General features: G+C 45.9%; 35 protein-coding genes and 1 riboswitch (2 of these 36 cut by a window edge). Of the genes, 29 read left to right on the forward strand and 6 right to left on the reverse strand.

The features are described 5' to 3' along the window. The 3 genes from MKX40_RS13310 to MKX40_RS13320 all read left to right on the forward strand — a co-directional run. Positions 1-937: the 3' portion of an assimilatory sulfite reductase (NADPH) flavoprotein subunit gene (locus MKX40_RS13310; RefSeq protein ID WP_339242204.1), read on the forward strand. The gene continues 899 nt to the left of window position 1, outside the view; only the last 937 of its 1,836 coding nucleotides appear in the window; its start codon lies beyond the left edge, outside the window; it ends in the stop codon at positions 935-937. 56 nt (positions 938-993) lie between these two features. Beyond that, on the forward strand, positions 994-2,715 hold the full coding sequence (gene cysI, locus MKX40_RS13315) for an assimilatory sulfite reductase (NADPH) hemoprotein subunit (protein ID WP_339242206.1): 1,722 nt from the start codon (positions 994-996) through the stop codon (positions 2,713-2,715). Between the two features lie 278 nt (positions 2,716-2,993). Then, entirely contained in the window at positions 2,994-3,713 is a 720-nt protein-coding gene (locus MKX40_RS13320) for a YebC/PmpR family DNA-binding transcriptional regulator (RefSeq protein WP_249911804.1), read from the forward strand. An 85-nt stretch (positions 3,714-3,798) separates the two neighbouring features. Here MKX40_RS13320 and MKX40_RS13325 read toward each other — a convergent pair whose 3' ends face one another. The 4 genes from MKX40_RS13325 to MKX40_RS13340 form a co-directional block, all read right to left on the reverse strand. After that, positions 3,799-4,305, reverse strand: a complete 507-nt coding sequence (locus MKX40_RS13325) for a DMT family transporter (protein ID WP_339242208.1) — start codon at positions 4,303-4,305, stop codon at positions 3,799-3,801. 14 nt (positions 4,306-4,319) lie between these two features. Beyond that, entirely contained in the window at positions 4,320-5,018 is a 699-nt protein-coding gene (locus tag MKX40_RS13330; protein WP_339242209.1) for a helix-turn-helix domain-containing protein, read from the reverse strand. Positions 5,019-5,052: 34 nt separating this feature from the next. Next, on the reverse strand, positions 5,053-5,478 hold the full coding sequence (locus tag MKX40_RS13335) for a DMT family transporter (RefSeq protein WP_339242212.1): 426 nt from the start codon (positions 5,476-5,478) through the stop codon (positions 5,053-5,055). 561 nt (positions 5,479-6,039) lie between these two features. Continuing rightward, positions 6,040-6,837 (reverse strand): Nif3-like dinuclear metal center hexameric protein, encoded by a 798-nt coding sequence (locus MKX40_RS13340; RefSeq protein WP_339242214.1) that lies wholly within the window; start codon positions 6,835-6,837, stop codon positions 6,040-6,042. 285 nt (positions 6,838-7,122) lie between these two features. On the opposite strand from MKX40_RS13340, the gene MKX40_RS13345 reads away from it, so the two are divergent. From MKX40_RS13345 to MKX40_RS13435, 19 genes are all read left to right on the forward strand, one after another. Next, positions 7,123-7,713, forward strand: coding sequence for a biliverdin-producing heme oxygenase (locus MKX40_RS13345; RefSeq protein WP_339242216.1), 591 nt, complete (start codon positions 7,123-7,125; stop codon positions 7,711-7,713). Between the two features lie 287 nt (positions 7,714-8,000). Further along, positions 8,001-10,541 (forward strand): diguanylate cyclase, encoded by a 2,541-nt coding sequence (locus MKX40_RS13350; RefSeq protein ID WP_339242218.1) that lies wholly within the window; start codon positions 8,001-8,003, stop codon positions 10,539-10,541. Positions 10,542-10,748: 207 nt separating this feature from the next. Then, positions 10,749-12,329, forward strand: a complete 1,581-nt coding sequence (locus tag MKX40_RS13355; RefSeq protein WP_339242221.1) for a TerB N-terminal domain-containing protein — start codon at positions 10,749-10,751, stop codon at positions 12,327-12,329. A 7-nt stretch (positions 12,330-12,336) separates the two neighbouring features. After that, positions 12,337-13,680: an ATP-binding protein gene (locus MKX40_RS13360; protein ID WP_339242224.1), complete on the forward strand. Its 1,344-nt coding sequence runs from the start codon at positions 12,337-12,339 to the stop codon at positions 13,678-13,680. Next, positions 13,677-15,896: a DEAD/DEAH box helicase gene (locus MKX40_RS13365; protein ID WP_339242226.1), complete on the forward strand. Its 2,220-nt coding sequence runs from the start codon at positions 13,677-13,679 to the stop codon at positions 15,894-15,896. The genes MKX40_RS13360 and MKX40_RS13365 overlap by 4 nt, the downstream gene beginning before the upstream one ends. Before the next feature lie 76 nt (positions 15,897-15,972). Further along, a riboswitch (purine riboswitch) is annotated at positions 15,973-16,083 on the forward strand. A gap of 106 nt (positions 16,084-16,189) precedes the next feature. Next, a complete protein-coding gene (locus tag MKX40_RS13370) occupies positions 16,190-17,149 on the forward strand; it encodes a DMT family transporter (RefSeq protein WP_339242228.1) in 960 nt (319 codons plus the stop codon). A gap of 431 nt (positions 17,150-17,580) precedes the next feature. Beyond that, positions 17,581-18,006, forward strand: coding sequence for a cupredoxin domain-containing protein (locus MKX40_RS13375; protein WP_339242230.1), 426 nt, complete (start codon positions 17,581-17,583; stop codon positions 18,004-18,006). A gap of 96 nt (positions 18,007-18,102) precedes the next feature. After that, the gene (locus tag MKX40_RS13380) at positions 18,103-19,125 is read left to right on the forward strand and encodes an SDR family oxidoreductase (RefSeq protein ID WP_339242232.1); all 1,023 of its coding nucleotides are present in this window, start codon (positions 18,103-18,105) and stop codon (positions 19,123-19,125) included. A gap of 156 nt (positions 19,126-19,281) precedes the next feature. Continuing rightward, the gene (locus tag MKX40_RS13385; protein ID WP_339242234.1) at positions 19,282-26,784 is read left to right on the forward strand and encodes a fibronectin type III domain-containing protein; all 7,503 of its coding nucleotides are present in this window, start codon (positions 19,282-19,284) and stop codon (positions 26,782-26,784) included. 127 nt (positions 26,785-26,911) lie between these two features. Next, the gene (treR, locus tag MKX40_RS13390) at positions 26,912-27,622 is read left to right on the forward strand and encodes a trehalose operon repressor (protein ID WP_339242236.1); all 711 of its coding nucleotides are present in this window, start codon (positions 26,912-26,914) and stop codon (positions 27,620-27,622) included. A 173-nt stretch (positions 27,623-27,795) separates the two neighbouring features. Continuing rightward, complete coding sequence (locus MKX40_RS13395) at positions 27,796-31,134, forward strand: DUF5107 domain-containing protein (RefSeq protein WP_339242238.1); 3,339 nt, start codon at positions 27,796-27,798, stop codon at positions 31,132-31,134. Positions 31,135-31,186: 52 nt separating this feature from the next. Further along, positions 31,187-33,553 carry a beta-galactosidase gene (locus MKX40_RS13400; RefSeq protein ID WP_339242240.1) on the forward strand — a complete coding sequence of 789 codons (2,367 nt, stop codon included), beginning with the start codon at positions 31,187-31,189 and terminating at the stop codon, positions 33,551-33,553. Positions 33,554-33,861: 308 nt separating this feature from the next. Next, positions 33,862-34,842 (forward strand): glycoside hydrolase family 5 protein, encoded by a 981-nt coding sequence (locus tag MKX40_RS13405; RefSeq protein WP_339242242.1) that lies wholly within the window; start codon positions 33,862-33,864, stop codon positions 34,840-34,842. Positions 34,843-35,021: 179 nt separating this feature from the next. After that, complete coding sequence (locus tag MKX40_RS13410; protein WP_339242244.1) at positions 35,022-37,091, forward strand: bifunctional aldolase/short-chain dehydrogenase; 2,070 nt, start codon at positions 35,022-35,024, stop codon at positions 37,089-37,091. A 19-nt stretch (positions 37,092-37,110) separates the two neighbouring features. After that, positions 37,111-38,382 carry an L-rhamnose isomerase gene (rhaA, locus tag MKX40_RS13415; protein WP_339242246.1) on the forward strand — a complete coding sequence of 424 codons (1,272 nt, stop codon included), beginning with the start codon at positions 37,111-37,113 and terminating at the stop codon, positions 38,380-38,382. A gap of 150 nt (positions 38,383-38,532) precedes the next feature. After that, positions 38,533-40,206, forward strand: a complete 1,674-nt coding sequence (locus MKX40_RS13420; RefSeq protein WP_339242248.1) for a ribonuclease J — start codon at positions 38,533-38,535, stop codon at positions 40,204-40,206. Between the two features lie 242 nt (positions 40,207-40,448). Then, complete coding sequence (locus MKX40_RS13425; RefSeq protein WP_339242250.1) at positions 40,449-41,432, forward strand: LacI family DNA-binding transcriptional regulator; 984 nt, start codon at positions 40,449-40,451, stop codon at positions 41,430-41,432. A gap of 345 nt (positions 41,433-41,777) precedes the next feature. Next, positions 41,778-43,253, forward strand: a complete 1,476-nt coding sequence (locus MKX40_RS13430) for a sucrose-6-phosphate hydrolase (RefSeq protein ID WP_339242251.1) — start codon at positions 41,778-41,780, stop codon at positions 43,251-43,253. A gap of 26 nt (positions 43,254-43,279) precedes the next feature. Next, positions 43,280-45,262 carry a sucrose-specific PTS transporter subunit IIBC gene (locus MKX40_RS13435; protein ID WP_339242252.1) on the forward strand — a complete coding sequence of 661 codons (1,983 nt, stop codon included), beginning with the start codon at positions 43,280-43,282 and terminating at the stop codon, positions 45,260-45,262. A 140-nt stretch (positions 45,263-45,402) separates the two neighbouring features. Here MKX40_RS13435 and MKX40_RS13440 read toward each other — a convergent pair whose 3' ends face one another. Continuing rightward, positions 45,403-47,130, reverse strand: coding sequence for a cellulase family glycosylhydrolase (locus MKX40_RS13440; RefSeq protein WP_339243048.1), 1,728 nt, complete (start codon positions 47,128-47,130; stop codon positions 45,403-45,405). Between the two features lie 317 nt (positions 47,131-47,447). On the opposite strand from MKX40_RS13440, the gene MKX40_RS13445 reads away from it, so the two are divergent. From MKX40_RS13445 to abc-f, 5 genes are all read left to right on the forward strand, one after another. Further along, on the forward strand, positions 47,448-48,278 hold the full coding sequence (locus MKX40_RS13445; protein WP_339242254.1) for an amidohydrolase family protein: 831 nt from the start codon (positions 47,448-47,450) through the stop codon (positions 48,276-48,278). A gap of 363 nt (positions 48,279-48,641) precedes the next feature. After that, the gene (locus MKX40_RS13450; protein WP_339242255.1) at positions 48,642-50,084 is read left to right on the forward strand and encodes a 6-phospho-beta-glucosidase; all 1,443 of its coding nucleotides are present in this window, start codon (positions 48,642-48,644) and stop codon (positions 50,082-50,084) included. Between the two features lie 523 nt (positions 50,085-50,607). Continuing rightward, on the forward strand, positions 50,608-51,438 hold the full coding sequence (locus MKX40_RS13455; protein WP_339242256.1) for a PRD domain-containing protein: 831 nt from the start codon (positions 50,608-50,610) through the stop codon (positions 51,436-51,438). Between the two features lie 217 nt (positions 51,439-51,655). Continuing rightward, the gene (locus MKX40_RS13460) at positions 51,656-53,548 is read left to right on the forward strand and encodes a beta-glucoside-specific PTS transporter subunit IIABC (RefSeq protein ID WP_339242258.1); all 1,893 of its coding nucleotides are present in this window, start codon (positions 51,656-51,658) and stop codon (positions 53,546-53,548) included. Between the two features lie 480 nt (positions 53,549-54,028). After that, complete coding sequence (gene abc-f, locus MKX40_RS13465; protein WP_339242260.1) at positions 54,029-55,498, forward strand: ABC-F type ribosomal protection protein; 1,470 nt, start codon at positions 54,029-54,031, stop codon at positions 55,496-55,498. A gap of 129 nt (positions 55,499-55,627) precedes the next feature. On the opposite strand, the gene MKX40_RS13470 is transcribed toward abc-f, so the two are convergent. After that, positions 55,628-56,218 carry a biotin transporter BioY gene (locus MKX40_RS13470; protein WP_339242262.1) on the reverse strand — a complete coding sequence of 197 codons (591 nt, stop codon included), beginning with the start codon at positions 56,216-56,218 and terminating at the stop codon, positions 55,628-55,630. A 112-nt stretch (positions 56,219-56,330) separates the two neighbouring features. On the opposite strand from MKX40_RS13470, the gene MKX40_RS13475 reads away from it, so the two are divergent. Together MKX40_RS13475 and MKX40_RS13480 are read left to right on the forward strand one after the other, a co-directional pair. Continuing rightward, on the forward strand, positions 56,331-57,188 hold the full coding sequence (locus tag MKX40_RS13475) for an ATP-binding cassette domain-containing protein (RefSeq protein ID WP_339242264.1): 858 nt from the start codon (positions 56,331-56,333) through the stop codon (positions 57,186-57,188). Further along, positions 57,173-57,671, forward strand: partial view of an ATP-binding cassette domain-containing protein gene (locus MKX40_RS13480; protein ID WP_339242266.1) — the start only. The gene runs 1,241 nt beyond the window's last position; 499 of the gene's 1,740 nt are visible here — the first part of the coding sequence; its start codon is at positions 57,173-57,175; its stop codon lies beyond the right edge, outside the window. The genes MKX40_RS13475 and MKX40_RS13480 overlap by 16 nt, the downstream gene beginning before the upstream one ends.

Genomic DNA, 57,671 nt, shown 5'->3' on the forward strand with positions numbered 1-57,671 from the left:
TGCAGCTATGGGATGGAATGCCGATGAGCGCGTGACCGTGAATAAAAACGGGGATCAGGCATCTGTGTACGAAGCGTTGCTGCGTTATTTTGAGATTACAGCGGTAACGAAACCGGTCGTGGAACAACTTGCGAAACTGAATCCGGGGAGTGGCTTGACTGCGTTACTCGCAGATGATTCCGAATTCCGTACAGTCATGAATAGCTGTGATCTGTTGGATCTGGTTCATGATTATGATCTGAAAGGTATTCCTGCTGCAGAATTTGTAGCTGTACTTCGCAAAATTCCGGCACGTCTGTATTCGATAGCGAGTAGTTCGAAATCTTTCCCGGATGAAGTTCATCTTACTGTTCGTACGGTTCGTTATGAAGCGCGTGGCAGAGAACGTTACGGTGTATGCTCGGTACATCTGGCTGAACGAATCGAAGCTGGCGACACCCTGCCTGTATATATACAGCATAACCCGAATTTCAAGCTTCCTGAGAACCCGGATACGCCGATCATTATGGTTGGCCCAGGTACAGGCGTAGCACCGTTCAGATCCTTCCTTGGTGAGCGTGAAGAAACAGGCGCAGAAGGCAAGACATGGCTGTTCTACGGAGATCAACATTTCTCCACCGACTTCTTGTACCAGACGGAATGGCAGCGTTGGCTCAAAGATGGTGTGCTCACGAAGATGGATGTAGCCTTCTCACGTGATACGGAACAGAAGGTGTATGTACAACATCGTATGTTGGAACACAGCAAAGAATTGTACCAGTGGCTTCAGGAAGGTGCGAGCGTATATATCTGTGGTGATGAGAAAAAAATGGCACATGATGTGCATGCTGCGCTCACCACGATTCTTGAACAAGAAGGTGGATTATCACCTGAGCAGGCATCGGAATATCTGACACGGTTGCAGCAGGAGAAACGTTATCAGCGGGACGTCTATTAATTATTACCGGCTTAGCCGGATTGCACCATCCCGCAGAGACGAGAGGAGAAAGCAGCATGGTTTATAATAACTTACTTAACCCACAGCGCACGAATAGCGATGTGGAAGATATAAAGATCAAAAGTGATTACTTGCGTGGAAGCCTGACCGAAACGTTGGCTGATCGCATCACGGGTGCAATTCCAGAGGACGACAATCGTCTGATGAAACACCACGGCAGTTATATGCAGGATGATCGTGACCTGCGTAATGAGCGTCACAAATCCAAGCTGGAACCTGCATACCAATTCATGTTGCGTGTACGTGCTTCCGGTGGGATTGTAACCCCGGAGCAGTGGTTGATGATGGACAGAGTGGCACATAAATATGCGAATCAGACCATTCGTCTGACCACACGTCAGTCTTTCCAACTGCATGGTGTACTGAAGTGGGATCTTAAGAACACCATTCGTGAAGTGAACGATTCGTTGCTAAGCACACTGGCTGCGTGCGGTGACGTAAACCGTAACGTGATGTGTAACCCGAATCCGAATCAATCCGATGTGCATGCTGAAGTGTATGAGTGGGCATGTCAAGTAAGTAATCATTTGGACCCTCGCACGCGGGCTTATCATGAGCTGTGGCTGGACGGCGAGAAAGTGATTGATTCGCAGGACTCTGACGAAGAAGTTGAACCAATCTATGGCAAAGTGTATTTGCCTCGTAAGTTCAAGATCGGTATTGCTGTACCACCATCCAATGATGTGGATGTTTATTCACAGGATCTTGGCTTTATTGCTATTGTGGAGAACGGGAAGCTGCAAGGATTCAACGTTTCCGTTGGCGGCGGGATGGGCATGTCTCATGGTGATGCCAAAACCTATCCTCAGGTGTCCAAAGTCATTGGTTTCTGTACTCCAGAGCAAATGATTGATGTTGCAGAGAAAACAGTTATGATTCAGCGTGATTATGGAGATCGTGCAGTTCGTAAACATGCTCGTTTCAAATATACGCTGGATGATCGCGGTGTGGAATGGTTTGTCGAAGAGCTGACCAGCCGTCTGGGATGGAAACTGGATGCGGCACGTCCATATCATTTTGAGTCAAACGGAGATCGATATGGTTGGGTAAAAGGCAATAATGGTAGATGGCACTACACGCTGTTCATTCAGAATGGTCGTGTCAAGGATGTGGATGGATATCCTCTCATGACGGGTTTACGTGAGATTGCCAAAGTGCATACGGGTGATTTCCGTCTGACTGCCAATCAAAATCTGATCATCGGTAACATTAGCAGCCAGAAGAAGAAAAAGATTGAAGCGCTGATTCAGCAATACAATCTGACGGATGGAGCACATTACTCTGCGCTGCGCAGAAGTTCGATGGCTTGTGTTGCGCTTCCAACCTGCGGCCTTGCGATGGCTGAGTCCGAACGTTACCTGCCGTCTCTGATCGACAAACTGGAGCCAGTACTGGACGAAGCCGGGCTGAGAGACGAAGAGATTGTCATTCGCATGACGGGCTGCCCGAACGGATGTGCAAGACCGATGCTGGCGGAGATTTCATTTATCGGTAAAGCACCTGGGAAATACAACATGTATCTCGGTGGCAGCTTCACTGGACATCGCCTGAATAAACTTTACAAAGAAAACATTGGCGAAACCGAGATTCTGGACACGTTGACACCAATGGTGAACCAATATGCCAGAGAGCGCAATGAAGGTGAACATTTCGGTGACTTTGTCATTCGTGCAGGCTATGTTCCTGAAGTCTTGGATGGTCGACAATTTCACGCTTAATGGACCGGGTAAGATGAACTGAAATTAGGACTGACTAGGGCGGAAGCATTCCTTTATGGGGTGCTTCTTGTCTGTTATATATGGAGATAATAGAGGTAACGTTAGTTACTGCTGAGAGATTTATGAGAGAAAAAACTGTGGCCAAACTTCAAGTGGAGATGGATAATCACCGCAGTTATTCCCATTATTTCGTGTGTATTAACTTGTTGAAGTACGCTCAACAAGATATAATGGCATAGTAGAAAGCAGATTACATGTTGAAAGTGAGCGGAAACGATATGGGTCGTAAGTGGAATAATATCAAGGAAAAAAAAGCTTCAAAAGATGCAAATACGAGCCGGGTCTACGCTAAATTCGGCGTTGAGATCTATGTAGCTGCTAAGAAGGGCGAACCGGACCCGGAAGCGAACCGTGCACTGAAAGTCGTGCTGGAACGTGCCAAAACGTATAATGTACCCAAAGCCATTATTGATCGTGCGATGGAAAAAGCAAAAGGCAGCGGGGATGAGAACTATGAAGAGTTGCGTTATGAAGGCTTCGGACCGAATGGTGCGATGGTCATCGTGGATGCACTTACCAACAACGTAAATCGTACAGCGCCGGAAGTACGCTCTGCGTTTAACAAAAACGCCGGAAACATGGGTGTCAGCGGTTCTGTTGCTTACATGTTTGATCCTACAGCGGTTATCGGTATAGAAGGCAAAAACTCCGAGGAAGTACTTGAACTTCTGCTTGAAGCAGACGTAGATGTACGTGATATCGTGGACGAGGATGATGCTGTCATCGTATATGCAGAACCGGATCAATTCCATGCTGTACAAGAAGCATTCAAAGCAGCCGGTATTACGGAGTTCACCGTAGCCGAGCTGACGATGCTTGCACAGAACCATATTGAACTTCCAGAGGATGCACAAGCTCAGTTCGAGAAACTGATCGATGCGCTCGAAGACCTTGAAGATGTTCAACAGGTGTACCACAACGTAGAGTTCGCAGAGTAAGCAAGCTGCACGATACGTGGTTTGATTGCATAAAAAGAGTGTCTGACCAATCTCCGGGATTGGACGGACACTCTTTTTAGTTATTTTAAGAGTTGGATTGCAGGGAGCCGGGCGACTTGTCAGATGTATCTGACGGATCTGATTTTTCCGAGTTCCGCCCACCGAATTTAAACAACACAATTCCGCCGACAATGACAAGCACACCGAGCAGTTGATTCCACGAGAAAGGAATTTGCTCCAGACCGAGCCACCCCATGGAGTCAAACAAAAGGGCGAAGCTAAGTTGGGACGTCAGCACGATCGAGATGGCATACGTGGGGCCAAGCAGCTTCATACCTTGTACGAGACAGAAGACGACACCAACGCCGATGGCTCCACTGAGCCAATACCACGGTTGCATATGCTGAAAGCTGAATGTATTCTTGCCCTCCACGAGCAGAGAGATGAGGAACGAGGCAATGAATCCGGTGAAAAGCACCAACGTTGTTGTGGACCATGAACCGGTGCGTTCATTGACTTTGCTATTAAATATGGTTTGCAGACTGACAAGCGCTCCTGCCAAGAGCGCAAGCGAAATCCCTGTAATTAACATGGTTGTCGAACTCCTTACTCATAAATATTGTGACCTGCTATTTCGCGCAGACCCGCACGGTTTTTAATCATAATCAATCCCTGATGTCGTTCAATCAATCCGTCTGCACAGAGCTTTTGGATGACCCTGTTCAGGTGTCGGTAACTGGTGCCGATCAGATTCGCAATGTCGGTCAGATTGAACGCGTCCAGATCTTCATGAACGACGCTACCAGCTTCTTCCGTCGAGATGGAGAGCAGGTAGCTGGCTAGCCGAACCTCAACGGGATACATCAGGTTGAAGTTGGAGAAGTTCGAATCAATATAGAACTTGTGTGAGATGATTTTGAGCAAAAATTTAAGTAAAGGTGCATAATCGCCGGCAAGCTCAGCGAGCCATTGATAATGAATCCGAAGCATCACCACAGGTGACACGGCCTGAACTGTGTTGACAATATCACTTTCACGGACATATTCAATGTCACCGACGACTTCAAGCGGTGTCTTGAAGCAAAGCACGAGTGTTTTGTCCTGAGCGGAGGTGGTGAAGATCTTGATTTTACCCTCGACCAACACGTATAAATATTCGGAGGCTTCCCCTTCACGACAGATCAATTCACACTTCTCGAAGTGACATAATGTCATATGGGGACGCAGGGGCTCGTGAAATACCTTTTCGAGTTGATATTGCTTCAGATAATGTATTAATTGTTGCTCATCATGAATCTCTTCCACGCTCTTGTTCACCCCTGACTATATTCTAGAAAAACTACAGTTTCATAATGATGACACCTGTGATCATCAAGGCAATGCCCAGAAATTGCGGCAGTTTCATCTTTTGTTTCACTACACCAAACCATCCGTTACTATCCACGAGAAAAGTCAGGAACAGCTGAGCAATGAGCAGGGCCGAGATCGTGAATGTCACCCCAATTTGCTGAATGGCCGTTACTTCGCTGAAAATAATGACAGCACCAAACGCTCCCCCCGCCAGGTACATGGGTTTAACTTGTTTGAGTCCTTGAAGGTTAATGTCTCTAACGAACATTAGGATCAGCGCCGCTAAGATGAATCCTGTCAGTTGTGTAATCGTAGCGGCCTGCCATGTGCCCATGTCGATACTAATCCGAGCATTGGCAACACCTTGGAGCGTGATACACGCGCCACCCAGTAATGCAAAAATAATTCCTTTCATATGTACGCTCCTTATTCAATTACTTCGACTTCTATTTAATGACAAACTCACCCCAAACGCCAAGGACAAATGTCCTGAGCTTTGAAGTCACAGCATCTAGAGTACAATAAAGAACCAGGGAAATCCAGTTGGAGCATGAAGAGATGCGCGGTATATGTGCGGGAGTACTCATTTTTAATGAGCATGATCTCTAACGAACCAGTGACACCTTATTGTATTGATTCGATTGAATTGAGAAATCTAAGGAACCTCAGCCATCTTAATCGGGCTAAGGCAGGTAGGAAAGTATGGATAATGAGTCGAAACGGAGGAATAACGTGTCTACAATTCGTTAGTTTTGAAAATCGGCAAATATCCACTAAATAGAGTGTGTCAGGTTCGTTAATAACTATCTAAGAATTTGTCATAAGAGCTAGCCAAGATGAAAGAGAGTTTGCCGACTCAACCCCGGAGCGCAGAACAGACGTACAGCTCCAGGGTAGCGGGCAATGAGATTTGAACAATTCAGCTAAACACCTCTCCAAAACAATCCATACCAAACTAATCCAATCAATCGCATGATCAGATCACAGTGTACACAGGTCGTTCACCTACATAATGAACGGACAGTTCTGTGAATTGTTCTGCCAACCTGTCTGCCAATAGATTCATTCCCGGAGCCTCGCTCTCGGCATGCCCCAACATGATGAGTGCTTTGGACTTGCCTTGTTGCACAGCATCACGGATATATTCCGGTGTCTCCCATTCGAATCCTTCTCCAGCGATGATCAGATCCAATTGTTTGTTCTGAATCAAGGGAATCGTCACAGGGCCGTTGCCACGAAAACCAACCAATACCGCTGCGTGTCTACAGACTATGTCGGGATTGCCTGCAACGCGGACATAATCGATCCCAAGGCAACGTTTCACATGGTGAGCAATAGCTTGGGCAGTGCTTGCTTCCGGAAAAGAAAGGATGTCTGCTTCCGGTACTCGTTGCTCCACATAAGAGGACCATCCCAAGGCCTGAATCAGTCCTTCGGTAATGCCATCCGGTTGGAAGCGGTGGATGATATCATGACATCGATAGATGGAGATGCCTGCTTCGTCAATTAACTTTCTTTTGTCCGTATACACCGAATCAGTTGCAAGCCAATCCGTCTGACTGTGATGGTTATAGAACGGAGATTCATGCGCAATGATTAAGTTAGCGCCTTGCTGTATGGCTTGTTCAATCACATATTGTGTAGGCATAAAAGCGATGACAATACCTGTGACCTTACAGTCAAGTGAACCGGTAATAAGCTGATCCACCGTGTTTTCCGGCAGTTCAATGTTATCTAAAAGATGAAGTACAACGTCTTGAACAGTGAGATCCATAGATTGCATTCCTCCAATGACAGGATATAAAAATAGTGTAACATGTTTACATTTGAAATCTACTGCCTTCCAGATTGTGGGGGTCAATTTTATTATTTTCGGTTAATACTAAAACATGCAGATTACAGTGGGTTAAGATAACAACGAAGAAAAGTGTTCACTGTGTACGGATGTTGGATTCGTGTAGTTTTCTCAAACAAGAATAAGTATACTTACATAGAGTCTTTATTGCATTAAATGAGCTGTTTGCAACAGCAGAGCAGATTGTGAAAGGGGATAACTACGATGACAGCAACAACTATTATGGAACGTCTGAAGAGCGAGACAGCTCATTACCACAGACAAGTAGAACAGAACCCTTATGCAAAAGCCATTATGAATCAAACTGTGACTATAGAAGAATATAGAACATATCTAGAAAAGTTTTATGGATTCCTCAAACCGCTGGAAGATCAAGCTGTACAGCAGCCTTTCTGGGGAAGTACGGGATTGGATATCGAGATTAGAGGCAAGGCTGGACTACTGGAGAAAGATCTGCACAATCTTGGTGCAAGTGAAGAGGAAATTAGCCAACTTCCGCTCTGCAAAGAACTTCCGGATATTTCGACACCAGCCCGTTTGTTTGGATACATGTATGTCATTGAGGGGTCCACGAACGGTGGACAGATCATGACCAAACGTTTGTCGCAGTTCCTGCCCATTGAAGCTGATCGTGGATTAGAATATTTTAACGCCTATGGCTCAGAGACAAGAACAAGATGGAGCGAGTTTATGATTTTGCTGCAGCAGTCCGTCAGCAGTCCAGAAGATCATGACATCATGGTGCACAGTGCATCAGAGACATTTCGACTGCTGGATCAGTGGATTAATACGTAGGGCGGACTTTTTTTCATATTTTAAAAGAAATCTATATAAGTTGAATTAATCATTTACACCTAACGAAGAGGACAGAAAAAACCTGGAAAAGCGAAGCATTCGCTAAAAGCTTTCTGAAAGAAAGCTACATCGTAAGCATACGCTTATAACCGGATTTTTCCCTTAGAAAAGGGAATCGATAAAATCTGGGGATAACAGCGATTGGAAGGTTATTCTGTCATCGTAGTGCAATGTAAATAATCATTATTTCAACTTATATAACATCATGAGAGGGGATTTTCCTGGCCATGGCCGAACCGAAGTCCAAGAAAGAACAAAATTTGTTGAACCGCACATTGCTTCATCAGGGAACATACACAACTGATCCGATAGATCTGAATAACTGTGATAAAGAACCAATTCATATCCCCGGCTTTATTCAACCTCATGGTGTTCTTTTGGCCATCAATACCAGTCTTACGCCAACTATTGTTCAGTGTAGCCAAAATACGGAGGACCATCTGGGTATTGCCTATGAGGATGTTCTGGGCATGCCTTTGGAGAACCTGATTGGCGAGCAAGAAGTAAGCAAACTGTTGGGCAGCAGCTTCAATGCGAATGTTACCTCTGACCTGCATTACATGGATCTTACCATTAAGGTATCTGGTGAGGAACGGGTCTTCTCTTCTGTGCTTCATGAAAGTGAAGGTTTGCTCATTCTGGAGATCGAGCCTTATGACGAAAAAGAGGACGTGGAGACTACTGACTTCGAGTGGATATCCCGATTCTTCGGTCGGATGAAAAGCACAGATAGCCGCGTGGAGGCAAGTCAGATTGCAGCTGAACAGGTCAAGGAAATGCTCGGTTACGATCGGGTGATGATCTATGAATTTGACGAGCAATGGAATGGTAAAGTTATTGCTGAAGCGCGTGAACAAGAACTCGAACCATTCCTGGGACATCACTATCCAGCATCGGATATACCAAAACAAGCTCGGGAGTTGTATCTTCGCAATTGGCTGCGGACTATCGTGAATGTAAATTATAAACCGGTCGAAATTGTACCTATGCTACAACCACTGACTGGCAAACCGCTGAATTTGAGTCTTTCGGTCCTGCGTAGCGTATCGCCACTTCACATCGAATATCTGCATAATATGGGTGTAGGTGCGACCGTAACGATCTCGCTCATTCATAACAATGAGCTATGGGGACTCATCACATGCCATCATTATTCGGCCAGATATGTCCCCCATCGTGTGCGGAATCTGTGCAATTTCCTGGGGGCGTTCTTCTCCAATGAATTGTTCCAGCGTCAGCAGTTAGATGATTACCAATCCGAGATTCAATCTCGTGAAGCTGCTTCACGAATTGCCAACATTTTTATTGGAAACACAAGTCCTGCCCGAGTACTTGAAGAATTACAGGGAGAAGAAGAGACAGTATTGAACCTGATGGATGCTGCCGGAGCAGCGATCTGTTACCAGGACAAGTTATTGTTATATGGTAAAACGCCTAACAGCGGCCAGATTCGTGAACTGGCAGGTTGGCTTGCAGGAAAGTCTGAGGATTACAGTTACTACACTTCGAAACTGAGTTCAGAGTATGAAACAGCCAAAGCTTATCCGGATAAGGCTTCCGGGGTTATTTATGTTGCCATTTCGCCTGGACAGCATAACTACATGATCTGGTTCCGACCTGAGGTTGAGCAGGTTGTTGAGTGGGCGGGTGACCCAGCCAAAGCGGTGCTCAAAACGGATGACGGCATGCGATTATCACCTCGTAAATCATTCGAGAAATGGCGTGAGGTTGTAAAGTCAACTTCGTATCCGTGGACTACGAAAGAACTAAGTGTGTTACCTTTACTCAAATCCATTGTACGTCGGCAGACGGAGAATCAGTTGGTTCAGGCTGAGGAACAGGCACTTCAGAACGCTCGTATTTTGCGACAAAATGAACAGCGTTATTTGCAGTTAATGGATTATTCGCCCGTGGCATTCTTTACTCTGACGGACGGTAAGATTATCTATTGTAATACAAAGGCAGCTGAGTTGCTTGGGTTCGAGAGTTCCCAAAACCTGATGGGTAAGGATTTTAGAGAATTTGTACCTGACAATACGAGAGTTACCTTGCAACAGAATTTTGAGGAATTAAAGCACAACAACACAAGTTTGATTACAAGTCAGTCCTATTTCACTACAGCGGTTGGTACCTCACTGTTGCTTGAAGTTACACTCGCTGCTGTTACGCATGCAGGAAAACCTTCTGTGATGGTGCTTCTGCACAGCGGGGCGTCTCACCATGAACATGACCATTACACCGAAACGACAAGCCAGCTGCAAAATTATCTGAACACAGATCCGTTAACAGATATGCCAATTCAAACGGTGTTCAAGTCTCAGCTTCAGGATGACTGGGATGATTGTTTGGAGGAGAAATGTAGTCTGGGGTTGCTCATAATAGATATCGATGATTTCCGTTCATATAACGCGGCATACGGACTTCAGGGAGGCGATCTGTGTCTGCAATGGATCGGTGAGGTACTCACCGTGGTCAGTGAGCAGCACAACGCACTAATATCCCGTTTACGCGGAGGTACCTTCATGTTGAAAATGAAGAGCACAACTTCTGAACATTCAGCACAGCTTGCGGAAGAGATTAGACAACATGTTCTGGCTCTGCAGATCCAGCGAGAATTATCGGGTCCGAGTGGGATCGTCACGGTTAGTGTCGGGGGTGCAGTGCTGGTACCTGATGAGCAGTCAAGTGCATCCGATCTGATTGAAAAAGCTACTCAAGCGCTGGCCCAAGCGAAGAGTGAAGGGAAGAATCGAGCAATTGTAGTCTGATTTAGGGCATGTAACCTTACTTTTTAACGAATACACCTGGATCAATATCATATCAATATGAACTAAATGAGAGAGCAGAAATGCTCTCTTTTTTTGGTTTTAATAATGTGTTAATTTCATCACCGCAGACACAGCACTAGTGTTATAATGATCCCTATGGATACACTTGTTCGTATTCTGTCTCGGAGGAGGGTGAGATAACGTTCTATGAAAGACAACTCTAGACAATTGGAATTTATGGAGATAGATCTGAGCGAAGAACCCGTAACAGCAGCGGTTCCGGTTCCTGATCGTTCAACCATTGTGCAGCAACCTGCACATCATGCGATGCAGCATCGTGGAGGCATATTGTCTTCGGAGAAACGTTTTGTAGAGGAAGCAAAGCAGTGGTCAGAGATGGAGGGAGATGTGTCCCCCTGGGTTCCCTTTATGAGCTACTGGCCCACATATGGCGTAATGAACGAAGCCCAACGCAAGTGGTATTTGTATTGGAGGAAGGAAGTTCGTCAGGGGAGATATCCAGATACCGATCTGTCCTATCTATTTGTTCATATCTATGAGTTGATTAACGGCATTGGCTGGCAGAATGCTCAGGATGGTTATAATCAATTAAAGCAGCTATGGTTGAACTACCGTGAAAGGCTCCCTCAATTAAATATATATATGCAAGAGTGGGTGGTCGATTACGTACTGGTCCATCAGATGGAGACGTCTTTATCCGAAGTTATGGACCTTTCGGGCGGGTATCTGCCAGCAGAGATGCTGGACAAGGAACTGCAACGTGTTTTACAGAACAAGATGTCGGATATTTCGCTAAGTATGCTGCAAAGGTACTACGATTACGATATTACGCTCAGTAAGTTCTATAGAGATGGCGGCAAAGAAGTGATGGAGCAGTACATCCCACGGGTCATGGCATTGGTTCATTCATATCTGGAGCGTACGCGAGAAGTCGGACTGTTGCCAGTGTTTCAACCCAACGAAGAACGCATGGTGGAGCGCATACTGTTTCGCAAAGCGGTCTATGACGACTCGATCTATGGAAGATCGGTATCATTCAGATATATGCCCATTGGTGAACATACTGAATTTGTACAGATGGTTACGCGGATCTATCGATGTACTGAAAATAAACTTCGTGAACTGCTCAGATTCAGAGGCCGATTGCGTGGACAAACATTAGAGCCCGAACTTGCGAATCTGATTGAACGTTACCTGGACAAAGCATATGCGATTGATCAGGCCGAGACGGTGGAACAACCGGTGATTCGTATTGATACGGAAAAATTGGCATCGTTACAGCAAGAAAGTGAATACGTACGAATGGCACTTACAATTGAGGATGATCACCCTTCTGAAGTGAAGGATGATGAGGTTCATAACGCAAATGTTACAAGTAATCCAGTCGACGCACTGGAAGCAAGGCATGAGATCACACCAACAGAAGATTCCATGCAGCCGGACCCATCGGTAAGAGATACTGCAATAGAAGGGTCAACAGCATCAATTGGGTTGCAATGGGACGTGAGTGCAGAGGTTGATTTGGATGAACAATGGCTGCTATTTGCCAAGGGACTATCCCCTCAGCAGGTGCAAGTGATTCATGCTCTTCTTGGCGCTAACCCTGATACGGAGCTGATACGTCTGGCTGAGCAATATGGAACGATGCCTACGCTTCTGTTGGATGAAATTAATGATGTGGCTATGGATACGATCGGTGATCTTCTGATTGATGGTGATCGGATTGTTCCGGATTATATAGATGTGTTCGAACATGTGAAGAGGTGATACGTAAGTGACAGAACTTAAAATACCAAAGCGGCTGACCACCGCACTTGTCAATTCGTTAACGGCGGGTGTTGTCCCGCGCATAGGACTGGAGCAGATTGCTGTTGGCCGAAAACCGGAAGTGGAAGCCATCTTGAGAGATATGGACAATATCGCCGAGGGTGGCGCCGCGTTCAAACTCATTACCGGGCGTTATGGTAGTGGTAAAAGCTTTCTTTTGCAAATGATTCGTAATTATGCCATGGATCGCGACTTTGTTGTAGCAGATGCCGATCTGTCACCAGAGCGACGATTGGTGGGCACCAAAGGGCAGGGACTTGCGACATATCGCGAACTAATGACTCGTCTGTCTACACGTACACGTCCGGATGGGGGAGCGTTGGAGCCGATTTTGCAAAAATGGATCGCAGGCCTGCAACAATCCACAATGCAAAGTCAGAACCTGCGCCCGGATGATCCCGCTCTGCCGCTGGAAGTAGAGAAGCAGATCTATGCGGTGACAGGGGAGATGCAGAATCTGGTTCACGGCTTTGATTTTGCCAAGGTACTGGCTTCCTACTGGAATGGGTACAAGCTCGCTGATGATGATCGCAAACAGGCGGCACTGCGCTGGCTTCGAGGAGAATTTGCAACCAAAACGGAAGCAAAAAAAGGACTGTCTGTCGGTGTTATCATTGACGATGACAACTGGTATGACTACTTCAAATTGTGGTCTGAATTCACAGCGCGCATTGGTTACAAAGGATTGCTGTTGTTCATTGATGAAGCGGTGAATCTGTACAAAATTACAAACAGCGTCTCTCGTCAAAGCAATTATGAGAAATTGCTGACCATGTTCAATGATACAATGCAGGGCAAGGCGGAGCACCTGGGCATATTTGTAGGCGGTACGCCGCAATTTGTGGAGGATGAACGGCGCGGACTATATAGCTATGAAGCGCTTCGCTCCAGGCTTATTGATGGTCGTTATGCAGCCAAAGCGTATGCAAATTATACAGGCCCGATTCTGAAGCTTGCAATGTTATCACATGAAGAGATTCTGATTTTGCTCCAGAAGCTGCGGCAGATTCATGCGTTGCATTTTGGATACAGTGCAAGTCTGACGGATGAACAATTGGTTGATTTTATGCAAACGGCGGTGAATCGACTGGGGGCGGATGAATTGCTGACCACGCGTGAAGTGGTACGGGACTTTATGGATGTACTGCATACGCTCCATCAGAATCCCGAAGTGACTTATACGCAATTACTTGGTGAACGGGCTGCCAAACCCCAGGAACCGGGTAAAGGAGCGGATGCTTCCGCAAATTCGGATGATCTGGACGACTTTCTGGCGGAGTTTGAATTATGAGTGATAATCCATTCTATCGGCTGGCGCCATTCGTGCAGGAATTTATATATAAAAAAAGATGGGAATCGCTTCGGCCTGCTCAGATCGAGGCCTGCAATATCTGTTTTCATACCCCGCATCATATGCTGATTGCGGCAGGCACGGCCTCGGGCAAAACGGAGGCGGCTTTTTTTCCTGCATTGACCGAGCTGCATGAACGGCCTTCCAAATCAGTTGGCATTCTGTACATTGGACCTTTGAAAGCCCTGATTAACGACCAATTCGAACGTCTTAAGGATCTGTTAACCGAAGGAAATATTCCGGTTTGGCATTGGCATGGGGATGTGCCTCAGGCGGAGAAAACAAAACTGATGAAAAATCCGTCCGGTGTGCTTCAGATTACGCCAGAATCGCTGGAAGGTCTGCTTATGAATCGACCGAATGCGATCCCGGCGCTGTTTCATGATCTGCGCTATGTCATCATTGATGAGGTACATGCCTTCATGGGAGCAGATCGGGGGATTCAAGTGCTCAGCGAGCTTGCTAGAATTGAGCGTATGGCTGGCTGTGCACCGCGAAGAGTTGGATTGTCGGCTACACTTAGTGACTATGATGCGGCTACATCTTGGCTTGCTGCCGGAACACAGCAGGGAGTGGATGTGGTCTCTTCTCCAGGTGGTCGCAAGCTGCGGCTGCGGGTGGAACATTTCTCTTTTCCAGATGCACAGGACGAGGAGCAGGCGGAGCAGCTTCATAACGCACGCAAAGCTTACTACGACTTCATCTATGAGAGCACACATCGTAAAAAAGCATTGATCTTCACCAACAGTCGTACGGACGCTGAGGTGACTATTCTTGAGATGCGGCGGGTCGCGGCTCGCAGGCAAGAGCGTGATGTGTTCCATGTGCATCATGGAAGTATCTCCGCCATGCTCAGGGAGGAAACGGAAGCTGCTCTGCGCACCGGATCGGGGCCTGCGGTTGCTGCGGCAACGGTCACGCTCGAACTGGGTATCGATCTGGGCGAACTGGAACGTGTGGTTCAGCTTGGTGCACCGTATAGTGCGTCCAGCTTTGTACAGCGTCTGGGACGTTCGGGGAGACGAGAGGACATGGCATCAGAGATGCTTTTTGTATGTCCGGAGGAAGAGGATGAGGAAGCGCAATTACCAGCACGTATGCCGTGGACGTTAATGCGTGCAATTGCTGTTATCGAACTATATGTAAAAACAAAGTGGGTCGAGCCGCTTGAAGCCCGCAAGATGCCTATAGGGGTGCTCTACCATCAGACGATGAGCATGCTGAAAAGTATGGGGGAGGCGGAGCCGAGAGATCTTGCAGAAGCCATCCTTTCGCTGGCCCCCTTTGCGTTGATTAGACCAGATCAATATCAGGCTTTCCTGAATTACCTCATTGAGACGGATCATCTGCAATGGACAGAGGACCGGACATTGATTATCGGACTGACAGGTGAGAAAATCGTAAACAATTATCGCTTCTATGCGGTGTTTAAGGACGATGAGGAACATAAAGTACTGAACGGCTCGGAAGAGATTGGTTCCATTACAACCGTGCCCCCGCCAGGCTATTGCTTCTCGCTCGCAGGCAAACTGTGGAAAGTGGAAGAAGTTGATCACAAGCACAAGGCTGTGTATGTGAAGTCTGCCAAAGGTAAAGTGGATACGTTATGGCTTGGAGCGGGCGGAGACATCCACACAACGGTGGTACAGAAAATGCGTGAAGTGTTGTCCGACTCAGTGATCTATCCCTACCTGTCAGCGCAAGCCGTCAATCGACTTGAACGGGCACGCCGTCTAGCTCGTGAAAGCGGACTGTTGAAGCAGGTTGTTATTCCGGCTGGGGGAGATTCGATGTATGTACTTCCTTGGGTAGGGAGTAAATCGTTCCGTACATTGGAGCGCCTGATGAAGCATAATCTGTCGGGCAAACTGGCCTTGCGTTCGGTAGTGCCCATGGAACCATATTATTTTGTAGTATCCGGCAAGGTCGATGAACGGACATTGTTAGCCGAGATTATGAGCGAATGTCGGATGGCTGAAGATGCATCTGCGCTACTGGCTGAAGATGAAGCACCCTATCTGGGCAAGTATGATGAATTTGTCGCGCCACCTTTGATCCGTGAGGCTTTTGCCGTGGATGGGCTGGATCTGGATGGGTTGAAGGCAGGTTTACAGCAAACATTGGAGTGGGATTCCTCAGCCTCTAATCGAACCTGAAGTTTTTTATACGGAATAGGGTTGACACCACCTCACCTCCCATGTAATATATGAAAAGTCGTCACACACGAATTACATCAAATTGCATATATCATTTCGTATAACCTCGCAGGCCGAAAGTGTACACAGGGCGAGGGTCTCTACGGGAAGCCTATACTTCCTAACTACGATGCCAAGGAATCAATATATTCCTTGCTCGTAGTTAGGATTTTTTGCATTTGTATGTGTCTGTGACCTTGGCATGAACCAATCATGCAGGCGTATTTTCTTATCATCAGGAGGTTTATTCACAAATGAAATATTATCTGTCCGTTCTCGCGGGAGCGATGAGCTATGGCATATTATCCACGATTGTGGTTCTGGCGTATGGCGAAGGATATAAACTTGGTGAAGTTGTGGGAACACAGCTGATTACGGGTTTTCTTCTTTCATGGATGCTGGCGCTATACACAAAATTTAGAACAAAACGCAAGTCACAGGCAAATGGCCAATCTTCAGGAGCCGTGGCACAGGTATTCAAGCGGTTGACGTGGAAACAACGTCTGCTATTGATGGCTGCCGGAACACCAACGGTAATTACGGGTCTTGTGTATTATCAGTCTTTGCGTTACATCCCGGCTTCACTTGCCATTATCCTGCTGTTCCAGTTCACCTGGATTAGTGTATTGATTCAGGCGATAAGCAAACGTCAACGTCCAGACAAAGTCACATTCCTGACGTTGATCGTGCTGTTTGGCGGAACTTTGCTGGCAGCGGGTTTCCTGGAACAGGGACTGGGTGAGTTCAACGGTCTGGGTATTGCTCTTGGACTGATGGCAGCGGTAAGTTACTCCCTGTTCGTATTGTTCAGCGGCAAAGCGGTTCCTTCAGCGCATCCTGCCTTTCGTAGTGCGTGGATGGTAACAGGGGGATTGATCCTGCTGTGCATTTTGTTCCCGCCGACATTCCTCTTCAATGGATTGATCTGGAGCCAGTTGCTGGTGTTTGGACTGCTGCTCGGATTCTTCGGAGCATTTATTCCACCGGTATTATTCGCTATCGGCGTTCCGCATATTGGAGGCGACATGGCCGGAATTCTGGGTGCGGTGGAGCTTCCAATTGCAGTACTGTTATCCTCTATCGTGCTCCATGAGCATGTCAGCGGATTGCAATGGTTCGGGGTTATCATTGTACTCATTGGAGTTGCCCTGCCAGAGTTGTATAAATTACGCATGAGAAGAAGTCGTAGTCGTAGTAAACCAATCTACTCCTGATCCAGACGAAAAGGGATATTGCGGAGCATGAACGGGAATAACCGTAGATAAGCCTGAGAAATCAGGCTTTTTTATTTAAATATTCTATATAAATTGAACTAAACATTTACACGAAACGGAGAGGACAGAAAGGACCTGAAGAAGCGGAGCGTTCGCCTAAAAGCTTTCTGAAAGAAAGATGCATCGGAAGCATAAGCTATCCCCGGACTTCCCCTTTATAAAAGGAATCAAAAAATCTGGGAATAACAGCGATCGGAAGGTTGTGCTGTCATCGGAGTGTGCAGTGTAAATGTTCTTTAGTTCAATTTATATGGCTCAACCACAATAGCCCAGAGGGGTCATTTTCAATGTCATGCGAATCAGGTATGCTTATAAAATACATCCGTCTGTGGATTGATTATTGATGGAACCATCGAATGAGGAGTGTTTATATGAAAAGCTGGTTTGGAAAAACCTGGCCTTGGATCACGCTGGGTCTGACTGTTGTTGTACTGCTTGGATCATTTTTGGTTTATTTTATGGGCAAAGACGTATCCCCAGGATCAGGAAGTGCTGTCACTGCACAAGCCGAGACACCGGAGGATTTGAAGGGATATGAAGTCATTGATGTGGACGTGAGCAACGATGGTTTTGGACCAGACGTTATTGAGGTGAAAGCTGGTGTACCGACCAAAATAAACTTTATTCTGACTCGGTCGGTGACACATGTGAAATCAGTCGGATCACAACAGCTTGGCATGGATCTGTATATGCAAAAGGGACCCAATTATTATACGATCGACAAAGATCTGCCAAAGGGCGAATACGAAATTCACTGTGGTATGTACATGATATACGCAACGATTAAGGTCGTCTAAGCAGAAGGAGCATGGTTTCGGGTCACCGAGCTTTGCTCCTTTTTTTGGTGCGTGATATCATGGGAAAGTGGGTAAAATTGATCAGGAGGTGCGAAAATGAAAGCGCTATTTATTGGAGGGACAGGCACCATCAGCACGGCCATTACGGAGATGCTTGCACAGCAAGGCTGTGAACTGTATTTGATTAATCGAGGCAATCATAACCATGACTTACCTAAGGAAATCAACGTACTTCAAGCGGACATTAATGACGAGACACGTGTAGCAGAACTGATCGCTGATCTGGAATTTGATGTTGTGGCAGACTTTATTGCCTTTGTACCATCTCAATTGGAGAGAGATTACCGTTTATTTAAGGATAAAACAAAGCAGTTTATTTTTATAAGCTCAGCATCTGCGTATCAGACGCCTTTGGCTGATTACCGGATCACGGAAGGGACACCTTTATCGAATCCGTACTGGGAGTATTCTCGCAACAAGATTGCCTGTGAAGACTATCTGATGAAACAATACCGCGAGCATGGATTCCCTGTGACTATTGTGCGTCCAAGCCATACGTATGGCGACAAATCTGTACCTCTTGGTGTTCATGGTGCTCAAGGCAGCTGGCAGGTTCTCAAGCGCATACGTGAAGGCAAACCTGTTATCATCCATGGAGATGGTACCTCACTATGGACCATTACGCACAACACCGATTTTGCCAAAGGGTTTATCGGGCTTATGGGAAATATCCATGCAATTGGTGAATCGGTACATATCACCTCGGACGAATCCGTCACCTGGAATCAGATTCATGAGATTATTGCCGGCGTCTTGGGAGTTAAGCTCCACGCGGTACATGTACCATCCGAATTCTTGGCAGCATGCAGTGACCAGGATCTTCGCGGCGGTTTGCTGGGAGACAAAGCCAATACCGTTGTGTTTGACAACAGGAAGCTGAAACGGCTTGTTCCGGAATTTGTAGCAACGACAAGAGCGGACCAAGGCATACGAAGTACGATTGAATACATTCTGGCCCATCCTGAATTACAGACCGAAGATCCGGAATTTGATGGCTGGTGTGACAAGGTCGTTGCTGCGTTGGATGAAGCGTTATTGAAAATCAGAGATGAGAAATGAGAAATAAGGTGTTCATGATCAACTGTTTACATTCATGAGCTGAATCGTTATAATCAAGAAAAAATGACACTTGTTAGGGGAGGCACCCCAACTTAGGACATCGTTCCTTTGTTGGGGTGCCTCCCTTTTTTTGTGTGCCAAAAAGGAGAGTAGACGTTGAAGAAATCAGGAAAACGTGTGAAGAAACAAGCGGAACAGCTAACCAAGGTGGTGCTGGCATTTGCTTTATTATCACCTCAAGCCCTGTTGCTTGAATGGGGAGCAGCCACGGTAATGGCTGAAACGGTTGAAACGATCGGGATTGTATCCGATACGTCCAGCATGAAGGCGGTTCAGTCCTCCAAGGTGAAAGTGGAGATGAACAGTGACGGAAAATACAGAATTGTATTACTGCCAAACACAAATGTATTTTACGGTGGTGATACCGGGAATGTGTCCACCATTATCGACCACAACGGATCTCCCGTGAACTTCAAATCATTGCCACTGAATTATTACCGCATTAACAATAATGTGATTGAAATGTCGCGGCAAAAGGACAATGTGGAATACATTTTGCGTGTATCTATCGTTAATGCCACCTCACAAGGTGGATACATGAAGGTTGAACTTGAAGCTATTAATCGAAGTGGAACGGCACTGAATTTGGGTGGAACATTTTATTGGGATACGATGGTGAATGGCAATGATGCTTCTCCATTTGAAGTTATTGAGAATGGATGGCGTAATTACAGCGGGGGTGTTCAGGTCACGGCTTTTTATGCCAATACGTACAATGTTGTAAATGCAGATCGCATATATATGGGCCAGTACAGCAGCCCAGATAGCGCACAGCTCACGGGAGGGTCTTCACCTTCAGCGTTCACTCCAGGCCAGACCGTAACGGCGAGTGATACAGCCGCACAATTTTGGTGGGACGCCAAGGCTACAGCGAATCAGGCTTCACGCAAATTTTCAACCATTGTGGGGATCGGCCCCAAAAATGCCCCACCTTCGTTTACCTTAACAGCACCTTCTTCAGGTCAAACCTATTACAAAGGCGAGCAACTTCAGATCTCCGGTACAACGAGAGATACGGATATAGGTGACCTGTTGACTGTGAAATGGTCCATTGATGGCGGGGCCGAGAATATGCTGACCCAGATGACCGCAACGGGTTCTAATCAGTCTTTTAACACCAATTACACATTGCCTGATACCCTGCCAGATGGCACACACACATTACAAGTATGGGTTATGGATGACAAGGGTGGGGTGTCCTCAGCAGGGACCGTTAACTTTACGGTAAGAAGTTTTGTAGTGCCAGGAACGCCGACATATACATTGGTTAATTCCAATAACTTGACGGTGAACTGGGATAAGAAGGCGAATGATGCATCCGTTACGTATGAACTGAAAAATATGACGACGAATCAGATTGTGGATACAGGTACAACAAACAGTCGGCAGGTGACAGGGCTCACTCCGAATACCAGTTATTCTTTTGCCGTCCGAGCCAAAAATTCAAGCGGTTCCTATACGGGTTACTCCAGTCCAGCTTCCAAGTATACACTGGCCAATCCACCCGTTGCTGCGGCTGTGACACAATCAGGTAACTCTGTTACAGCGAGCTGGAGTAATAATAGCAACCCTGACGGCACTCAGTACAAAACTGAAATACGCAGTCCAGGTGGGCAAGTTCTCGCAACGGGAACAACAACTTCCACTCGTACAGCGTTTGCCCTGACTGGACTCGCGGATGGAAAATACGAAGTATTTGTTGCGGCAATGAATGGAGAAGGGATACAGACCCCATTTATATCCGCTGGAGAGATGATGAAAGATACGATGGGCCCAACTGCTCCTTCTGTTACACTCACGCCATCCTTATGGACCAAGGAAGATGTTCTCGTCACAGTTGAAGAGGGAAAAGATGCCTTGAGCGGAACCCAAAAGACTGAAGTTAAAGTCGGTCTGGCAGGAGAATGGCGTGAATACAGTGCTCCCTTTGCCATAAGCAGTGAAGGCAGCACAACAGTTATGGCGCGCAGTATGGATGCATTTGGTAATACAGGACAGGAAACGACTGTGACTGCCAAGGTAGATCGGACGGCACCAACGCCACCTGTCATCTCGTTGAATCCACCCGAATGGACAAAAGCGTCCGTAATTGTGACATTAACGGAGGGTACGGACGCAGCAAGCGGTATTGGTCTGACACAGTATAAGCTGGGAAGCGAGGGGGAATGGATCGACTACAGGACTCCTTTTACACTCAGTGAAGAAGGGATAACCGAGATTTATGCACGAAGTGTCGATCGGGCTGCCAATGTCAGTGCTTCCACTTCGGCAACAGCCAGAATCGACAAGACTGGGCCTGAGCAACCGACGATAACGTTAAGTGAAGAGGATTGGACGAATCAGGATGTAACTTTTGCAATAACCAGTGGTGAAGATTCAGGCAGTGGGCTTGCCAAAAGCCAATATCAACTGAGCGAAGAAGGTCCCTGGATCGATTACACGGGCGAAGTGACGGTTACCGATGAGGAAGAAACGATCGTATATGCACGCTCACTTGATCATGTAGGCAATATAAGCACGTATGCTCAGGCAACGGTTCGAATCGACACGACAGCTCCAACCGAGCCGGTAATTCGTTTAAGTTCTGCTGGATGGAGTAAAGAACATGTGCAATTCTCGATCGATGGTAGTGTGGATGAACGAGCGATATCCTATGAGTACAGCATGAATGATGGTCCGTATATGGCAGGAAATACGGGTACAGTAAGTATGAACGGGATTACCACCATTCGCGCCAGAGCAAGGGATGCCGTTGGCAATGTGAGCAAGGAAGTCAGTCGAATCGCCTATGTGGATCAGATGGCTCCAACGATTACTTTTGCACCGAACGGACATGTCTGGACGGACTTGGACATATCCACTACCATTCAGTATGCAGATGCCCACTCAGGTATTAAGGAACTGGAACGATTCTATCAAATTACAAACAGTGCAGAATTACCGGATCATTGGCTTGAAGCTCGCTCTGACGAGCATAAAATATCCATCGAATCGGAAGGCATATGGTACATCCATGCCAAAACCATGGACTCAGCAGGCAATACATATGAGACAACATCATCACCTTACCATGTTCAACGCAAGCCCGAGCAGCCGAAACATGTGAGAATGACACAGATCGCGGAGACATCAGCAGAACTTACAGTGGATTTGCCAACGGGGGAAAGATACACCGATGGATATCAGTATGAGATAACAAATAAAACAACAGGACAGTCGTGGACACTGGATTATCCCAACCACAGTATAATCGATCAGTCCCTAAGCGGTGGTCAGGTCTATGAATACGAAGTTAGAGTAAGAAACCATACCGGAGTAAGTGATGCAGTAAGCGCTCAAGTATTAACGATCCCGGCAGCTCCCGGAACGTTGCACGTTCGAAAAGTAGATTCCCAGCCCAATTTGGCCGAAATTCAATTTGATTCAGTAAAGGGAGCAGATGCTTACCGCATCATTGCTGCTACTTCGGACGGGTCCACCGTGTATGATCAGACGGTATCTGATCCTTCCAACCTACCCTATATCAGTAACCTCGTCCCAGGGACCATGCATAACATTTCGGTCACGGCAATGAATGAGAGTGGAGCAGGCGGTAGCAGCAGGACCGGATTTCTCACACTGCCGGCAGTGCCCGGTGAATTCATGGCTGTTCAAATTCGGGAGCATGATATTTCATTAACATGGGAGACGGTGACCTCTGCAACGTATTATGGTCTTTCACGTGATGGAGCAGCCATATACGAAGGGGAGCAGACAGCGTATTTGGATTCAGGTCTGGATAGCGGAACCAATTACAGCTATGCGTTAATTGCTGGCAACGAGACAGGGCCCGGGCCTTTGGCGGAATTACCTTTGCTCAAGACGTTACCAGGGCAGGTGTCCGGTTTACAGGTATCAGATGCTTCCACAGCGAGCCTTCGTCTGAATTGGGAGGCAATACGAGGAGCCGATCACTATGAGTTATGGTTGAATGGAGAGAAGTCGGGAACGGTTGCTGCCGGAAACGAGGAATGGGTATTTGCGGGATTGAGTTCGGGAACATCTTATCAACTGGATGTACAAGCAGTGAATGAAAGTGGACAAGGTATGCGAAGTTCGGTGTCAGGAACAACGTTACCCGAGAGCCCGTCGGGACTTCATGTTGTTCAAGTAACTGAACAGGGAGCGATCTTGAGCTGGGAGCCTGTAGTTGGGGCAACGAAATATCGGGTGGTCATCAATGGACAGAGCCATGAGATATCAGATACACAACTGTCAGTTCACCATCTGTCAAGCAGTCGTGAGTATACCTATGAAGTACAGGCGGGCAATGTTGCCGGGTACGGTGCATCCACCCGTAGTACGATTCTTACGCTACCTAGCAGGCCGGAAGGACTGAATGTCACATGGACTGGTGAAACAAATATGGGAATTGCATGGCAAGCTGTAGATACGGCGAATCTCTATATTGTGAAAATCAATGGCATAGAAGTGGGCAGAACAACAGAACTGACCTACACGGCTGATGAATTGTTGCCAGGTACAGAATACACGTTGGAAGTTCAGGCTGTGAATACTTCGGGTTCGGGTGAGACAACGCAGCTCATCCGATTGTCCAAACCTGTGTCGCCTGACGAGATAATTGCAGACCCAGCAGTACATCGGGCAAAAGTTTCCTGGTCGGTCGTGGAAGGCGCCGCTGAATATGTGATCGAGCAGGATGGCAAAGAGATCTATAGGGGAATTGAGAATGAAGCCACGATTACAGGGCTCCAGGATGGAACGTGGCATCACTATCAACTATGGGCGGTCAACAGACAGGGGACTCGTTCTGAAGCGACAGATGTATCGCTGCTGACTTTGCCTGAGAAACCCGCTAAGGTTGCCGTATATGATGTGGCCAAAAATAGCCTTGGTCTGGATTTCAGCAACACAGGTGTCCAAGGGGCAGATCAATACATCATTGAACGGGATGGGAGAAAGATTGCTCAAATGGATTCAACTGAAACCCAATTCGTGGACAAGGATCTGTCGCCAGGAACGAAATACACTTACGTGATTCGGGCAGTCAATGCGAGTGGAACCAGTGCGCCACTTACTTTCAGTATAATGACTCAAACTTTGCCATTGGTTGCAGAAGGGATCACAGTGAACGCTGGAACACATTCGGTGGATCTGGCTTGGGAAGTCGTTAAGGGAGCGGCTGCATATGAGATTCGCAATCGGGTAACGGGAGATATGCAGAGCGTGTCTGAACCGTCTGTACATCTCAATAGTATGCTGGATGGTACAGCGTATGAATTCGAACTCGTTGCAATTAATGAAGATGGTCATCGGTCAGAGTCTATTCAGATTCAGGTTTTAACGAAACCTATATCCCCTCAGACGGCAGGCATAACACACATCACAGATCAGACTGCGGTGCTGGATCTGACTGGAAGCTCTACACGAGGAGCAGAGCAATTCATCATTATGCGGGATGGCGTTGAAGTTGCTAAGGTTCCGGCAGATCAAAATTCATTTGAAGATCATGGTCTGACACCAGGAGAGCGTTACCTGTACACCATCAAAACATCGAATGCAACGGGTGAGAGTGATTCTGGTTTCGAAGTTCACGTGCGAACGTTGCCTGCGACCATTACTGAACCTTTACATGCAAGTATGATTGGGGAAAAAGAGGGATTAATTTCTTGGCCAAAGGTACAAGGTGCAGAGGGATATACCATACGGATCGGAGATCAGATGTTCACCACGATTGACGATGGTAATATCACCGAGGTGAAATTAACTCATCTGGAGAGTGCAACCCGATATGATCAGGTACAGATTATTCCTTATAATACGGCTGGTTCAGGAAGCCCAGTGACTGTGACTCCTTTTTACACCTTGCCTCATGTTGATTCACTCGAAATGCAGATATACCCGGAGACAGACCATGCCAAATTGGAATGGGACTTCCCTTATCGGAACGAAACATTCGTTGTATTGCTGGATGGTGCAGAAGTATACCGTGGCGAGCAAAAAGAGTTTATCGTTGATCAACTGGATGCAGGTAAGCAGTACCTGATCGAAATCTACACAGAGAATGAGCAGGGAGATACATCCGGGATGAAGGCGTATTCTGTCCTGACCAAGCCAGCAGCGCCTGCCAAAGTAGAGTATCATTCGGCGAAGGACCACATTCGTCTTCTATTGGAACAGAGCCGGGTTGAAGGTGCCGAGCAGTTCATCATTGAGCGTGACGGTGTAGAGGTTGCTCGTGTTCCTGCTGACGAAATGTTCTATGACGACAAGGAACTTGAACCGGGCGTGAACTACAGCTATACAGTCAAGACCATGAATGCTTCGGGCAGTAGTGATGGTGGTTATTACCTTCATGCCATGACCTTGCCTGGTAGTGCTGATTCACCTCCTATAGTAGAGGGGCGTGCAATGCATGGTGCAGACATTGTGTGGGAACTGATTCCTGGTGCTGCGGGTTATCGAGTCTATCGAAATGAAGAGCTTGTAGGGACGACCGCGGAGACATCGATACATGTGTCTGAATTAAACAGTGCAGAGCGTTATACTGACTTTGCCATCATTCCATATAATGAAGCAGGGGAGGGAGAGGCGCTCCAAGTTCCGGAATTCGAGACGTTGCCTTCCGAAGATCTGACAGTAGCAGCCGTAGCGCAAGGCACAAGTACGATTAAGCTAACTTGGGAACTGGATTCAATGAATGAAGTAATTGTGATCACCCATAAAGATCGTGAGATATATCGTGGAACACAGCGCAGTTATGTATGGACAGGACTAAATGCTGAGCAGCATTATGAGGTGGTTGCATGGACAGAGAATTCAGCAGGTGAACAAAGTGAGAGCAGACGGGCAGCAGCTATAACTTTTCCGTATCCACCATCCGCCTGGAGTGGTGGCGGTGCAACCCCAAGTTCAAATGGTACATCGGAACAAGCCGATGAGTTGAGTTCACAATCTGAACCCGCTAAACAACCTGATTTGCCTGCGAAAAAGAATATCAAATTTATTGATATTAACCAAACCTTTAATAAGGACCAGATTACCTGGCTGGCGGAACAAAATATTATTCAAGGTGTCAGTGAAACTCGCTTCGAACCGCGCCGTCCGATTACGCGTGCAGAGTTTACCGCATTAATCGTGCGACTGATGGGTGTGGACACAACGGTAAATGAACAGCATGGATTTCAAGATGTGAATGATGAGGATTGGTTCGCTCCTGAGATTGGGGCAGCCGTTCACCATGAGATGGTTCAAGGTATGGGGAACGGCAAGTTCGCTCCGTATGCGCTGGTAACACGTGAACAGGCATCCAAGATCATAGCCAATGTGGTTCGTAAGATCAGACCTGAACCGCTGACTTCCCCAAGAGCATTTACCGATCAGATTGATGTATCCGATTGGGCCAAAGAAGAAGTGCAGGAGCTTGCAGGTTTGTACATGATTAACGGATATGAAGACGGCAGCTTCCGTCCCATGCAGCACTTAAGCAGATCCGAAGCTGCAGCACTGATCTTCCGCTTAAACAAGCTGATTCAAGTCATGAATGAGAAGCATACAGATCAAGTGGAGAAAGCGTCAGCGTTGGATCGTCATATCTAGGTGGAATTGAATTTTGGATGTGATACTGCAATCATCGCCAGTAATGACATTACCGCTTGATTGGTTTTTAATGCTATAATAGGTTGCCAATATGATAAAAAAGGGTAATGAACAATGGTGATGAATAATGAATAATAAATTTATCCGAATATATGAGGATATTGCAGATCGTATTCGGACCGGAGAGGTTGAGGCAGGCACACTGCTTCAATCGGAACTGGATCTATCGGAAAGTTATCGAACATCTCGAGAGACCATTCGCAAAGCGCTGAAAATGTTGTACGAAGAAGGTTATATTCAGAAGATTCAAGGCAAGGGCTCGATTGTACTGGACATACGCAAGATCGATTTTCCCATCTCTGGTCTGGTTAGCTTCAAGGAACTGGCCAAAAAAATGGGGCATCGCGCTCAAACGTATGTGAAGGTTTTTGAAGAGCAACAGGTCGATCAGGCGTTGCACAAGAAAATTAACTTTGGTCTGAATGAACAGGTCTGGGAGATCAGACGTGTGCGCAAAGTGGATGGAGAGCATGTCATACTGGACAAAGATTACATCAGCCAGCGGCTTGTTCCCGGACTCAGCAAAGAGATCTGTAATGATTCCATCTATGAGTACATTGAGCAAGAGCTGGGGCTTTCCATTTCGTTTGCCAAAAAAGAGATTTTAGTGGAAGAACCCACCGCAGAAGACAGGGAATTACTTGACCTTGAAGGTTTCCACAATGTGGTTGTGGTGAGGAGCCAGGTGTACCTCGAGGATGCCAGTCAATTTCAGTATACGGAGTCGAGGCATCGACCGGACAAGTTCAGATTTGTGGATTTTGCACGCCGCAGATAAGTGAATCAAGATCAATCAGAGAGTACCTTTCGCTGCTTAATTGGGTGGATAGGTACTCTCTTTGATTATGAGGGAATCCGAAGATCGTCCATCAAGAACCGCTTAATGTTAATGTTCTTCCTGCATGTCGGAGCGTATGATCATAATATATACGAGTCCGAGGAGTGAGGGAATTGAATCACGTGACAGCAGCATCAACTGTTCGCATATGGGAAGAAACCAGGGATATTCCAACCTATGGTACAGGTAAACCGGACAAAAATCCGATGTTTCTTGAGAAGAGAATCTACCAGGGAAGTTCGGGTAAGGTGTACCCGCATCCTGTGATCGACAGCATTGAAGATGAGGCCAAAATGAAGTCGTATCGCTTAATTATTCTCGAAAATGAATATGTACGTATCGAGATGATGCCCGAACTGGGTGGACGAATCTATCGTGCGCTGGATCGGACCAATGACTACGATTTTGTATATTATAACCGGGTCATTAAACCTGCACTTGTGGGTCTGGCAGGGCCATGGATTTCCGGGGGAATCGAATTCAACTGGCCACAGCATCATCGGCCCAACACATTTGGGCCAGTCGATTATACATTTGGGAATAATGAAGATGGAAGCGCTACCGTATGGGTGGGTGAGATTGACCGCATGTATGGTACCAAAATGACCGCTGGCTTCACATTACATCCCGGCAAAGCCTATCTTGAAATCCATGCCGAGGTATACAATCGCACCTGCGCTCCTCAAACTTTTCTATGGTGGGCCAACCCGGCTGTAGCCGTCAACGATGATACGCAATCCGTGTTTCCACCGGATGTAACGGCTGTGCTGGACCATGGAAAACGGGACGTATCCCGCTTTCCCATCGCAACGGGCACCTATTACAAGATGGACTATTCCGAAGGTGTGGATATCTCGCGATACAAAAACATACCGGTTCCAACATCCTATATGGCGTATAAGTCGGATTATAATTTTGTAGGGGGTTATGACCACGGGGTACAGGCAGGCTTGCTGCATGTAGCCAATCATCATATTTCTCCGGGCAAGAAGCAATGGACCTGGGGGAATGGGGAGTTCGGGCAAGCCTGGGATCGCCAGTTAACGGACGAAGATGGACCTTATATTGAATTAATGACCGGGATCTATACTGATAATCAGCCTGATTTTACGTGGTTGCAGCCCTATGAAGCCAAATCATTTTCGCAGTATTTTATGCCTTATAAAGGAATCGGCATGGTCAAAAATGCAACCATTGATGCCGCAGTTAATCTGGAAATGGACGAAACGAACGGAGCGGTAACCGTGATGGTATATGCGACGTCGGTTTTTGAACAAGTGACCATTGAAGTGATTGGACCAACTACGGTGTATCTCCATGAGAGATGCAATATCTCACCTACGCAACTATATCAGTCTTCATTCCCGTGGAGCGGGCAAGATGAATGGCATCAACTGAAGTTAAGTGTTCGAACTGCAGAAGGAAAAGTACTTGTGGCCTATCAGCCTGAACGTTCTGAGATTCAGGAAGTCCCAGACCCGGCCACACCACTCCCGCTACCATCCGAGATTCGTACGAATGAACAACTATATCTGGCTGGTCTTCATTTGGAGCAATATCGGCATGCCACGTATGAACCAGAACCTTATTATTTGGAAGGCTTGAAGCGTGATGCAACGGATATTCGTCTAAACATTGCGTATGGCACATTGCTGCTGCGGAGAGGTCTGTTACAAGATGCAGAGAAGCATTTCAGACAGGCTGTACAATCGTTGACGTGGAAAAATACGAATCCATATGATAGTGAAGCTTTTTACCAACTCGGTCTGAGTTTGAAACTACAGGGGAAACAGGAAGAAGCCTACACAGCACTGTATAAAGCCGTATGGTCCGCACAGTTCCAGGATACGGGTTATTACATGCTTGCTCAGATCGATATGGCGCAACATCGGGATGTCGAAGCACTGGATCACATCGAACGTTCACTGATCCGTAACACTAGAAACTACAAGGCTCGGCATCTGAAGATGGCTCTGCTGCGCAGATTGGGTCAGGATAAACGGGCCGTCCAATATGCGTATGAAACGTTGGAGCTGGACCCGGTTGAGTTTGGAGCCGCACATGAATTAGCCCTGATCTACAGCGGAGCGACTGCACCTTCAGAGAGAGAGCAAGCGGAGCAAGCACGTGAACATTTTCATCGTTTGATGCGGGGAGACGTTCATAATTATCTAAACCTAGCCGCAGATTACGTGGATTGTGGGTTGTGGGAAGAAGCACGGACGGTACTATCGTATGTTGAATCCGAAAATTTACAGCCGTATCCTATGGTTGGTTATGCTCAAGCCTACGTGCATCGTCAACTGGGGGATATGGAACAGGCCCGGGAATGTCAAAAACAGGGGAAAGCTGCTCCAACGGATTATTGCTTTCCTAACACGTTATTTGAATTCATGGTGCTTCAGGATGTGGTGGCCATTGATTCGAATGATTCGCATGCTCACTATTACCTGGGAAATTGGTTATATGATCATAAACGCTATGAGGAAGCAATTGCCCATTGGGAAGCTTCTCGTGAGGAGAATGCTGCATTTTCGACTGTACATCGGAATCTGGGACTGGCTTATTATAACAAGCTGAGTCGCCCCGATCTTGCACTGGCTTCATTAGAGGAAGCATTCCGATTGGATTCACGGGATGCCAGAATCTTCTACGAGTTGGATCAATTGCACAAGAAGATAGGGTATTCTTGCGGGCGTCGAATCAAATTGCTTGAACAGCATATGGAGTTGGTTCGCCACCGTGATGATCTGTATATTGAGTGGGTAACTTTATTGAACATGCAGGGTAGCCATCAGGAAGCATGGGATGCTCTTCAGGCACGGCGGTTTCATCCCTGGGAGGGTGGAGAAGGCAAGGTTACTGGACAGTATGTTACGGCACTGACGGAACTGGCGAAGCAAAATCTGGAGAAACAACAACCGGAACTGGCATTGGAGCTGCTGCAAAAGGCTTTGGTTTACCCAGAGAACTTAGGTGAAGGTAAGCTAGCGGGAGCCGCAGATAATTCCGTTTACTTTTATCTTGGCTGTGCCTACCAGCTACTGAAGAATAATCAGGCTGCAGAAGAGAGTTTCAATAGAGCATCGATCGGTCTTAATGAACCTTCAAGCGCGATGTTTTATAATGATCAACCGCCGGAATCCATCTATTATCAGGGTCTGGCCTGGCAGAAGCTTGGCAATGTGAAGGAAGCCAACAGGCGGTTTAACAAATTAATTGACTATGCCGAAAGACATATGCATGATCACATCCGAATGGATTATTTTGCGGTATCTCTGCCCGATTTCCTGGTATTTGACGACGATCTCAATCAGCGTAATGAAGAACATTGCCAATACATGCGGGCATTAGGGCTTCTTGGCCTTGGTCGGACAAGTGAAGCCGAACTTGAATTGGATCGGGTTCTGGAGAAGAACCCCAATCATCAAGGGGCAATCATTCATCGATAATTGATAATCGTTTTAACCATATCCCATCTATACCGAAGGAGTTATATAATCCATGAAAGATAGCATAGCAGGAAGCCAGATCCGTTTCATACTGGAGGCAGAAGATAAAGAGATTCGTGAGGGTCGCATGACAGGCAATGGAGGCAAAAATCCACGAGGGGAGTCTTATGACTTTACCAACTATTATATGATCCGTAATGGTAAAGCTCATATTCCCGTGGTAGGTGAATTTCATTTCTCCCGATTCGCTTACTTGCAGTGGGAAGAAGAATTGCTGAAGATGAAGGCAGGCGGGGTGAACATCGTTGCTTCTTATGTGTTCTGGAATTTTCACGAGGAGCAGGAAGGCGAGTTTAATTGGTCAGGAAACCTGAACTTGCGGCACTTCGTGGATCTGTGTGGCAAACATCAGCTGCCACTGATCGTGCGGATTGGTCCATTCTGTCATGGGGAAGTTCGTAATGGAGGCATGCCAGATTGGTTATTCAGTTATCCATTTGAAGTGAGATCGAATGATGAAGGGTATCTGTATTATGCCAAGCGATTATATCGTGAGATTGCCCGTCAACTCAACGGATGTTTTTATCAGGAGGGTGGCCCTGTAATAGCCGTACAGTTGGAAAATGAGTATATGCACGCTGGGGCACCCATGGATGCCTGGGGTTACACACGTGACAAATACATTTCCTCTGGCCGGGACGGTCGTGAACATCTGAAGGTGCTTCGCGGTATTGCCGAAGAAGTCGGTATGCATCCCATGTTCTATACTGCCACGGCCTGGGGTAATGCTGCGGTGCCTGAAGAAGGAACGTTACCCATGCTCGCGGGATATGCGTACACACCATGGATTCCCAATCAACCTCCAAGCCGAGAGTATTTATTCCGGGATCTGCATATGAATCCTGTTGAAGAAGTGGACTATGACAGTCCGGAGTATCCTGCGGCGTATTGTGAACTTGCTGGTGGCATGCAGGTCAGTTATCACGCTCGGCCGGTTGTAGATGCGGACAGTGTTGAGGCAATGACCATTGTGAAGCTGGCAAATGGCAGTAATCTGGTTGGATATTATATGTATCACGGTGGAACCAATCCGGTAGGGCAAAAATCATATATGAACGAACAGGCATTGCCGAAAATGACTTATGATTACCAAGCCCCGCTCGGGGAATTCGGACGTATCGGTGAGTCGTATGACCGCATTCGAACCTTGTCCATGTTCCTGGAAGCTTACGGTGAGCTGCTTGCACCTATGGGTAGTGTTATACCGGAAGATCAACATGCGATAACACCGGAGAACACGATAAATCTGCGCTGGTCTGTTCGTCAACAAGAAGGTTCAGGATTTCTGTTCATGAACAATTATCAGGATCATATGGTTTTGCCTGATCGAGATATACAATTGCAGTTGCATACTGGCAAAGGGGCTGCGTTTTATCCAAGAGAAGGCACGATGGAGCTGAAATCGGGCATGGCAGCCATTCTGCCTTTCCATATGAATCTGGATGGAATGAAGATCATTAGTGCTACCGTTCAGCCACTGACCCGATTTACGGTCAATAATGAACTTACGGCTGTTTTTTATGCTCATGAAGGCATGAAGCCGGAGTATGTGATGGATATATCGTCTGTTACGAACGTGGATATGCCTGAAGGTACCATATCTGAGCAGGGGAATGAAGTTGTTATTCACCCGAAGGCTGGTAAGGATCATCATCTGCAAATCACAACATCGGACGGTATGGTCATACGTATCATTACATTGACCCGTGAAGAGGCATTGCATACCTACCGTTTCCATGTGGGCGGAGAAGAGAGACTTGTAATTAGCAGCAGTCATCTGTATGTGCAGAATGAGATGCTCATATGCAACTCCCTGGAGCATCCAGAGTTTGAGGTATCCTTCTATCCTGCTCCAGAGCATGTTTTACCTTCTAAATATGCTGTGTCATCCCAGTCAAAGCGGGGAATATTCAGTACGTACACATTCCAGGTTTCGCCTTACGAGCCTGCTGTAGAGGTTGATTACCCGAAGGAGTATGCTGCAACATTGAGATTGGATACAGCGTGGCCGGAACAAGTAGATGACGTATGGGTTGAGATTGATTATGAAGGAGACGTTGCAGCAGCACATATTCATCATCAGATGTTAACAGATCATATTCACTATGGGCATAGCTGGATGCTTGGTTTGAAGCAATCCCGTCATTTGCTGGCCGATCATGCGCTTCGTCTGTCCATAACTCCAATTCGAAGAGGAACGACTGAGAGTTATGTGAATCAGGCTTATGTAGAGCGGTTTGAGGGTGTGGAGATCGGGAAGTTTAATGAGATTCGGGTAAGACCACATTACCGGGTTGGGTTGATTATAGCAGGTAGGGAAGACACTTTTTCAAAATCAAAGAGTACAATAGTTAACTGACATTTATAATACAGAGGGTTCTTTCTCCGAACGGGTGTGAGGGGAAAGAGCCTTTTTGATGTGGTGTTTAAAAGAAAAGATTGCTATTCAATGGTAAAAAACACTTGCTTAGTAAGCGTTTTCATTTTATTATGAATTCATAACCTTATCGATAAGGTTTATTTTAGGAAAATAACTTAACCTTAATAAGGTTAGTCTTTATTTGTTTGTTACCCGTTAAAACGTCTATTACTAGCGATTTTAGTTAACTTATTGCCTAGAGCAGGGTTAATTGAAATAAAAAATCCAATTCAGGAGGTTGCAAACAAATGGTTAATCTGAAAAAGTGTACAATCTTCACGGTTATTGCTGCGCTCATGTTCATGGCATTGGGGAGTGCAGCCCCCAAAGCATCTGCTGCCACAGGATTTTATGTAAGTGGTAACAAGTTGTATGATTCCACAGGTAAACCTTTTGTCATGAGAGGTGTTAATCACGGACATTCCTGGTTCAAGAATGATTTGAATACCGCTATCCCTGCAATTGCCAAAACAGGTGCCAATACGGTACGCATTGTTCTTTCGAATGGCAGCCTGTACACCAAAGATGATCTGAACGCTGTTAAAAATATTATTAATGTGGTTAACCAAAATAAAATGATAGCTGTGCTCGAGGTACATGACGCCACAGGGAAAGATGACTATAATTCGTTGGATGCGGCAGTGAACTACTGGATTAGCATTAAGGAAGCTTTGATTGGCAAAGAAGATCGGGTAATCGTCAACATCGCCAATGAATGGTATGGAACGTGGAATGGAAGTGCGTGGGCTGAGGGTTACAAAAAAGCCATTCCGAAACTCAGAAATGCGGGAATCAAAAATACGCTAATTGTAGATGCAGCCGGATGGGGACAGTTCCCTCAATCCATCGTGGATTATGGACAAAGTGTATTTGCAGCCGATTCACAGAAAAATACCGTGTTCTCTATTCATATGTATGAGTATGCTGGCAAAGATGCTGCAACGGTCAAAGCCAATATGGAGAATGTGCTGAACAAAGGATTGGCTCTGATCATTGGTGAATTCGGGGGATATCACACTAACGGCGATGTGGACGAGTATGCCATCATGAGATATGGTCAGGAAAAAGGGGTAGGCTGGCTTGCTTGGTCTTGGTACGGAAACAGTTCAGGTCTGAACTATCTCGACATGGCCACAGGTCCGAATGGAAGCTTAACGAGCTTTGGCAACACTGTAGTTAATGATACCTACGGTATCAAAAACACCTCCCAAAAAGCGGGGATTTTCTAATCCCCCGATGAAACAGAACACTCTGACGTTCACGTCAGGGTGTTTTTTTTAATAAAATGGCTCAATCATTGATGGTTTTTGAATATTTCCGTTTTGTTTAAAATTATTTTGTTTTCAAAATAAAACAAAGATGTTAAACTCGTATCAGGAATAAAACAAACATTATCGGAGGGAAACAAATGGTACAGAGTTTATGGAATGCGTCGCAGGCATCTGAGAAAACAACAGGACTTGAACAGCTGGTTTATAGATCCAATCTCATTGGTTCTGATCGCAGTGTATGTAACATATACGGTGGTAATACGTCTACCAAAACGACAGTGAAGGACTTTCGTGGTCGTGATGTAGAAGTAATGTATGTGAAAGGCAGCGGCTCAGATCTGGGTTCGATGGAAGCGAAGCATTTTACCGGACTTGGGCTTGAAGATATCAGACCATTAATTGAACGTGAATCCATGTCGGATGAAGAGATGGTTGAATATCTGGGACATTGCATGATCGATGCCAAGCACCCGCGCGCCTCCATTGAGACTCTTCTGCATGCGTTCCTTCCATATAAACATGTGGATCATACTCATCCAGATGCGATTATTAGCCTGTGTTGTGCGGATAATGGCAAGGAGTTGGCGAAAGAGATCTACGGTGATCGTTTTGTGTGGGTGCCCTACGTACGTCCAGGGTTTACATTATCTAAAATGATTGCTGAAAGCGTATTCTCGAATCCCCATGCCGAACTCGTACTGATGGAAAAACACGGACTTGTGACTTGGGGAGAAACATCCGAGGAATGTTACGCTCAAACGATCAAGATTATCAATGAAGCAGAAGCTTTCATCGAAGCACGGGTGAACGAAGAAAGTCTGTTTGGTGGTGTGAAGCACCCGGCACTTGCCGCTGATGTTCGTCGTCAGATCGTATCACGTGTGATGCCAACGATTCGTGGAGCGGTATCAGATAGCAAAAAAATGATTCTGTCCTTTGATGATCAAGAGGACGTACTTGCTTTTGTAGGCGGATCAGATTCCCCGGAATTGTCTCAGGTAGGTGCAGCTTGTCCGGATCATCTGGTACATACCAAAGTGGTACCTCTGTTCATCGATTGGACACCGGATGCGGAAGATATCGAAGGTTTAAAAGCCAAGCTGGTAGAAGGTGTAGCTGCCTACAAAGAGCAATATCAGCAGTATTTTGAGAGCAACAAAAACGAAGGTGATGTCATGTTCGAGGCGGCACCACGCGTTATCCTCATTCCTGGTGTGGGCATGATCAACACAGGCAAGAGTTGGGCGCTTTCCCAAGTAAGCGGAGCGTTGTACCACAGAGCGATTGCCGTTATGCGTGGAGCGACTAGCTTGGGTCAATTCGTATCGCTCAGTGCAAACGAGTCTTACAATGTGGAGTACTGGCCGTTGGAATTGTACAAATTGTCTCTCGCTCCGGCAGAAACCGAATTCTCCCGCAAAGTGGCGTTTATTACAGGCGGCGCAGGTGGTATCGGAAGTGAAACAGCGCGCAGATTGGTATCCGAAGGCGCTCATGTGGTGCTCGCTGATCTTAATCTGGAAGGTGCACAGAAGGTAGCACAGGAGATTAATGATCAGTACGGAGCGAATCGTGCTTATGCGCTGAAAATGGACGTGACCGATGAGGAAGCCGTTCAATCGGCTTATGCGGATGTTGCGGTGCAATATGGCGGAGTAGATATTATCGTGAACAATGCAGGATTGGCCACATCCAGCCCGTTTGACGAAACATCCTTGAAAGAATGGAACCTGAACATGAATGTACTGGGCACAGGGTATTTCCTCGTCGCTCGTGAAGCGTTCAAGCTGATGAAACAACAGGGTATTGGGGGAAGCATGGTATTTATCGGGTCCAAGAATTCGGTGTATGCAGGTAAAAGTGCCTCTGCTTACAGTTCAGCGAAAGCACTGGAAGCGCATCTGGCACGCTGCATTGCAGCAGAAGGTGGAGAGTATGGCATTCGTGTCAACACGATTCTCCCGGATGCCATTCTACAGGGTTCAGCCATCTGGAACGGTTCCTGGAGAAACGAACGGGCAGCGGCATACGGAATCGAACCGGATCAATTGGAGGAGTATTACCGCAAACGGACGACATTGCTCGTGAATATCTATCCTAGAGATATTGCAGAAGGAATTGCATTCTTTGCCTCTTCAAAATCCGAAAAAACAACCGGTTGCATGATGACCATTGATGGCGGTGTACCAGCAGCATTTACACGTTAAAATAGGAGGGTTCTTGCGGATGGATAACCAAGTCAAGCAAGCGTATGAAGCAGCCAAGGCATTGTATGCTCAGCACGGAATTGATACAGAAGAGGTGCTGAACAGACTCGCGGAGATCAAAGTATCCGTACACTGTTGGCAAGGCGATGATGTAAAAGGTTTTCTGAATAAAGATGGCGAGTTAACAGGGGGTATTTCCGTTACAGGTCAATACCCGGGGGCTGCGAGCACACCAGCAGAACTTCGTAACGATCTGGAGCAAGCTTTTGCTCTGATTCCTGGTAAACATAAGGTCAATCTGCATGCGATATACACGGACACAGACGAGCAGGTTGAACTGAATCAGATTGAGCCAAAGCATTATGAGAACTGGGTGAAATGGGCCAAAGAACAAGGACTCGGCCTGGACTTCAACCCAACATGTTTTTCTCATGAAAAATCAAGTGACGGGTTTACACTCAGTCATCCAGACCCTGAGATTCGCAAGTTCTGGATTGATCACTGCAAGGCATCCCGCCGGATTGGTGCTTACTTCGGGGAACAGCTCGGTCAGACATGTGTAACCAATGTGTGGGTACCGGACGGGTTCAAGGATAATCCGGTTGACCGGTTGACTCCACGCAAACGTCTCAAAGAATCACTGGATGAAGTATTCGGCGAGCGCCTTAACCCAGAGCACAACCTGGATGCGGTAGAGAGTAAGCTGTTTGGTCTGGGTTCGGAAGCCTATGTGGTGGGTTCTCATGAATTTTATATGGGTTACGGTTTGCAAAATGATACGTTGATCTGTCTTGATGCGGGTCATTTCCATCCAACAGAGGTTATTTCCAATAAACTGTCGTCCTTGTCATTGTTTACAAGTGGCATTCTGCTGCACGTAAGCCGCCCGATGCGCTGGGACAGTGATCACGTGGTAATCATGGACGATGAGTTGCTGGAAATTGCCCGTGAACTGGTTCGACATGATCTGCTTGCGACCACACATATTGGACTGGATTTCTTCGATGCAAGCATTAACCGTGTAGCTGCATGGGTTGTGGGTACTCGCAACACAATCAAAGCCCTTCTTCGTGCGATGCTGGAACCGGTGGATGCCTTGAAACAAGCCGAACTTGATGGAGATTACACCCTGCGTCTCGCGTTAACGGAAGAGTTCAAATCCTATCCGTTTGGCGCAATCTGGGACTACTATTGTGCTAGGCAGGGAGTGCCTGTTCGTGAAAAGTGGATCACCGATATCAAAACCTATGAACAAGACGTATTGCTACAGCGTGATAAATCGTTGGTGTAAGTCTAACCACTGCGGAATGAAAGTTCCGTGGTGGTTTTTTTCTTTTTTGACATTAATCACAAGGAAATGCATAAGTGAGGAGATTGCTTCCATACTAGGAATATAGATCCGTATCGCATACGTTTGCCACGCAGAGGAGGAGTAATAGCGTTGAATCTAGCCCACAACAAACTGTATATCGCTGCACTTGGCGGCGTGAATGAAATAGGAAAGAATATGTATTTGATCCAGTACAATCAGGACATCATCGTGATTGACTGTGGTTCGAAGTTTCCCGATGAGACATTGCCTGGGATTGATCTGATCATTCCGGATGTTGCGTATCTGCTGGAGAATCTGGATAAAGTAAGGGGTCTTGTGGTTACCCACGGACATGAAGATCACATCGGTGGCATTCCCTATTTGTTAAAACAAATGAACATCCCCGTGTATGCATCCAGGCTCACTCGAGGGTTGATCGAGCTTAAACTGAAAGAGCATGGACTTCTGCGCAAGGCGGACCTGCATACGATCGATGCTCACTCCAGCATTACGCTGGGAGGAATCGAGGTTTCCTTTTTCGCAACCAGTCATAGTATACCGGATTGTCTTGGTATCTTCTTTAAGACCCCCGTGGGTAATGTCGTGCATACCGGAGATTTCAAATTTGATATGTCGCCTGTACATGGACCTTTCCCAGATCTGCACCGCATGGCCGAGATTGGCAAACAGGGTGTCCATATTTTGCTCTCCGAGAGTACCAATGCAGAAAGACCGGGTTTTACACCTTCCGAGCGTGTAGTGGGAGACCACATTCTGGATGCCTTTATCCGTGCAAAACAAAAAGTATTTATCTCTACTTTTGCGTCAAATGTCAGCAGAGTACAGCAGATTGTAAATGCAGCATTCGAGACGGGACGCAAACTGGCACTGTTGGGCAGAAGTATGGTGAATGTGGTATCGGTGGCGAGTGAATTGGGGTATCTGCAAGTTCCTGACGGATTGTTGATTGAAGCCATCGACTCGGATCAGTTTCCACCTGAACAGGTTGTTGTCTTATGTACAGGTAGCCAGGGAGAAGCGATGGCAGCATTATCACGTCTGGCATCCGGTAAGCATCCACATGTAAGAATTAACGCCGGGGACACGGTCATTATTGCGGCCGGAGCCATACCGGGCAATGAACGGAATCTTGCACATGTCATTGATAACCTGTATGTTCTCGGAGCACGTGTGATGTATGGTTCAAGTGGTGCAGCAGGAATGCATGTATCGGGACACGGCAGTCAGGAAGAGCTCAAATTGATGTTGACCCTGATGAAACCGGATTATCTGATTCCGATCCACGGTGAGTTCCGTATGTTGTATCAGCACAGGCTGCTTGCCGAGTCTGTAGGTATAGAGCGTGATCATGTGTTTATCGTGAATAATGGGGATATGGTCCAGTACAAAGACGGCACTGCTTCTCTGGGTCCCAAAATTGCATCAGGAAACAGTCTCGTAGACGGTCTGATCATGGGGGATGTCGGCAATATTGTCCTGCGTGATCGCAGGCAACTGTCATCCGATGGTATGTTGGTGATTGTAACTACCTTAAGCAAAACGGAAAAACAGATGGTCACGTCACCCGAGATTATCTCCAGAGGGTTCATATTCGTCAAGGACTCGGAAGAATTCATGCATGAAATTCATGAGCTGGTTCTAAACCGGATGGGTGAGCTGACCGCGTCTGGCGTGAATCAGTGGAATGTGATCAAAAGAAAGCTGAAAGACGAGATCGGTCACTATATTTACGCTCAAACCAAGAGAAGACCTATGATCTTGCCTATTATTATTGAAGTTTGAGATGTAGAATGTAGCGAGTATTCTTGTGTTAATGATCTGAGCAAACGTGCAGATGAAAGTTTAACAGCCTGATGAATGTGGGATCATACTTTCTGTATGAACGTCACAGTGATATCGGGCTTTTGCTATTACATAGGAAAGTATATTGGACACGATAAACGGAGGTGAATCTAATTCGCCATGGCTTTGCGATTCGAAGTATAATAAAAGGTAAACTAGTTAAAGAAACAAGAGGGGTCTTTATGAATAAAACGATTTCTGATATCGCTCAGATGGCAGGTGTGGCAAAAAGCACGATCTCTCGCTACCTGAATGGCGGATCGGTTAGTGAGGATACACGCCAGAAGATTGAGCGTATTATCAAACAATACAATTATGTTCCTAACACATTTGCACAGAGTCTGAAGGCGAAGAAGACCAGTATCATTGGTACGGTTGTGCCACGTCTCGATTCTTTTGCGACCTCCCAGACACTGATCGGAATTGATGAAGAGCTGCGAAGTAATCAATATCAGATGTTGATCGCAAATACGAGTCAGGACATGCAGCGTGAGATTGATGCCATTTATGATTTTGCACGACAGAAGGTGTCGGGTATTATTCTCTTGGCTGCTGAAGTGACCGAAGCACATCTGAAGGCTGTTGAGGATATACGGATTCCGGTGTTATTGGTGGGGCAGCAACATGAGCAACTGCACAGTCTGGTTCATAATGATGACCAGGCAGGTTATGAGATGGGCAGATATGTCGTCGAACAGGGTCACCGCAAGATCGTCTATATGGGGGTTAGCGAGAAGGATCGGGCGGTAGGGATCTATCGTAAACAAGGGTTCCAGCGAGCAATCGCCGAGTGTGGTGGATGTGAAGTGAAGTATTATGAGACGAGCTTCAAGATGTCTGAAGCCATCGTGACCGCTGAAGCCATCCTGAAAGAAATCACACCAACAATCATTGTAGGGGCCACGGATAATATCGCACTGGGTGTGATGAAGATCGCGTTCTCCAATAAAATTCGCATACCGCAAGATTTGTCTGTTACCGGATTTGGCGGATATGAGATTACGGAGATGATCCATCCCATGCTGACGACTGTGAAATATGATTATTTGCGGGCAGGGAAAGTAGCGGCGAATCACATTATTCGTCTGGTCAAAGGCGAGTCGGTGGAGGCACGAACAACACTGGACGTAGAATTGATTCCTCGAGAAAGCGTTGACAAATTATAAAAACATCCTTTATGATAATTCCATCGAACCGGTTCCATAGTGGATATCCAATACGGATATGCGAACACGGGCAGGCATTAATGCCAAATGGAATTATTTTTTTGTATCCGTTGGAACCGGTTCCTATAATTTGATTTTCGTATAAGTTAAATAAGAAATAAACATGACGGAGAGGGCAGAAAAAATCTGAAGAAACGGAGTGCTCGCCTTTATCACCGGATTTCACCCTTTAGATAAGGGATCAGGAAATCTGGGGATAACAGCGATCGGAGGATTGTTCTGCCATCGTAGTCCCAGTGTGAAGTTTCTTGGTCTAACTTATATAAGCGAGAATGGAGAACAGCTATGAAAATGACTAGAGAGCAGCGCTATAGACGGATTGAACAAGCTGAGCCTGAAGAGATTGCGAAGCTTGAAGCACAGATATCCGAGTGTCCATGGAGACAGAGTTACCACATCCAGCCCATAACGGGTCTGCTTAATGACCCTAACGGCTTTGCATATTATCAAGGCTATTATCATCTCTTCTATCAGTGGTTTCCACTTGGAACAGAACACGGCATGAAATACTGGTATCATACCCGCTCGAAGAATCTGGTGAACTGGGAAAATGTCGGGATTGGAATCGAACCGGATAGCTGGTATGACTCACACGGAGCTTATTCCGGAAGTGCGATTGAAAAAGATGGCAAGCTGCACTTGCTGTACACGGGCAATACGAGGAATGAGGCTTGGGTCAGACATCCATATCAATGCTTGGCTGTCATGGATGAAAGCGGTTCAGTAACCAAACGGAATGATCCCGTAATCTCGTCTGTTCCAGCCGGATACACGGAACACTTCAGAGATCCCAAGGTGTGGCAACAAGGAGGTACATATTATTGTGTCATTGGTGCGCAGAGAACAAACGAGACGGGATGTACGGTACTGTATCGCTCAATTGATCTGAACAACTGGGAGTTTCTTGGTGAAATTCGCACGCAATTCACTTCCTTTGGTTACATGTGGGAGTGCCCGGATTATATGGAGATGGACGGGAAAGGCGTGCTTGTCTTTTCACCACAAGGCTTAGATGCTGCAGGAGATCATTATCAGAATGTTTTTCAGTCCGGTTATCTGATCGGTGAGCCGCTCAATCTTCAGACGAGAGAGTTCAATCATGGTGAGTTTCAGGAGTTGGATCGTGGATTCGACTTCTATGCTCCACAAACCATGCAGGGCCCGGATGGAAGACGTATTCTGGTTGGTTGGATGGGGCTTCCTGATCTGGCATATCCGACAGATGATAACGGTTGGGCTCATTGCCTGACCATTCCTCGGCAGTTGACACTGCGAGACGGGAAGTTAATTCAACAACCAGTAGTTGAGATGAACCAATTGCGTCAACAGGAGGAAGGCACGCATATTCGCGTAACGATTGACCATGAGAGTCGATCTTTCACTGGTTTGAATGGAATTTCCTATGAGCTGATATGTGAGATAAGCCAAGCAGATGCAGAGATGGTCGGCATCGAATTCCGTGCAAGTGGAACGGAGAAAACGGTTCTTCTGTATGATCGGATTCAGCAGAAAGTTATTCTGGATCGGACGATGTCTGGTGCCGAGCTGGCAGAGCAAAATGGCGCTGTACGGCGGTGCGCGCTTACTGCGGACGTAATTAAATTCCATCTGTTCGTAGACGCATCTTCAGTTGAGATCTTTGTGAACGACGGGGAAGAGGTCTTTACTAGCCGCATTTTCCCAAGTCGGGACAGCGTGGATATTCGTTTCTTTGCACACGGAGGCAAAGCTGATTTCGAAGCAACACAATGGATTTATTAAGTATTACGTGAGAGGAATGAGATAACATGTCGGAGAATCAACGGATTGCCCAGGAAGTCATTCATGCCATCGGGGGCAAAGAGAATATCGCATCATTTGCACACTGTGCAACACGTCTTCGCATCATGGTGAAGGATAAAGAGAAGATTGATCAGAAAACGGTCGAGAACATCGAAAAGGTGAAAGGGGCTTTTTTCAACTCGGGTCAATATCAGATTATCTTTGGTACGGGAACGGTGAATCGAATCTTTGAAGAGGTTGAGAAGCTGGGAATCGAAGGATCGTCCAAGGATGATGTGAAGAGTCAGGGAAAAAAGGAAGGAAACGCTTTTCAACGGGCAATCCGCACTTTTGGTGACGTATTTGTACCCATCATCCCCGTACTGGTAGCTACAGGGTTGTTCATGGGCTTGCGCGGATTACTTACCCAGAATGAAATTTTGGCTTTGTTTGGTGCAACACCAGATGATATCTCTTCCAATTTCCTGTTGTTTACTCAAATTCTGACGGATACGGCATTTGCATTTCTGCCTGCACTTGTAGCGTGGTCTGCATTCCGCGTATTCGGCGGAAGTCCGGTACTTGGTATCGTACTGGGGCTAATGCTGGTTAATCCGGCATTACCCAATGCTTACGCGGTGGCGGATGGATCAGCCCAGCCTCTGCATATGTTCGGTTTTATCCCTGTCGTGGGTTATCAGGGGTCGGTCCTGCCTGCGTTCTTCGTAGGTTTGATTGGAGCCAAGTTCGAGAAGGTACTAAGAAGACGGGTGCCTGAGGCACTGGACTTGATTCTGACTCCTTTTATAACGTTAACGGTTATGATTATACTTGGACTGTTCGCGATTGGTCCCGTGTTCCATTCCCTGGAAGAGTGGGTACTGCATGGAACAACAGCCGTATTGGATCTTCCGTTTGGCATCGCAGGTATTATCATTGGATTCTTCCATCAGATTATTGTTGTTACCGGTGTGCATCACATCTTTAACTTCCTGGAGATTCAGCTATTGGAGAAAACAGGATTCAATCCGTTCAACGCGATTATCACCTGTGCCATGGCTGCACAAGGAGCCGCTTGTCTTGCGGTTGGTCTGAAAACCAAAAATATGAAACTCAAAGCACTCGCATTACCTTCGTCATTGTCTGCTTTTCTAGGCATTACCGAGCCTGCCATCTTCGGTGTTAACCTGCGTTATATGAAACCATTTATTATGGGGCTGGTTGGTGGTGGTGTGGGGGGTTTCATCGCTTCCCTGTTCCATCTGCAAGGTACAGGCATGGCAGTAACGGTTATCCCTGGAACATTGCTCTATCTCAACAGCCAACTGCCGTTGTACATCTTGTCCAACGTGGTTGCCATGGCCATTGCTTTTGCACTTACCTGGTTCTTCGGATATAAGGATCAACCGATTGCAGAGGAACCGGTAAGCCATGACAACAGTGGAGTAACATCAGTTGACGTTCATGCAGCGGATTCTAATCCGCGCACCAATTCAGTTACCGATGCTGTTATAAGCAATCGTCCTAAGGTAGAATTGCTCGAAATCGCTTCGCCGATGAATGGTACTGTCGTTGATTTGGAGCAGGTACCTGATCCGGCTTTCTCGGAAAAACATATGGGTGAGGGCATTGCCATTGAACCATCAGAAGGTAAAGTGTATGCTCCGTTTGATGGTGTCATTGCACATGTCATGAACAAAAGTAAACATGCGGTGATTCTGGAACATGAGACAGGTGTACAGATGCTGGTTCATATCGGAATTAATACGGTTGGACTCAAAGGAAATGGTTTTACCGCCCATGTGAATAGCGGAGATCGTGTAACTGCAGGGCAATTATTGATCGAATTCGACATGGATGTCATTCAGGCTGCGGGTCTGCCGTTGATAACACCTGTGCTGATTCCAAGCGGGAATGAAGCGATAGCAACGGTTACAGGAACCTCAACCGGTCCTGTGCAAGCCAATGGGGATGCAATACTTGTGGTGAGATTCATTGAACCTCAATAAGTGAACGTATGAAATCATTTTCGCCAGATTTTTATGCAATTTTTATAACAAAACAGAAACGTTCTGTCCGAGCCGATTGCTCTGGACAGAACGTTTTGTAATTCCGATGGGAAATAAGAATTTAGGAACCCTTAAAAGTGTTATGAAGTTACGCCAACAACACTGGTTCCATTTTTTGTGATTTTATACGTCAGCACATCGCCGTTCCAGAAGTGGAACTTGAGGGTGACTTCGCCATCATTGGTTTCATTAAAGAAGTTAGGTTTTAGCTCGATCACCTGACGATCGTAATCTGGGCTAAACGTGTAAGAGAACTCTTTGAACGAAGTCCAGTTCTGTGGACCGGCGTTCTCCCCGTTGGCATATGTCGCTTCCATCGTTGCCAGTTGGTTGCCGTTAAACGTAGTTGGAATGGCAAATGCACTGGTCGTACCCGTTGCATCATTTAAAGTAGGTGTGTCATATTTAATGATATTAAAGTTCCAGTCCGCACCTTGGTTGAATCCTGCTGTGAGTGTGGCATTTACGCCTAAATCACCAGAGGCTGTCAATTTGGTTAACAGATTGGATTTTAACGTAAGCACATCTTTTTTGATCGTATAGTCTTTACCTCTGACAAGAGGAGTAGTACCATTTTTCAACGAATTGAATTTGTTACCGTTCAGATTGAGTTTTACTTTTTTATCTTGAATGGTTTCATTTTGTTTAAGGTACACGAGGTCCGTTTCAGCCGTGGATGAGCGACCTGTCCAGCTTGCTTTCATCGTATCAAATAGTTCCTGATCAGACCAAGTAAAGCTTGTGCGTCCGAAGTGTTGTCCGTTATCCCACAACATCGTTGTCATCTGTTTTTGACGCAGATATTGCCCAACAAATTCGAAGAATTTCAGCTTTTCGCCTTGTTCAATGACACCTGTATGCTGGTCAAAACCAAGCAAGCCATACTCACCGACGATAACCGGAATGCCTTTGGCTGTAAAAGCATTGTATACCCGATCGAAGGTATCGGTAATGTCTTTCTGGACTTCCTCGTTATACTTGGTGTAACCTGCAATATTCACACTGAATGGCCAGAACCCGTAATAGTGAACGGTTGCAATAATGTTGGGGTCACTCAATTTTTGAATGGTCTTATTCAGTTCATCCAGATCAGGTTGAGCGGAAGAAGTATGCATCGTTGGAAGCACAAGTGGACGTGTATCGTTGTTTCCTCCCGAAGTTCTTACAATTTTATGAAAAGAAGTATTCAACTCGTCCAGCATGCGATATCCAATAGCCGCATCTGTTGTACCTCCTTCGGAGAAGCGGGGTTCGTTAACACTTTCGAACATGAGTTTGTCGGATGCATCTTTGAACTTGTCAGCGATCTGAGTCCAAGCAGCATTGTAACGGGCAAGTACGTTGTCATGGTCTTTCTCCATGTAACTGATCCAGCGCCAGGAGTCATGGTGAAGATTGATCATGACGTAGAGATCGGCATCGAGGGCCCAGTTCACTACTTCTTGAACCCGATTCATGTAAGCGGAATCAATTGTATAGTCGGGTGCGTCACCGATGTGAGCTTCCCAGGTCACAGGAATACGGATACTGTTGTAGCCCTCAGCTGCGATCGATTGAATTAGTTCCTTCGTAATGCGCGGATTGCCCCAGGCTGTCTCATCCTCACCAACGGCATCCAGAGAGTTACCCAGATTCCAGCCAGGCTCCATGGCGTTCACGTATGCCTGCATTTTGCTTGGCGCGGTTGAGGTACTGGCCTGTTCACTGTTGTCTGTTGCAGCGGAAGCGACAGCCGAAGAGAACAGAGACAGAATCATGGCAGTTACAAGTGTAAGAGAGAGGACCGATTTACGATTTTTTTTCATCAACATAATCTCCTTCAGTTAGAATGGTTGAACTTGAATAGAAGTTAAGCAACTGTGAAAATGGAGCTCAACTCAAACCAAATCATGACTTGTTCAAAAATGGGATCACCACCGAATTATGTATTGAAAGCGTTTTCGGAATTTAATATATCATGATTATATATAGGGGGATACCCGCATAATTGCAATAAAACTCATGTGATAATTAGTGATCTGATTTAGCTAGTTGATTGTGTGAAGATAATGATTTTATTTGGAATTGAGATGATATAATTGATTTTAACAATAATTAGATTCATATACTCTTGGAGGAATGTAAAATGAAGCTGGATGCACATCAACATTTCTGGGAATACAATATTGCCGAGTATGGATGGATTGGGGAAGAGATGAAAGCCATTCGTCAGTCTTTTCTCCCACATGATTTGGAACCTATATTAACACAATCGGGGATGGACGGATGCATTGCAGTGCAAGCGAGACAATCACTGACAGAAACTGAGTGGCTTCTGCAACTGGCAGACCAATACGAGTTTATCAAAGGTGTGGTCGGATGGGTGGATCTTTGTTCGGATGATGTTCGAAATCAGCTTGAACTGCTCGCGTCCAATCCGGTTCTGAAGGGTGTGCGTCATGTCATACAGGATGAGCCTGATCTTCAGTATGTTTTGAGAGAAGATTTCCAGCGTGGGATTTCATTGCTTAAAGAGTATGATTTGGCCTATGATCTGTTGGTATCCAAGGAGCAACTGCCTTATGCCGTTGACCTGGTTAAGGCGTTTCCTGAACAGCGATTTGTACTTGATCATCTAGCCAAACCCGACATAAAATCAGGTATACTCTCACCATGGCGAGAAGCACTGGAGTCGTTGGCTGCCCAACCAAACACATATTGTAAACTTTCAGGAATAGTGACTGAAGCAGATTGGGCAAGTTGGACTCCGAGTGACTTTACATCCTATCTGAATATCGCCATAGAAGCCTTTGGTGCGGAACGGTTAATGTTTGGGTCCGATTGGCCAGTGAGTAACCTTGCGGCTTCGTATTCTGAAGTATACGGTCTCATTAAGACCCACACTCAATCCCTATCAGAGTCTGAGCAACAGATGATTCTTGGTGGGACATGTGCTGCCTTTTATCAAATATCATAATGGGCATTTCTTCGTTAAACCGGTTTCGGGAAGTTGACAACGGTTCTGATTCTTGCTAAAGTTTTATCCAATCCGCATAATTGATCTGGGAATGTTACCGATATGGGCATAACCTGAGCTGGCTTGTTTACACGTAATCGTGTACCTAGGCTGGTTCGGGTTTTTTCTATTTAAGCTGAACAACCGATTTTACACGAGACGACTACGCGGCCAGAACAATCTTCCAATCGCTGTTATCCTCAGATTTTTTCTGTCCTCTCCGTTTATGTGTAATTGTGCAGTTCAACTTAAATATTTTGTCTTTTTAATATTCTAACGATTTGAGCGGATAGCTGAATTACATATTTGGAAGGAGAAATGATGATGACTAATTTTGAGTTTCCTAAAGATTTTCTATGGGGTGGAGCCATTGCTGCCAATCAGGCGGAGGGCGCGTATCTAGAAGATGGCAAAGGACTGAGCATCGTTGATTTGCTGCCAACAGGAGAGAGCCGCAGAAGCATTATGAAAGGTCATGTTCCAGCTTTTACGCCGCTCGCTACCGAATTCTATCCTTCACATGAAGCAATCGATTTTTATCACCGTTACCCTGAAGACATTGCTCTGTTTGCCGAAATGGGATTCAAGGCACTGCGTGTCTCCATTGCCTGGGCACGGATTTTCCCAACAGGAGAAGATGCACAGCCAAATGAAGCAGGATTGCAATTTTACGATAACCTGTTCGATGAATTGTTGAAGCATGGTATTGAACCTGTCGTTACATTAGCTCACTTCGATGTGCCTGTGCACCTGATCGAGAAGTATGGTAGCTGGAGAAGTCGTGAACTGGTAACCTTATTCGAGAAGTACGCTAAAACAGTATTCACACGGTACCAAGACAAGGTGAAATACTGGATGACATTTAATGAGATCAACATGCTGCTTCATCTTCCATTCCTTGGCGCGGGGCTGGCGTTCAATGAAGGCGATAATATCAAGGAAATTCAATATCAGGCTGCTCACCATCAACTGGTTGCAAGTGCACTGGCAGTCAAAGCATGTCATGAGATTATCCCTGGTGCCATGATTGGCTGTATGCTTGCGGCAGGAAGCTTCTATCCGTATACCTGTAATCCGGAAGATGTGTTCCAAGGTATGGAGAAAGATAGAGAATCCTATTTCTTCATTGATGTGCAATCACGTGGGGAATATCCGGGTTACGCCAAACGTTTTTTCAAGGATCACGGGTTGAACATTGTTATGCAGCCGGGTGATGCGGAAATCTTGAAGAATCATACCGTAGATTATATCGGATTCAGCTACTATTCAAGTCGTACTACGAGTACCGATCCTGAAGTGGTTAAAAATATGACCAGTGGCAATGTATTTGGCTCGGTAGCCAATCCATATCTGGCGAAGTCCGAATGGGGATGGACGATTGATCCAAAAGGATTCCGTATTACTGCCAATCAGCTTCATGACCGTTATCAGAAACCGCTGTTTGTCGTTGAAAATGGATTTGGTGCCAATGATGTGGTTACACCGGAAGGTGAAGTGGAGGATGCATACCGGATTGATTACTTGAAACGCCATGTAGCTGAAATGGGTGAGGCCATTCAGGATGGGGTCAACATCATCGGTTACACCAGCTGGGGACCTATTGATATTGTAAGTGCATCCTCAGGAGAGATGAGAAAACGTTATGGCTACATTTACGTGGACCGTGATAATGAAGGTCAAGGAGAGCTAACACGACTGAAGAAGAAGAGTTTTGAGTGGTACAAAAATGTGATTGCATCTAACGGAACAAACCTAGGTGACAAGTAGTTTATACTTTTCTGAATTAAAATGGTCTTGAACTGCAATAAAACATCGGAAGTTTCATCTATATCAATTGAACTAAACATTTACACAAAACGGAGAGGACAGAAAAAAGCTGGAGAAGCGAAGCTAAAAGCTTTCAATGGAAAGCCACTTCGTGAGTATCAACTCGCTTTATCCCCGGATTTTCCCTTTAGCAAGTGAATCAAAAAAATCAGGGGGTAACAGCGATCGGAAGGTTGTTCTGTCATCGGAGTAGCTAGTGTAAATATTCTCTAGTTCAATTGATATAACCACGGAACTTCCGTTTGTTCCCACATTGAAAGCGTTGACATATAGTCAGGTTCGCGCTATACTTGACGCAATTATATCGTTTCTGGGATTGTTACTACTCGAAGTAGGCAAAACCTAAGCACCAAAAAAGCAGACCACCATGTCTTGTTTATTTTGTGATGCTTCAGGTTTTTTTTGTATGCCCAAAAGACGATGTATAACTGCCAAGAGAGTGGAACGTGACGGGGGGATTGAAGTGAAAATAGCAAAGGTTATCAACAATAACGTCATTAGCATCTATCAGGCGGATGGAGCAGAGCTTGTGGTGATGGGACGTGGGATTGCCTTTAAGAAAAAGCCGGGGGATAAAGTAGACGAGACCCGCATCCAAAAAGTATTTGCATTGAAAAACAAACAGACATCCGATAATTTCAAAATGCTGCTGCGTGAAGTTCCGATGGAACTGATTGAAATTGTGGAAGAGATCATCACGTATGCGCGTGAGAATCTCGGCCGAAAGCTCAATGAGAACATCTATGTGTCCCTTACGGACCATATTAACTTCGCCATCGAACGTTATCGGGAAGGCGTGGAGATCAAGAACGCATTAATGTGGGAGATCAAGCAGTTGTACAAGCCTGAATTCGAGCTGGGTCTGAAGACACTGGAACAGATCAACACTCGCATGAATATTGAACTTCCACCAGATGAAGCCGCGTTTATTGCCCTTCATATTGTCAACGCAGAGATGAACGAAGAAGTCATTACAACGATGAACATTACGAAGTTTATTCAGCAAATTATTAATATAGCGAAATATCATTTCAAAATGGAATTTGATGAGGATTCTCTCAGTTATTTTCGCTTTATTACACATTTGAAGTTTTTCTCTCAGCGAGTGCTCAGTGGTACGCATTACGACAACAACTATGATCATTTCTATGACATGATTAAGGAGAAGCATCCTGATGCCGCAGCGTGTGCGGAGAAGATTGAGTTGTTTGTCAAAAAAGAGTACAACCATGAGCTGACCAATGAAGAAAAGTTGTATCTGACAGTTCATATCGAACGAGTGGTTAATCGATAATATTTAAATGTTGACAAAAATGGTTTAATTATAATAATATGTGATTAACAGGAATTGAATACGATTTAACTGGGATTGTTACTGGTTATGCAGGCAAAACCTAAGTCATGAGAAGGTCAGGACCATTGTGTCAGTGTCCCCTTACTCAAGGCTTAGGTTTTTTGTGTGCAAAAAAATCGGTAAAGGGCCTGTTTGAGAAAAAGTGGGGGTGCAGATTATGAGTCAAGAGAAACTGGCCAAAGAGATCGTAGAACTCGTCGGCGGTGAGAAAAATGTGGAGTCGCTTGTTCATTGTGCAACACGGTTACGGTTTGTATTGAAGGACGACGCCAAGGCAGACAAGGCCAAGCTGGAGAAAACAGAAGGTATCATCGCAGTCAAAGAAAATGGAGGACAGTTTCAGGTTGTTGTTGGTAACAAGGTGCCTGAAGTCTATAATGCCATTGGACAGATCAGCAACATTCTGGATGATTCGTCGAACAAAGAAAAACCGGGCAAAAAAGCCAAGGGGATTGGCGGTATCATTGATATCATTTCCAGCATCTTTGCTCCACTTCTGGGAGTTATGGCGGGAGCCGGTATTCTAAAAGGGTTATTGTTGATTGCAAGTAATATCGGATGGCTGGAAACGACAGAAACAACTTATACGATCCTGTATGCAGCAGCAGATAGTCTCTTCTACTTCCTGCCTCTGTTGTTAGCGGTTACAACAGCGCGTAAATTCCAGGGTAATATGTTTGTAGCGATGACGATTGCGGGAGCACTGATCTATCCATCCATCGTCACGTTGAAAGCAGAGGGAACACCAACGGATTTCTTCGGTATCCCTGTCATTCTGATGAACTATTCATCTACGGTTATTCCTATCATTTTAGCTGTCATTGTCATGAGCAAGTTGGAGAAGTTCTTTAATAAGACACTTCACGATAGTGTGAAAAACTTTGTTACACCGTTATTTTTGCTAGTGATTATGGTACCTCTGACACTGTTGGTATTCGGACCATTTGGTGTATACGTTGGTAATGCAATTGCAGCCGGACTCGTTGCTGCATTTGGATTCAGTCCATTGCTTGCGGGAGCCGTTATGGGTGCAAGCTGGCAGTTGCTCGTTATCTTCGGAATACACTGGGGTCTTATTCCGGTATTTATCAACAACGTTGCAGTGTATGGACAGGATGGCGTTAAACCGGCTGCGACAGCTTCGATCTTTGCTCAAACGGGCGCGGCTTTTGGGGTTATGCTGAAAACCAAGAACAAAAAACTGAAAACGCTGGCTGGATCATCCACATTGACCGCATTATTCGGTATCACTGAACCGGCTATCTATGGGGTAACATTACCACTGAAACGTCCGTTCATTGCTGGAGTAATCGGTGGTGCGGTTGGTGGAGCGATCATTGGTCAAGCGGGCACTTTGGCATTCGCGTCTGGTGCACCGGGATTGCTGACTTTGCCAATCTTCTACGGACCAGGTGGGCAAGGCTTCCCAGGATTGATTTTGGGTATCGTAGTATCCTTTGTGGTTTCGGCTGTACTGACGTACATCATGGGCTTCAAAGATCCGGTTGAAGAAGAAGAAACAAAGTCCGATTCTACGTCATCTGCTCAGCAACCTGTCCGTACAATGAATGCTTCAGACGAAGAAGTATTTAGTCCAATTCAGGGAACGATTGTGGAATTATCGGAAGTTCCAGATCCGGCATTTGCCTCGGGAGCAATGGGTAAAGGGATTGCGATTGAGCCAGCTGTGGGCAGAGTGGTAGCGCCATTCGACGGTACAGTTACTGTTGCATTCAAGAAAAAACATGCCTTGGCTGTAGTATCTGACACCGGTGCAGAAATATTGGTTCATGTAGGTGTAGATACGGTCAAGCTGGACGGACAGCATTTTGTCTCCCATATCAAAGAAGGGGATCGGGTTCAAGCGGGAGACCTGCTGCTAGAATTCGATATTGCGCAGATTAAGGCGGCTGGTTATCATACGGTGACACCTATTATCGTAACGAATTCCGCCAACTATGAGGAAGTTATTCTGCAGGCAACAGGTCAGGTTGATACCCAGGACCTTCTACTTCTATTGAAGTTGAACAGTGGAAAGGGAGAGGAATAAAGTAGATTAGATGCAAAATCAGTGTTTTAGGTTTTCATGGTTCCGTTGACAGGGTGGAATTGGAAATTTATAATTGGAATTGTACATCTATTACCTGATAATGAAAGGTGGATTATTGAACATGACGAATGCGATGAGACTGCGTTTCTTTCCTTTGAATCGGTAATTGAATACGTTCAAAGGCTCTGACCGTTAGTTCAGAGTAAACGGGATCAGTCTGTCATTTTCAATTATCCTGACCTTATATACATGGTTTAACTTGTATTCTCGTTTACATTGGATCACAGGCCTTTGGTCTGTGATTTTTTGGTTTACTTATCACGAGTCTGAGCCGATATGATGCTCAATAGAGACCTCAGGAGGTACACCGCTATGATGACATTACTATTCTATTGATACGAGCTGGCACGATAAGCTCGTATCGATAGAAGTGTTCTTCGCTATCGATACGAAATAATTCTTATTTCGGAGGTAGCGAATATGGAAAAGATATGTTTTGAATTAGTGCAGGTTGAAATGACCTATATGGATAAAGCAGTTCTGAACATTGAGCGACTGGCCGTGCATCAACTGGATCGCATCGGTGTAGTGGGTGGTAATGGTCAGGGTAAAAGTACATTATTGAAACTCATTGCGGGACAGATCCAGCCAACAGCCGGAAAGGTAAAACGTTACGCAGAGTTTGGTTACATGGAACAAGTAGAACCACCCCAGCCAAACGAAAATCTGGAGGTTGACGGGGCTTTACTCAGCAAATTGGCGATTCCTCAACATGATAAATCATGGAGTGGCGGAGAACAGACCCGTTTGAAACTGGCTCAATTGTTCACTCATTACCATGAAGTATTATTACTGGATGAACCCACAACCCATCTGGACCAAGAGGGCATTACATTTTTACTGGATGAATTGCGGTATTACTATGGGGCAATCGTGCTGATCAGTCATGACCGTGCGGTTCTGGATGAACTGGTGACCACGATCTGGGAAATTCATCAGGGAGAAGTCCACGTATATACCGGTAACTATAGTGATTATCAGGAACAGAAGAGGCTGGAGCGTGAACAGCAACACCTGGCCCATGAACAATTCTCCAAAGAGAAAAGAAGATTGGAGCTGGCCGCCCAGGAAAAGATGAAGAAAGCCGAGAAAATAACGCAGGCTGGAAACATGTCCAAAAAAGAATCCAAGGCAAAAGCAAACCGCATGTTTGAGACCAAATCCAAAGGTACCAGTCAAAAAGCAGTGCATCGTGCTGCTAAAGCGATTCAACAACGCATGCAACAACTTCAAGAGGTGAGTGCGGTGCAGGAGGATCGACCGATTATCTTCCGTCAGCCGAAGACATTGGAGTTACACAACCGATTTCCAATTATGGCAGATCGCCTTACACTTGAAGTGGGTGGAAACATATTATTGGAGGATGCAAGTTTTCAAATTCCGTTAAAACAAAAAATAGCGATAACCGGAACCAATGGCAGCGGGAAAAGCACATTGCTTAACCATGTTTTCCGTGCTGGAGATGGAATCACGATGTCTCCAAAAGCAAAGATCGGTTATTTTCAGCAAATGAGCTATCGTTTCACGATGAAAGATACTGTATTACAATTTCTGAAAAATCGTTCGGAATATGAGGAATCAGAGCTTAGAAGTGCGTTGCACGCGATGCAGTTTACAGGGAATGACTTGCTCAAGAATGTGGGAACATTAAGTGGAGGAGAAGCGATTCGTCTTCAATTATGTTATTTGTTTCTTGGGCAATATAACATTCTATTGTTGGATGAGCCGACGAATTTTCTTGATATGCATGCCTTGGAAGCGTTGGAGCGTTTTATCAAGGCGTATGAAGGAACGATTCTCTATGTATCTCATGACCAGAGGTTTGTTGAAAATACAGCGGATCAACAATTTCAGATTGCGGAGCGTCAATTAATTCGGGTGAATATATAAGTTGAACTAAAAAAATATTTACACTGGACACTTCCATGACAGAACAACCAACAAAAACAGCCAAAGAGATTTTGGCTGTTTTTGTTTTAGAATATGGATGCTCGTGATTCAATAGGATATGTAGATTCATTAAGAATCGATTTTTACAACCGTTGAATGCATGTTACCTGTAAGACGTTGAGGTGGAAATACCATGCGTACGGGTGCGATGATGATCGTGGCAAATACCGCTTTGATCAGATCACCAATAATGTAAGGATAGAATCCTTGAATCATGGCCTCGGGCAAGGACATTTTGTATGCATAAGCCAGCCAGGGAACGCCTGAGACATAATTTAATAGTGAACCAAATAATTCAATGATGATAAACGCAAAAATAAAACCTTTAAACCCTTGGATTCTCACTTTGGAGAGGAACAAACCGATCAGGAGTGCGGAAAAGGGCCAGATTACAACATATCCCCCGGTCGGACCTAAGAGAACAGCAAGACCACCAGTTCCATGTAGAAGTGGGAAGCCTAGTGCTGTCAGCACAACAACGAGAGCAATACTTAAGAACCCATACAACGGACCAAGTAACCCTCCGGCCAGCATAACAGCCAAGGTTTGTAATGTTATGGGTACTGGGGAAAAGCCAATAGGAATGCTTATGTAACCAAAAAGTACTAATATTGCGGCCATAAGGGCGCTGAATACAATGCCTCGCAAAGATAATTTCATGTTTGAACAATCCTCTCCATTTTGGTAATATGATTGTTAACCAATTATATAAATGTGGTTGACGATTAGGATCGTACCACATAAAAATAGAAAGGGAAAGGACTAATTTACGATGCAAGGCAACCTGCCCATAATTACATTAGAAGATATCCGAGTGCATTATGCTTCCGAGGATGGTCAAGTAAGGAAAGCGCTGGACGGTATCTCGCTTACGCTGCATCAAGGAGAATGGATTAGTATTGTAGGGGCGAATGGCAGTGGGAAAAGTACGCTCGCCGGGCTACTCATTGGATTCATTCCATTATCGGGAGGGGTACGGATTATCCCGGAGGCACTAACCGTCCGAGGTGTATTGCAGCAACCGGATACCCAGGTATTGGGGGACACGATTGAAGAGGAATTCCATTATGCATTGTCACCATTAATGATTACTGTAGAAGAACAATTGGAGCTCAGGCAGGACGTATTACATACCGTAGGACTTCAATATGCACCGGATATGGCCATCTCACAGTTATCGGGTGGACAGAAACAACTGCTCAACATTGCTGTAGCGCTCGTGTCCAGACCGGATGTATTGATTCTGGATGAACCAACAGCCATGCTTGATCCCGGAGCAAGAGACCGTATTGAGACCATAGCTCAGAAGATCACCCAGCGGGGGACAACGGTAATCTGGATTACGCATCATCTGGAAGAAGCGACCTTGTGTGATCGGATTATTGCTATGGACCGAGGGCGTTGTGTGTACGATGGAAAGCCCGAGTCCTTTTTCTATGAAAAAGAGATGACTGAGAAGGCTATTTTGAATAAAGAGCAGCTATCTCCCTGTGAAAGATTAGGGTTGGATCCTCCGTTCACTGTGAAGACTGCGTTATTGCTCAAGCACAAAAAAGGCATCAGGCCAGAAGCCATGCCACTGAGGCCTGAACAATTGGCTAAGGAGGTCGCACGTTGGAGATCGAATTAACCAATATACGTATAGAAGCATCGGAATCGAGCAAGCGTGCACTGCTTGAAGATATAAATATTCAGTTGAACAGTGGGGAAATCACGTTGCTGTTGGGCTGTACGGGTTCAGGAAAAACGACTTTACTACAGACGTTGGCTGGTCTGAGACCTCCCGATGCAGGCAGTATCACATTGGATGGTACACCTTTCTGGAAAGAAGGAAAAGTGCCGAAGTCCATTTTATTGCAAATGGGACTATTGTTTCAATTTCCGGAACAACAACTGTTTGCCAGAAGTATTCAGCGTGAATTCGCATATTCTCTGCGTTCCTATCGATATTCAGAGAAACAACAACAAGAGCAGATCACAAAAGCTCTGAATCAGTGGGATCCGCCGGTATCCCTGGAGTTGGAACGACGTTTTCATCTGGACAGGTCGCCATTTGCCCTAAGTGGGGGAGAGAAGCGCAGACTAGGTCTTGCTCTCGGAATGGTGACCAACC

Source organism: Paenibacillus sp. FSL R5-0517, assembly GCF_037974355.1.
Lineage (GTDB): Bacteria > Bacillota > Bacilli > Paenibacillales > Paenibacillaceae > Paenibacillus.

Excerpts from the sequence above, each read along its gene's own strand:
- cysI (WP_339242206.1), top strand. The coding sequence starts at position 994 with ATGGTTTATAATAACTTACTTAACCCACAGCGCACGAATAGCGATGTG.
- MKX40_RS13320 (WP_249911804.1), top strand. The coding sequence starts at position 2,994 with ATGGGTCGTAAGTGGAATAATATCAAGGAAAAAAAAGCTTCAAAAGAT.
- MKX40_RS13325 (WP_339242208.1), bottom strand. The coding sequence starts at position 4,305 with ATGTTAATTACAGGGATTTCGCTTGCGCTCTTGGCAGGAGCGCTTGTC.
- MKX40_RS13335 (WP_339242212.1), bottom strand. The coding sequence starts at position 5,478 with ATGAAAGGAATTATTTTTGCATTACTGGGTGGCGCGTGTATCACGCTC.
- MKX40_RS13340 (WP_339242214.1), bottom strand. The coding sequence starts at position 6,837 with ATGGATCTCACTGTTCAAGACGTTGTACTTCATCTTTTAGATAACATT.
- MKX40_RS13345 (WP_339242216.1), top strand. The coding sequence starts at position 7,123 with ATGACAGCAACAACTATTATGGAACGTCTGAAGAGCGAGACAGCTCAT.
- MKX40_RS13350 (WP_339242218.1), top strand. The coding sequence starts at position 8,001 with ATGGCCGAACCGAAGTCCAAGAAAGAACAAAATTTGTTGAACCGCACA.
- MKX40_RS13355 (WP_339242221.1), top strand. The coding sequence starts at position 10,749 with ATGAAAGACAACTCTAGACAATTGGAATTTATGGAGATAGATCTGAGC.
- MKX40_RS13365 (WP_339242226.1), top strand. The coding sequence starts at position 13,677 with ATGAGTGATAATCCATTCTATCGGCTGGCGCCATTCGTGCAGGAATTT.
- MKX40_RS13370 (WP_339242228.1), top strand. The coding sequence starts at position 16,190 with ATGAAATATTATCTGTCCGTTCTCGCGGGAGCGATGAGCTATGGCATA.
- MKX40_RS13375 (WP_339242230.1), top strand. The coding sequence starts at position 17,581 with ATGAAAAGCTGGTTTGGAAAAACCTGGCCTTGGATCACGCTGGGTCTG.
- MKX40_RS13380 (WP_339242232.1), top strand. The coding sequence starts at position 18,103 with ATGAAAGCGCTATTTATTGGAGGGACAGGCACCATCAGCACGGCCATT.
- treR (WP_339242236.1), top strand. The coding sequence starts at position 26,912 with ATGAATAATAAATTTATCCGAATATATGAGGATATTGCAGATCGTATT.
- MKX40_RS13400 (WP_339242240.1), top strand. The coding sequence starts at position 31,187 with ATGAAAGATAGCATAGCAGGAAGCCAGATCCGTTTCATACTGGAGGCA.
- MKX40_RS13405 (WP_339242242.1), top strand. The coding sequence starts at position 33,862 with ATGGTTAATCTGAAAAAGTGTACAATCTTCACGGTTATTGCTGCGCTC.
- MKX40_RS13410 (WP_339242244.1), top strand. The coding sequence starts at position 35,022 with ATGGTACAGAGTTTATGGAATGCGTCGCAGGCATCTGAGAAAACAACA.
- rhaA (WP_339242246.1), top strand. The coding sequence starts at position 37,111 with ATGGATAACCAAGTCAAGCAAGCGTATGAAGCAGCCAAGGCATTGTAT.
- MKX40_RS13425 (WP_339242250.1), top strand. The coding sequence starts at position 40,449 with ATGAATAAAACGATTTCTGATATCGCTCAGATGGCAGGTGTGGCAAAA.
- MKX40_RS13430 (WP_339242251.1), top strand. The coding sequence starts at position 41,778 with ATGAAAATGACTAGAGAGCAGCGCTATAGACGGATTGAACAAGCTGAG.
- MKX40_RS13435 (WP_339242252.1), top strand. The coding sequence starts at position 43,280 with ATGTCGGAGAATCAACGGATTGCCCAGGAAGTCATTCATGCCATCGGG.
- MKX40_RS13445 (WP_339242254.1), top strand. The coding sequence starts at position 47,448 with ATGAAGCTGGATGCACATCAACATTTCTGGGAATACAATATTGCCGAG.
- MKX40_RS13450 (WP_339242255.1), top strand. The coding sequence starts at position 48,642 with ATGACTAATTTTGAGTTTCCTAAAGATTTTCTATGGGGTGGAGCCATT.
- MKX40_RS13460 (WP_339242258.1), top strand. The coding sequence starts at position 51,656 with ATGAGTCAAGAGAAACTGGCCAAAGAGATCGTAGAACTCGTCGGCGGT.
- abc-f (WP_339242260.1), top strand. The coding sequence starts at position 54,029 with ATGGAAAAGATATGTTTTGAATTAGTGCAGGTTGAAATGACCTATATG.
- MKX40_RS13470 (WP_339242262.1), bottom strand. The coding sequence starts at position 56,218 with ATGAAATTATCTTTGCGAGGCATTGTATTCAGCGCCCTTATGGCCGCA.
- MKX40_RS13475 (WP_339242264.1), top strand. The coding sequence starts at position 56,331 with ATGCAAGGCAACCTGCCCATAATTACATTAGAAGATATCCGAGTGCAT.